We start from the raw sequence: 54,760 nt of genomic DNA on the forward strand, positions 1-54,760 counted from the left end.
CATCAACGAATGCAGAGGGCGCGGCAGTGGATTTGCAGCAGGGCTTCGTCCTGACCCGGCACTGGTACGACACGCAGGCAGGCACGTGCGTGGAGCTGTGGTTGGCCACCGATCAGGGCCCTCGGCAAGTGAGACTGGCGCCCCAGGTCAACGTGGCGTTCGTCCCGCAGGCGCAACAAGCGCACGCGCAGCTGCTGCTGGCCGACGAGCCGGATGCAGAGCTGCGCCCGCTTGGGTTGAAGACGTTCGATCAACGCCCAGTGGTAGGGCTGTACTGCCAGCACTACCGGCAGCTGTTGCAGCTGGAACAACGGCTGCGTACCGCAGGTATCGACGTCTACGAGGCCGATGTCAGGCCACCGGAGCGCTACCTGATGGAGCGCTTCATTACAGCCCCTGTGCAGTTCGCTGGACGCCTGGACGAGCGGGGCGTGCTCTGCGATGCCCAGCTCAAGCCGCACGGCAGCTACCGTCCCTCGCTGCGTCTGGTGTCGCTGGACATCGAAACCACCGAGCGGGGAGAGTTGTACAGCATTGCCCTGGAAGGCTGCGGGCAGCGCCAGGTGTACATGCTTGGCCCAGCCAACGGCGACGCCCGTGAGGTTGACTTCGACCTGCACTACTGCGCCGATCGCAGTGCGTTGCTGCACTGCCTGAACCATTGGATAGCGCGCCACGACCCGGACGCGATCATCGGCTGGAACGTGGTGCAATTCGATCTGCGCCTGCTGCATGAACACGGCAAGAAGCTGCAAGTGGCCATGGACCTGGGCAGGGGCGGGGCGCCCATGACCCTGCGCGCGTCAGGTAGCGGTGGCCATGTCTTCATTGATGTGCCCGGCAGGTTGGTGATCGACGGCGTCGAAGCGCTGCGCTCGGCAACGTGGAGTTTTCCATCGTTCAGCCTTGAGAATGTCGCGCAAACCCTCTTGGGTGACGGCAAGGCCATCAGCACTCCTTACCAGCGCATGGATGAAATCAATCGCATGTTCGCCGAGGACAAACCTGCGCTGGCCCGTTACAACCTCAAAGACTGTGAACTGGTCACACGCATCTTTGCCCACACCCGGTTGCTGGAATTTCTGCTTGAGCGTGCTTCGGTCACGGGCCTGGCGGCAGACCGCAGCGGTGGCTCGGTGGCTGCCTTCTGCCACTTGTATATGCCGCACATGCACCGCCAGGGCTACGTCGCGCCCAACCTGGGCAGCCGCCCCGAAGAAGCCAGCCCCGGCGGGTTCGTCATGGATTCCCGACCTGGGCTATACGATTCGGTGCTGGTGCTGGACTACAAGAGCCTGTACCCCTCGATCATCCGCACATTTCTGATTGACCCTGTCGGCCTCGCCGAAGGGCTGCAACAGCCAGATGACGCGCGTTCGGTCGAGGGTTTCAGAGGGGCGCGTTTCTCCCGCACACGTCACTGTCTACCGGCGATCGTCGAACGTGTGTGGCGCGCCAGGGAACAAGCCAAGCAGGATTGCAATGCGCCATTGTCCCAGGCGCTGAAAATCATCATGAATGCCTTCTACGGTGTATTAGGCTCAAGCGGCTGCCGATTTTTCGACGCGCGTCTGGCCTCCTCGATCACGTTGCGCGGGCACCAGATCATGCGCCAGACCCGCGCGCTGGTCGAAGCCCGCGGGTATGACGTGATCTACGGCGATACGGACTCGACGTTCGTCTGGCTCAAGACCGGCCACGATGAAGCGGCGGCTGCGCAGATTGGCAATGCACTGGTGAGCGAGGTAAATCGGTGGTGGCGCGAGCACCTGCGCCAGACGCTTGGCCTGGAGAGCGCGCTTGAGCTGCAGTTCGAAACCCATTACCGACGTTTTCTCATGCCCACCATACGCGGCACCGAGGAGGGCAGCAAAAAGCGCTATGCCGGCCTCGTCCAGCGTGCCGATGGCACCGAAGACATGGTCTACAAAGGGCTGGAATCGGTACGCACCGATTGGTCGCCGCTGGCCAGAACCTTCCAGCAGCAGCTCTACCGGCGAATTTTTCGCGGTGAGCCTTACCGCGAATACGTACGCGAGTACGTCAGTCAGATGCTTGGCGGGAAGCACGACGCTTCGCTTGTGTACCGCAAACGCCTGCGCCGCCCGTTGGCTGAGTATCAGCGCAACGTGCCACCGCACGTACGGGCCGCACGGCTTGCCGATGACTACAACCGGCAACTGGGTCGCTCGCTCCAGTACCAGCGGGGGGGCTGGATCAGCTACCTCATGACCACCGCCGGGCCCCAGCCGCTGGAGAACCGTCGTGCCCCCATCGACTATGACCATTATCTTTCGCGCCAGCTGCAGCCGGTCGCCGATGCGATTCTTCCCTTTGTGGGTGACAGCTTTTCTGCGTTGATCGATGACCAGATGCTGCTGTTTTGACCCTGAGGTAGTACCCCGTCGCCACGGGTTCGTTCGTAGGTCTCGCTAACCTCCCGTGCACAATCATTTCACGGGAGTAACTGATGGATACCGCACTCACTGATCTTCAACTGGCAGAGCAGGCCGGCCAGGACGGCCTGATCGCTGCTCGCTTGCCGGGCTGGCTCAAAAAGCTCGACAAGGCATTCGTCACCCAGGCAGGCCAAGCCCTCAACAGCAGCCTGACCTGCCGCCACCGTCTGGCGGCGCGGTGGGGATCGATCAAAGGCATCGACGCGTTCGCCAAGCCCCTGCTGGAGAAGACCTTGAGCGCTCGCTTCGGTATCACCCAGGACGTGGACCAGTTGTGGTTTCGCAATGCTGACGAGGTGCCGCTGGCCACATACTTCCCTGTACGGGTGCCCTTGACCAAGCGCGAGTACTACCTGATACCGCTGCTCGAAGCCGTATTGCGAAATTTTACCGCTCAAGAGATGCAGCCACAGATCTTGCCGCCCATGGCCGGCGTATATGACGCGGCGGGTAACGCGGTGCCGGGACTTAGTGCCGCTCGGTTTGCCCAATGGGTTCGGGAATTGGATTTAGGGGCGCTCTATCAACAGCACTTGGCCGCCCATCTGACGTCGGCCTCCATGCAAGCGCTACTGGGCGAGCTGAACCGGCACGAAATGTTGCTTGATGCATTCAAGGCTGACGCCCAGGGCGTATTTGCCCCTGGCGAACTCAAACTGCTGGTCGACTTGTGGCAAAGCGGCAGGCTTGGACACCTGCACGGCGATCGGGTGATTCCCAAGCGTCTGCAGATCCTGGACTGTCCATTGCAGCAGATTCTGGTGCTGGATGTGCGGGACGAATCGTTGGCACCTTTCCACACCTCGAGCAAGCGTGTGCTGGTGTATATCCCGGGTGACCCGTTTGGAGCCTGGAGCGTTGCCGATAATCTGGAGCGCTTTGAACGCACCGTGCTGAACAAACGCTTGCGCCAGCCTGCCTATCAGCAGTTTTTTGCGCGTTTCATCCGACGTCGTGATAGCCAACGGTTCTTCAGCCAGATCGCAACGGCGTTCTATGAGGACATGCCGGTCTGGGCCACGGCTGACCTGTACCCGGTGGCGAGCATCTTGTCGGAGCCTGTGTTCGAAACGCTCGCCAGCGCTCGCGCTCAACACGTGATGGACGATGCCGCGACGCTGGCGCCTCCGGTCAACGCTTTGGATCGAGCGCTCGAGCGTGCCCATGAGCAACGCCTGGCAGCCGAAGGCTGGACGCTGCTGGGATTGGCCAGCTTCTGGCTACCTGGGTTGGGCTTGGTACTGCTTGCCGTGACTGCTTGGGAGTTGCTGAAGGAGGTGTTCCATGGGGTGGACGCTTGGCATGAGGGCGAGACGGAGCAGGCCATGAATCATATGACCCATGTGGCCGCTGAAGTCACGCTGATTGGCGCTACCGCAGGGGCGGGTTATGGCTTGGCCAAGGCGTGGAAACGCTCGACCTGGGTTGATGGCCTGGTCCAGTCCGATGTGCAAGATGACGGCGCGCGCCTGTGGTCTGAGGACTTGTCGCCGTTTCGAAGCGCCCCGCCACCTGCTCAAGCGTTGACAGATCACGAGGGAATCAGCCGCCAAGGCACTGATGCATGGATCCGCATGGACGGCCACACTTACCCGGTGCAGCAACGGGCGACCGACGATCAGTGGCAACTGTTGCCGCGCGACGGTATGGGTCCTCTTTTACAGCACAACGGTGCAGGTGCGTGGCGGTTGTGGAGTGAATCCCCCCTCGATTGGTCGACAACCCATTACCTGTTCAGGCGATTGGGCGGGCCGATGGCAGAACTCGATGACACGCGCATCGAGCAGGTCATGGCCATTCACGCGCTCGACGACGACCAGCTACGCGGTTTGCATATTCGCGGCGCCGACCCCTTGCCAGCGCTGATCGACACCAGCAGCCGTGCGCATCTTGCTCAGCGTGTCGACAACCTGCTGGTGCAGTTGCGCACTGGCGTTGTAGCCGAGGATCAGAGCCTGCTGGCGCAGGTTGTCCAGCTGACCGGTGGCGAAGGGCTGTCCAATGTGGATCTAGCGGCGCAGCTCGATGGACAACGGTACGAAGTCATGCAGCACCTGTTGGATCAGCAAACGCCCCCTTCGAGCCAGGAAATCCAAGCCTTACAGTGCGTATTTCCACGCTTGTACCCTGCTGCGGCACAGACGCTGCTGGCCAATGCGAGCAGCGTCGACCTGCAACGTCTGCGTCAGACTGGCCGCGTACCCTTGCAACTGGCCGAAGCTGCCCGTCAGCGCAGCTCGTACATTCGGGTGCAACGCGCCCTCGAAAGCCTGTATTTGCGGACGTCCCAGGATACGGATTTGGCCAAGTTGGTCCTGGGGTTGCTCGCTTATCGAGCTGGCGGCATCGGTAATGTACGTTGGCGGCTGTTAAGTGCGCAGTCCAACGGCGTACAACTGGCCAGTGTTGGAGAAGGGGATGCCGAGCTGCAGCTGTTCCATGAAACCCAAGGCTACAGCGTGAGAAACGCCTTCGCGCAGGAGATCTGTCCTCCCGGCGACCTGTTCGACGCCATCGTGAGTGCCTATGATCAGGCACAACTGACCTCCATGGGGCTGCATCAGCCTTTCGCCCAATGTTTGCGCCAAGAAGTCGCTGCGCTCGCCCAGGTTCACCGGGCAGCATTGCCTGAGCTCCTGGGCATCACGACTCGCCGCCGCTGGCAATTGCCCACCCGCTTGGCCGACGGTCGCGTGGGGTACCTGCTCAGTGGACGTGGAGGGCGCAGGCCGAACCCCTACCTGCGAAGGCTGAGGTTTCTGTACCCCACTTATACCGATACCCAGCTTGACGCGTGGCTGGATGATGCGCGATCGGCCGCAGGGGGGATCGAAGCACGGTTGCGACGCCTGGAGGATCAGTACCGGCTCCTCAGCGCGCAGTTGCGCACATGGGCCAGGCAAGGATCTAGCCATGCCGAACGACAACGCCGCCGATCGCTTGGACGAGCCTTGCGCAATTGCTGGCAGCACGTCCTGGATGAGGGCATGCACGGCGACAGTCTTATCCAAGCCTATCGTTGGGACATGATTGGCATTCATACCGAAAGCCTACCGGAGCTGCCGTCCCAGGTAGGGTTCGACCATGTGTATTCACTGGCACTGCGCGACGCCAGCATCCGCCATTTGCCTGAAAGCTTCCTGGGTGCATTCACCAGTGTTCGGTCGCTCGAGCTTCCCGATAACCAGCTCTTGCGGATTCCCCAGGCGCTCTTGCAGCTGGAACATCTGTGGACGCTGAACATGGCACACAACCAGATCGTGCTTGATGCGGGGCAGGCCACTATTCTGGCTTGCTGCAGCAACTTGCGTTATCTGGACCTCTCACGTAACCCGTTGGGCAGGCCGTTTTCGGTGGGCGGGCTGACATACCTGCACGAGTTGCGTATAGCAGGCGCCGGCCTGCGCAGCTTGCCTTACCAACTACTCGAGAGTACATCCCTGCGGGTGGTCGATTTGCGCGACAACCTGCTCACGGCGTTGCCTGAGAACTTCTATGAATCGCGCCTGTGGGTGGAGGGTGAAGTCCACCTGGGCGGCAATCCGCTGTCGGCTGCTGAGCGTGAGCGGCTGGCGCAAGCGTTGCTCACGGCCGCTACCCGCGCCCGTGACCGAGCAATGGGACTGGTGCGACTGCGCTGGATGGATGCGATCGGCCTGAACCATCGCACCGAACTGGGCGCCTGCTGGGAACACCTGCAGGCCATGGAGGACGCCGGCGAGTTCTTCGGTCTACTCGAACGCCTCATGGACACAGCGGATTTTCAGCACCGCACTGGTGCGCGGTATCTCGCCGGCCGAGTACTGACACTGTTGAGGGCCATGCGAGATTCGAGCGACCTGAGGGTGGCGATGTTCAGCGATGCCGAGCAACTGACCTGTCAGGACAGCGTGGCTCTGCGTTTCAGCGACCTTGAAGTGCGCCTGCGGGTCTGGCAGGCCGACGCCCAAGCGCAGCAAGGTGATCAGGAACAGGCTCTTTTGCACCTGGGGCGGCAGCTGTGGCGCTTGGATGAGGTCGAGCGTGTGGCCATGGATGACGTGCGCTGGCGCCAGGCCGATGGTGCCGATCCTGACGAGATCGAGGTGGTGCTGGCTTACCGCCTGGCGCTACGCGAGCGCCTTGACCTGCCCATCTTCACTAGCGGCATGTCATTCAGGGAGGTAGCCGGGGTTACCGAAGCGCATATGGAGCGGGCAGCCAGGCGCGTGCTGCAGGCAGAAACCAGCGAGCAACTGGCCAACTCTCTGTTGGATCGGGAGTTCTGGTGCAGGCACGTACGCAACGTGCATGCGCAGCGTTTTGAGGAGATGAACGCCCCTTTTCATGCACGGCTGGAGGCTGTGCAAGAGGCTCCTGATCTGAGCGAACAGCAGGTGTTGCAGCAGACAGAAGAAATTTCACAGCAACGCCAGACAGGCGAGCGCGCTCTTCTGCTGGCCATCACGCGTCAGGCGCTGGACAGCGCGGCCGAGCCCATCTCACCCTGAGGTGAAGCAGGCCGTCGTACCAGCGCAGGATAAGCGTGTTGAGCTATGCTCATAGGCATGCATGGGCTATCTAGGGCGCCACCTGGCAGGGTGGACACCTCCAGTTACTTTTGAGTTGCGCCTTGCCGGGTGGGTTGGTTTAGGCTCCTGCGTCGGACCTTTCTCCAAGGTCTGTAGTCTTTGTTTGATCGAGAGAAAAAGGAGATGCGCATGCTCGTCCGGTCACTGACCCTCGCCGCCTTGCTCGCCGCTGTGAGCCCGGCTTTTGCGGCTGACAATAATGGGCCACTGGCCCAGGAGCTGGGCAAGGCAAGGCCATTGGTCATCATCGCACCTAGCAGTGCCGACCCCACCCTCAGGGCCATTACCAAGGCCATGGAGGATCCGGCTACGCAGGCCGCCTTCAAGGAGCGTAACGTCGTGCTGTACAGCGTCGCCCAGATGATGGGGAAACAGGGCGACAAGAACCTTGAGCAGCAGACCACCATGGCACTGATCCGCGAGCTCAAGCTCGGTGCCAGTAAAGGCACCAAGGTCATCCTCGTTGGCAAGGACGGTGAGCGGCACATGCTCAAGGACGATGACACCGGGGAGGTTTTCGACCCCCAGGCCATCATCAAGGCGGTGGACGACCTACCTGCGAGTGAGAAAGCGATCAAGGCATCCGAGCCGGTCGCGGCCGCGGCGCAGGAAAAGACCAAGGATGCAAAACCGGCCAAGCCCTCCAAGCCCAGTGCACCGCCCAAGCCCCTGGAAGATTGAGCGTTTTGTCAAGCAAGCGCCTGCGAGGGGCGGGCGCCATGCGGTGTTGCCGGTGCAGCCGCCGGTGCAGCCCTTACAGGTCAGGCGGTGGGTTGCCCGGCGCTGCCAGTCGCAACGAGAGTAGGGTCATCGTGCAGCGATATCCGCGAAGTTTCCGGCAATGCCAGCCCGCCCACTAGCGCTATCAAGGCAATGACGACCAGGTAGAAAGCTGGCGCCAGACTGCTGCCTGTCTGCCCGATCAGCCAGGTCGCGACCAGCGGGGCGGTGCCGCCGAACAGGGTGTAGGCCACGTTATAGGTAATGGCCGAGGCTGTATAGCGGGTACGTGTAGGGAAGCTTTCCGATAGCAGGGCCGCCGTTACAACGCCGCTGGACAATGCACTCACCGCCAGCAGCACCACACCTAGCAGGGCGCCGAACATCGACCCCGAGCTGGCCAGCCAGTAGGCCGGGAACACGCACAGCATCACCCACAAGCAGGTAAAGCCAATGGTTTTGCGCCGCCCGATGCGATCCGACACAGCGCCGGCAACCGGGCAACCCGCGGCGGCGAACAGCAGCGCAACAGTGGTCACCAGCAATGACTGGGCGCGAGTCAGGTTGCCCACCAGTTGCAGGTAGGTGGCAAAGTAGGTGGTGAACATATAGAACGACAGTGCGGTGAGGGAGATGAACGCGCCCAGGTTGCGTATCGCGCGTCCATGGTGGCGCAGCGTCTGCTTGAGGGGCGAATGCTCATGTTCCTTGCCTTGCGCCAGTGCTTCACGGAAGGCTGGCGTTTCTTCCATGCGCCAGCGCAGGTACAAACCCACCAGGCCCAAGGGTGCGGCGATCAGAAACGGTACACGCCAGCCCCAGGCGGCCATGGCTTCCGTGCTCAGGCTTGCTTCCAGGCCGTAGGCGATCACGGCAGCGCAGGCAAAGGCCGAGAACGTCGAGACCGGCACGAAGCTGCCGTAGAACGCGCGCTTGTCGTTTGGTGCATGCTCCATCAGGTAGGCACATGCCCCCGCATATTCACCTCCGGCCGAGAAGCCTTGCAGGCAGCGTGCAAGCGTCAACAGTACGGGGGCTGCCAATCCGATGCTGGCATACGTTGGGAGCAGGCCGATGAGGGTGGTGGAGCCTGCCATCAGCAAGATAGTCAGCGACAGGATGCGCTTGCGTCCCAGGCGGTCTCCCAGCGCGCCGAACACGATGCCACCCAGTGGGCGCAGGGCGAACGCCACGGCAAACACGGCGAAGGTCTTGAGCAAGGCGACGCTCGGGTCGCCACTGGCGAAGAACTGGCTGGCGATGAGGGTTGCAAGAAAGCCGTAGACGGCGAAGTCGAACCATTCGACGAAATTGCCGATGGCCGAAGCGGCGATCACCCTGCGCAGGGTGGCAGGGGATACCTCGTGAGGTGCGGACATGCGGGTGCTCTCCGATTTTCCATTGGCAGCCATGACGAGCGTGGTGCGGTCGAGCCGCGCCATCATTTGTTGTGGTTGTCAGTAGATCGGCCCCGCTTATGGGTTGCTTTGTCGAGGACGACCTTTGGATGCCAGAAACGACCGGGGCGGTTGGAGCTCTAGGCCACGACAACGCGGTTGCGCCCACTCTGCTTGGCCAGATAAAGCGCTCTGTCAGCCGCGGCCAACGTGCCGGCCGCATCGTCTGTGCCTTCCCAATGCGCCACTCCAAGCGACACAGTCAGGTCGCCCACCGGAGCTATCGGGGTGTCCTCGATGATCGCGCGCAGGCGCTCGGCCACACTGGCTGCCACAGCCAGGTCTGCGCCAGGCAATAGCATCAGAAACTCCTCGCCGCCAGTACGGCAAAGCAAGTCGCCTTCCCGACAACAGCGGCGCATCGAATGGGCCAGTTGTCGTAGCACGGCATCGCCTGTGTCGTGCCCGTGGCTGTCGTTGATCCGTTTGAAATGATCCACGTCCATGACGATGGCTGAAAAACGCCGGCCTTCAGCCTCTAACAACGACAGGCTGAATTCCAGCCCGCGGCGATTGACCAGCCCTGTCAGGGGGTCGGTCTGGGCTTCGCGGTTCAGCCGGCCAATGCGTTCGTGTAGCAAATTCAGGCCGAACAACAACGCTCGCTTGAGCTCAGCTGCCTCGAAATACCACGCACGCACCCGGTGCAAATCTTCGGCCGTGTTGGCGCTGTCCATCCTCCTTGCACTGGCGGCGAGCTGCCAGAGCGGCCGAGCGATGACCAATGCCAGCCACCAGAGCAACAGGCTGCCGACCAGCGCCAGTGGCACCGATGCACCTATCACGTTGAGGACCAGGGTATTGAGCGGTGCCACGGTGCGTGACAGTGGCTGCTGGGCGACCACGCCCCAACGGGCACTGGGCACGGTGGCGAAGCCTGCTAGCATCTCGACGTTCTGGCTGTTGGTGAGTGCCAGGGTGCCGCTGGGCAGCGTTGGCAACTGGTCGATCAAGGCATTGCCCTGCACGACGGTACCGATACGCTGGTTATCAGGGTGGTAGAGCAGGCGTCGTTGGTGGTCGACTACATAGAGATATGAGCCGTCCTTGTAGAAATGCTCGCCCAGCAAACTGTTGAGGATGTTGTGTTCGCGCAGGTAGAGCGTGCCCCCTACGTAGCCCAGGTAACGGCCTTGCTCGTCGATGATCGGCTGCGAAAGGGTGACCACCAGGTTGTTGGCAGCAGAGACGTAAGGGGTAGAGACCAGCGCACGCCGCAGGTGCAGCGCTTCGTCGACCCCCGGGGAGTGCATGCGCCCGCCCACCAGGTGCCGCAGCGGCGCAGGGGAGACGGACAGCAACGTGCCGTCGGCATCGATCACGAAGGTGGAATTGAACGCCATGCTCTGCGCCAGCACGCGGTCTGTTTCAGCCTGCAAGGCCACGGCGTCACTCAGTTGCCGGCCTTGCACACCTGCGCTGAACTGCAATTGCTGCAAGGCGTTCCCGATGAAGGTTTCGGTGATGCTGGCCAGCTTGGTGGCGTACACCCGGTTCGCTTCCAGCGCGTGATCGATCAGCAACTGGCGCTGGACGCGGTAGCTGGCAAAATAGCTGGCGCACAGCATTACCAGTGCAGTGAGTGCACAGAGCACCAGAATGAGCCTGCGCAGGTCCAGTCGCAATCCATGCTTGGTGTTTGGCAATCCTGACCTCGAAATCATCAGATACGGAGAATGGCAAGCAATCCTCGATAGCCGTCGCGTAGCGCGTGACGCTCAGGGGGCGGGGTTTTCCAGAGCCTGGAGTTCTGCCTCCACGTCCTGCATGCGCTGTTCAGCCACCGCCTGTACCTTGGCATCTGCGGCGGTTTGCTGCATCAGTGCCGTGAGTTTTTCGCTCAACCGCTTGCCTTCAGGGGTTTTTTCCAAAGCGCGGGCCTTGGCGGGGTCCTGCAAGGCGCCGACGATACTGGCGAATTCGGCATCGGTAAAATTCTGTTCGCTGTACAGGCGGAACAGGTCCTGGCGCTGGTCGTCAACGGTCAGGTGTCGGCGCAGCACCTGTTCGATGCTGGCTTGGCTCACGTCCGGGTGCTTGCCTGCAAGGAGCACGGCCATGCGTTGAATGTTGTGGTCATAAGCCTCCTGCAGTGGCAGCTGGGCAACGATCTGTTCTTCACGCGTGGGCTTCTGGTCGCACGCCGTGACCGCGGCGATGAGCGCAAACATGAGCAGCAACTTCGAAGGGCGAGGCATGGCTTGGCCTGAGTGGGCTGTGGAGTAGGGCAATTATAGGGGTGCGCACGCGTCCTGGACGAGCGTTGCATTTGCCTTGCCGGGCTCGCTGCGGTAGAACCAGGCCCTTTCACTGCAACGGTTGCCCCATGCCTGAACTGATCCTGAGCCCCGTGACCCCAGAAACCCGTGAGGAGGTCGTGGCCTTTGTCGAGGCCGCGCGGCGGGACTTGTTTCCGATGCTTGCCAGCGCGCCCAAACCTGCGGACCTTGAACATTTTGATGATGTCTATCTGCAAGGCGCCGGCGCGTTCATCGAAGCACGGGCAGGCGCAGACCTGGTGGGCGTAATCGGCTACCTGCCCTATGACAATCGTTTTGCTCAGTTCGATTACGGTGACCAGCGTGTGGTCGAGGTCGTGCGTCTGTTCGTGTTGCCTGCCTATCGCCGGCACGGCGTTGCGGCGCGCTTGTTCGGGGCCTTGACGGCGCAAGCGGCAAGCGAAGAAATCGACCGTTTTTACCTGCATACCCATCCGTTTCTGCCGGGGGCCGTCAGCTTCTGGGAGCGACAGGGCTTCACCCTGCTGCAGGTCGAGGACGACCCGGTCTGGCAGACAACCCACATGGACCTGCGGCTGCGTTAAGCGCTCGGACATGTCCTACATTGACGTGGGCGTGATGGACCACGCGTTCATTTTCTTACAAGGCAGGTGATGATTTGCTTCCTCGTGCACGGACTTTTCACAGCCGCAGAGGGAGAGCGACAATGCCGCACATGGCCCTGTACAAACTGAAACTGCTGGATGAATTCGAAGTTCGCACAGACGGTTGGTCGTTCGACGATTTCCAAAACCGCCTGATGGACATATGGCGTGGCGCCACCCGCCAGGATGCCGCCAGCATCATCAATGCCGCGCACCGAGAGGGCCGATGGCCCAGAACGGTCAGGCAGTACCTGCTCAGTCGCATCGAGGTGGCCGGTCACGTCGAACCGGAACTGGAAGCCACCTTCATCGAACTGTCGGACTCACTCACCGGTCAGGAGCGGGCGCAATGGTGCCGCACGGCGACCGACACGGTTCACTGACCGCTGACATGGGCGCGCGGTGGCTTCGCTGCCGCCGCCCGTATTCAACACGCACGGCCGTCAGCCTACCCGCCGTCCACAATGCGCCGCGTGGCATGGAGGCACTCACGCGCAGCGAAAACGCAGTACCTGAGCGCCGTCCAGCGGGTCGGTGAGCACGTGCGCGTGAACGCCGAAGGTGCTCAGCAAGCAAGCGGGCGTGAGCACATCCAGCGGTTTGCCCAGTGCGACCAGTCGCCCATTGTTTAAAACCGCCACACGGTCGCACGTCAATGCCTGATTGAGATCATGCAGGGCCACGAGCGTGGTGACCGGCAACCCCTGCACCTGCTGCAACAGGGCGAGTTGATGCTGGATGTCGAGGTGGTTGGTGGGCTCGTCCAGCAATAGCACTGCGGGGCGTTGCGCCAGCGCCCGGGCGATGTGAACGCGCTGGCGCTCGCCACCGGACAACGACCCCCACAGGCGGCTGCGCAAATGCAGCGCATCCACATCAGCCAGGGCGTGCTCGACGATGGCCTTGTCGTCGTCACCGAGCGGCGCCAAGGCCGATAACCATGGGATGCGGCCCAACGCCACGGCGTCGAAGACTCGAATGGCATCGAGCGTGTCAGCATGCTGCTCGACAAGTGCCAATGCCCTTGCCACCGTTCTGCGAGGCAGACGCGAGAGCGACTTGCCCAGAAGTTGCACGGTCCCCGTGGCGGGCTTGCGAAGGCCTGCCAGCACCTTGAGCAGCGACGACTTCCCCGAGCCGTTTGGCCCGACGATGGCCAGGGTCTCACCGGCGTGCACCGTCAGGTCGATCCCGTCGAGCACCGGGCGGCCACCCAGGTGCAGGCTGATGCCCTGGCAATCCAGTGGGGCGAGCTGCATGGGCGCCATGGCGGTCACGCGCGTCCCCTTCGGGCTACCAGGATAACGGCGAACACCGGTGCGCCGATCAGGGCCGTGACCACCCCTACGGGGATGACCTGTCCGGCGATCAACGTCCGCGACAGGATATCCGCGGTGATCAAGAACAGCGCCCCGCCCAGGGCGCTGGCCGGTAGGAGCCGGTTATGACCGGGCCCGAGTAGCAGGCGCAGCGCATGGGGAATGACCAGGCCCACGAAACCGATCGCGCCGACGATGGAGACCATGACGGCGGTGACCAGGGCTGCACAGCTGATCAGTAACAGTTGAGTGCGCCGTACCGGCACGCCCAGGGATGCTGCCGAATCGGCGCCAAAGGTGAACGCATCCAGCGCACGGCGTTGCCACAGGCAAATCAGAAGGCCCAATAGGGCAACCGGCACGGTCAGCCAGACCGAAGGCCAGCGCACGCCACTGAGATTGCCCAGCAGCCAGAACAGGATGCCGCGGGCCTGTTCGGCCGTCGCCGACTTGGTGATCAGAAGCGCCGTCACAGCATTGAACAACTGCGAGCCAGCCACCCCGGCAAGGATGACGTGAGCCCCCGTGCTGCCTGGGCTCGCGGCGCGCGCCAGCAGCAGCACCAGTGCAAAGGCTGCCAAGGCGCCGATGAAGGCCCCAGCAGACATGCTCAGGGTCATGCTGCCCACGCCCAACAGACCCACCAGCACCGCTCCTGTAGATGCGCCCGCCGACAGGCCCAGCAGATAGGGCTCGGCCAGCGGATTGCGCAGCAGCGCCTGGAGGATCACGCCGCAGGTGGCCAGCCCGGCGCCGCAAGCCGCCGCGACGAGGCTACGGGTCAGCCGGTAGTTCCACACAACACCAGCATCGATGGGGTCGAGCGGGTAGCCCGCTTGCCAGGCGTGGTTGGCCAGCACCTGGCCGACCAAGCGTAATGACAGAGGGTTTTCACCGATCGCAGTACCCGCCAGCAGCGCACCCCCTAGGGCTACCAATGCGGCGCAGGTCACCGTCAGACGCTTGATCACGGGGCTGCAACGCCAGTGGAAAAGGCTGCCGCCAGCGTCTGCAAGCCGCGGAACAAACGAATGCCCGCCTGCATCGCCTCGGCATCGAGCACGATGATGCGCCCATGCTTGACGGCGTCCATGTGCTGGGTCACAGGGTCATTGCGCAAGAAGTCGAGTTTCTTCTGGTAGTCGTCGGCCGGAAAACGACGGCGGTCCATGCGTGCAATGATCAGCCAGGTTGGGTTGGCCTTGGCCAATGTCTCCCAACTCACGGTTGGCCACTCCTCGGTGGAGCTCACCACGTTGCGCACGCCAAGGGCACGCAGCATGAAATCCGCAACGCCCTGGCGGCCTGCCACGTACGGGTCGGTGGCCAGGTCAGCGCTGGAGAACCAGAACAGCGCCGAGGTATTTGACAGGTCCACGCCTGCCAGCTGCGCCTGGGCATTGGCCAAACGGCCCTTGAGTTCGTCATTGAGGGCGGCGCCACGGGCCTGCACATCGAAGACGCTGGCCAATTCGCTGACACTCTTGTAAATGCTTTCGACCTGGAAGGCCTGCAGCCGCGTGCCGTCGGCGCCTACCAGGTTGTCCTTGCCTTCGCAATCCGACGGCAGCACATAGGTGGCGATGCCCAACTCATCGAATTGCTCGCGCGTACCCACCGCGCCCTTGTCCCCGACCATCCATTCGAACTGGGCCGTCACCAGTTGCGGGCGCTTGCCCACCACCGCCTCGAAGCTGGGCTCGTTGTCGGCAAGCCGAGGGACCTTGGCGTCTTGCGCCTGGTAATCGGGCAATACGTCATTGAACCACAGCGATGAACCGGCGAGCTGGGCACCCAAGCCCAACGCGTACAGCATTTCGGTGCCCGCCTGACCGATAGTCACCACGCGCTGGGGTGCCTGGGTGAACACCTGGGGTTTACCGCAGTTGTCGATCGTCAGCGGATACGCGGTGGGTGCACCCTGGGCCAGGCCGGCGATGCCAAGGCCAGCGAGCAGGGTGGCGAAACGGGGCAGCATGCAGGACGATCTCCTGTGGGGCAGTTCCCGATGGCTCGCGCAAGACGAACGCGGGATTCCCTATTGATGTGAGGGTGGAAACCGGCGGCACGCATGGTAGACCATCGCGCCGCCGGGTGAAACGCTTTTAGGGTCTGGTTTAGCCGCCTAGAAGTACTTCAGCCACGCCAGATCACGCCGGCGCGCCTTCAGCCGGGCGAACCAGCGTACAGGCGGGTAGAGCATTAGCGGTAGCAGGGCCGACGTGAGCCAAACCGCGGCAATGGTCTGGAAACCAAAGTAGGCCCCCTGGTTGGCCCCCCACACACCTAGTGCGCTCAGGTACAGGAGCTTGAGCACGTAAAGGTGCAGCAGATAGAAAAACATCGGGGCTGCGCCAAACATCGCCAGCACTCCGATCCAGCGCGGGTGCCCTGCGCGCTCGAATGCACGCAGCAGCAGCAACCCAACGCCCAGGGTCAACGTCAGGAACACCAGTGACGGCGGGTATTTGGTGATGTTTAAGAAACTCATCAGCGTCTGCGCCAGCGCTGGGTGAACACTCCAGTGCGCTTCGCCATAGGCGTTGATCGCGCGCAGCGCGACAAAGCCCAACAGGGCGCCGCACCCAGCGTGTAGCAGCCGTCGTTGACGCAGTGCCGGTGTGCATGCACTGTGCAACCAGGAGCCGAGCCAGTAGCCAACGGCGATGACGCCGACCCAGGGCAGTACCGGGTAGGAGGTGCGCAAGCGCAGTGTGGAACTGACATCGAGCCAGGTACGGTCGTGAGCGATGGCCCAGGGCACATGCCAGGGGGATGCGGCGTCGAAGTGCACACCGTCAAGCAGGTTGTGCCCGGCGATGAGGGTCAGCCCAACGGCGAGCAGGCCAGCCCGGGGCAGCCATATCAAGGCTGACAGCGCCATCATGCTGATACCGATGGCCCAGATCACTTGCAGGTAGATCACAGTCGGCGGCACCTGGAATGTCCAGGCGAAGTTCACCAGGGTGAATTCCAGCACCACCAGAAAAAGCCCGCGCTTGAACAAAAACATCGAGACTTCGCCGCGACGCTGCCGTTTTTCGCCGTAAAGCCAGGCAGACAGGCCGGTGAGCAGCACAAAGACCGGCGCGCACAGGTGTGCGAGGGTGCGACTGAAGAATAACGCAGGCTCGGTGGTTTCCACGGCCATCGGGTCACTGACCTGATGCTGCATGAAAAACGTTTCGCGCACGTGGTCCAGCAGCATGATCAGCATGACAAAACCGCGAAGGGCGTCGATGCTCTGCAAGCGTTGGTGTGAGAGGGGAGGTAGCAAGGATGTAGGGGGCATGGGCATCACGGTTAAAGACGACGGACGAAACGTTATCTTATAACCTGAGCGCTGAGCAAGACTGCCTGTTTTGAACCGTCAGAATCTGGCGTGTACTGGCTCCAGGGCACGGGCATCAGACCCTGGAGCGCCAAGGCTGACTACCGACCCTTGCGACGCGATACACGCGCTTCGATGTTCTTGCGGCCAATGAGCAGCGCAGGCTTTTCCGTGACTGGCTCATCGGCCAGCCATTTATACATGACAAGGCAATCCACCAACCCCAGGTGTGCATGGCGATAAGCCTTGGGCAAGCGGCCGACGGTTTCGAAGCCCAGCTTGTGCCACAAGGCCACCGCCACTTCATTGCTGGCGACCACCGAGTTGAACTGCAGCGCCAGAAAGCCTTCCTGACGAGCCAGCTTCTGCGAGTGCTCGCACATCAAGCGCGCCACCCCGCGGCCACGTGCCTGCTCGGTCACCATGTAGCCACAATTGCCCACGTGGCTGCCTGGCCCGCCGGCGTTGGCCTTGAGGTAGTAGGAGCCCAGGAGCTCGCCCTGCGCTTCGGCTACCAGTGTATGCCGGGGCAGCTCGAGCCACATGTGGCGGGCCTGCTCAAAGGTCATGTCGGGGTCAAGGGCGTAGGTTTCGCGCGCCTGGATCACGCCCTGCAGCGTGGGCCAGAAGCGCTCGAAATCTTCTGGCGTCATGGGGCGGAGATTGATCATGTGCAGCCTCAGATGTAGATGAACACCAACACCAGCGCCGCCACCACTGCCCATTTTTCGAGGTAGTAACGCGTGCGGTTACGCTTCTTCAGTGCTTTGCCGCGTTCGCGGATGCGGTAGATGCGGGTGAACAGGCGGTTGATGGCGCCGGTCTTGTCCCCTGCATCGTTGGGCGCCGCGGCGGCGGCCATGACGTTGCGGCTGAACCAGCGATTGAACGCCGTGGCCCAGCGGTACTTGAGCGGGCGCTCCACATCGCAGAACAGAATGATGCGATTGTGCTCGGTGGTGTTGGCCGCGTAGTGGATGTAGGTTTCGTCGAACACAACGCCCTGGCCATCGCGCCACGAATATTTCTCGCCATCGACGTCGATGTAGCAGCCGTCGTCGTTTGGAGTATCCAGGCCCAAGTGATAGCGGTAGGAGCCAGCATAGGGGTCGCGGTGCCGAACCAGCTTGGCCCCAGGGGGCAGGGTGGCGAACATGGCGGCCTTGACGGTGCCAATGCCTTGCAGCAGCTGCGTGGTGCGCGGGCACAGGGTCATGGCCGACGGATGACTTTCGCCGTACCACTTCAGATAAAACCGCTTCCAGCCGGTCTTGAAGAACGAGTTGAAGCCCACGTCGTCGTAATTATCGGACTTCTTGATTTCGCCAACCTGGAGTAAGCGCTGGGCTTCTTCACGGATTTCCTGCCAGTGTTCCTGCAGCGGTTGTAGCTCAGGGAAGGCTTCGACCGGCAGGTAAGGTTTGGCCGGATGTTTCGAGAACAAGTAAAGGAAACTGTTGACCGGGGCCAGGAAACTGGAATGGTCACCCAGCTGGCGGGTCAGCTTGTGACGCACCCGGCCGCGCAGGTGAACGTAGGCGATCGAGAGGACGAATAGCAGAACGAGTGCAATTTTCATGGACGTTTACTTGTCGAAAAATGGCCATGCGCGATGGCATAAGCCCGCCAGCATAAACAATCGTCGCGGCAGTTTGTACCTATTGTTACGAAACTGTCCGGCCGGTTCGGTGTCGCGTTGCATCGTCCGCGACCCTGGTTTCACCTTCAGGAGATCTTATGGCTCAGGACACTCGCTCCACGGCCAGCCCGTTCAAGCGGCTGTTTTTCGCCCTGCCAGTCAGTGATGCCCAGCGCCGCGATGTCTCCCAGTGGCGACGCAGCCTGGCGCTGCGCAGCGGCAGGCCGGTGCCAGCCGCCAATTTCCATATCACCCTGGCATTCCTGGGCAATGTCGATGCGGCGCAGGTCCCATCGGTGTGCGCTGCCGTCGACCAATTGCTGCTGCCCGACAAGGCGCCGAGGCTGGTGCTTGATCGCTTGCAGGTGTGGCACAGGGCCGGTGCCCTGGTGCTTGAGGCGCAGCATACGCCTGCGCCCCTTCTTCAACTGGTCTATGGGCTGCAACAGGCGCTGCTGCCCTTGGGTATCGCCGTTGCAGACCGCACCTTTCGACCCCACTTGACGTTGTCCCGCGACTTTCACGGGCAGCCCCCTGAGGCCAGCACGCCGCCTGAGTTCTTTGTCAGCGCCCGGGAATGTGTACTTTACGAGTCTCGAAAGGGCGCCTATCAGCCATTGGCACGCTGGGCATTGGGGGATGGAGGCGCATTCATTAGCCCACTGGGCTCACACCGGTAGGCTCTGATACGGCAGTTCTTCGCCGGGGCTGCGTTCGAATTGGCGTTTATACTCGCGGCTGAACTGCGACGTGCTCTGGTAGCCCACCCGATGGGCGACCTGAGCCACGCCCATACCTTCGCCGATCAGCATCTGCTGTGCCTTGAGCAGCCTCAGGCGCTTGAGGTACTGCATGGGCGCCATGTCCGTGCAGCGCTTGAAATGCTCGTGGAAGGTGGAGACGCTCATGTTCGCTCGCCCAGCCAGAGCCTCGACGCTCAGTGGCTCGCTGTAGTGTTCGCGCAGGTGGGCCAAGGCGGCGCCGATGCGGGCGAAATGGCCCTGTTGCTCGACCAGCGCTCTGAGTACCCCGGCCTGCGGGCCACGCAGGGCGGCGTACAGCACTTCACGCACCCGGGCCGGCCCCAACACCTTGGCGTCCACAGGATCTTGCAGGCACTCCAGCAACCGCTCGACCCGCTCACGCATGGGCGCGTCCAGGGCGGCCGAGGTCATCGACTGGGGCGTCTGAGCCTGCACCGGGCCATCGGTGGCAAGGCCGCTGCTCTGCACCAATTCGCTCAGCGTGGCGCGGTCGATGGCCACTGCCACGCCCAGCAAGGGCACATCGGGCGTGGCGAAGGTTTCGCACATGAACGGTACCGACAGCGCCTGCACCAGGTAATGCCCCGCGCCATACTCGAGCGTGCGGGGCCCCAGGCGGGCCAGCTTGCTGCCCTGGGCCAGGATCATCAGGCTCGGCTCATAGATCTGCGGGCTGCTGGCCACGTAGTGGTCCCAGCTCAGCACTTGTACCTGGGGCAGGTGGGTGGGCACGAACCCTGGGCGAACCGCCAGACGGCGTATGAGTGCGCAAAGCGGGGCATTGGCGTCGACGTGACGGGTCAGTTGCATGGAGCACCGGGGCAGAGAATCGGACAGCATGGGTGGACGGATTATGCCCGCCGCGCGTTGGCTGCACCAGAAGCTTCGGAGAATCAGGCAAGGCTTCCGGAGAATCTGCGGTGGGCAATGTTCCTATCTGAGAACAAAATGCTTCACATGAACCGTTTCACTTAACCGCGAGGTCTCTATGTATACCGCTATCGGTTACGCCGCCCAAACCCCCACCAGCCCGTTGGCACCCATGACCTTCGAGCGCCGCAGCCCGCGCCCGGATGACGTGGCCATCGACATCCTGTATTGCGGGGTGTGCCACTCGGACATTCACCAGGCCCGCAACGAATGGGGCATTGCGGTCTACCCCTTGATGCCAGGCCACGAGATCGTCGGCCGCGTGACCGCGGTAGGCGCCCAGGTCACCGGCCACAAGGTCGGTGACCTGGTCGGTGTCGGCTGCATGGTGGATTCCTGCCGTCAGTGCGCGGCCTGTGCCAAAAACCTTGAGCAATACTGCCTCGAAGGCCCGACCATGACCTACGCCACGCCCGATCGGGTCGATGGCAGCAACACCATGGGTGGCTACTCCAGCAGCATCGTGGTGAGCGAGCATTTCGTCGTACGCATCCCCGAGGGCATGGACCTGCCCAGCGCCGCCCCTATCCTGTGCGCCGGTATCACCACCTATTCGCCGCTCAAGCACCACGGTGTAGGCCCAGGCCACAAGGTGGGCATCCTTGGCATGGGTGGCCTGGGCCACATGGGCATCAAGCTGGCCAAGGCGCTGGGTGCCGAAGTCACGCTGTTCACCCGTTCCGAGGCCAAGGCCGCTGAGGCGCGCCGCCAAGGGGCAGACCATGTGATTGTGTCCACCGACGCCGAGCAGATGAAAGCGGCAGCCGGTCGTTTCGATTTCCTGCTCGACACCATCCCGGTTCAACATGACCTCAATCCCTACCTGGAAACCCTGACGTTCGACGGCGTGCACATCCTCGTCGGGTTGATCGAACCGATCGAGCCTGCGCTGCATGCTGCCAACCTGGTCATGAAGCGCCGCGTGCTGGCCGGCTCGTTGATCGGCGGTATCGCCGAAACCCAGGAAGTGCTGGACTTCTGTGCCAAGCACGACATCCGTTGCGACATCGAGATGCTGGATATCCGGCACATCAACGAGGCGTATGAGCGCATGATCGCAGGCGATGTGAAGTACCGCTTCGTGATCGACATGGCGACCCTCAAGGCCTGATCGGCCGTCGGCCTGCACCGGAATCAAACGCTGCAGGCTCTGTCGCTGGCCTTACCAGGCCAGCGGCTTGTCCCCACCTTTCCAGAACAGCCAGCGGCGGACTTCGCCATGCGGGCCTGTACCGATCTGCCAATCAGGTCGGCCACTGTCGAGCGCGATCACTGAGATGAACCCCGCATGGCTTGCGGCAACGAGGGTTCGACCATCCTCGCTGATGTCCATTGCGCTGATGGTCGAACCTAGATAGTGCTGCCAGCGTTCGCCACCGTCTTCCCCAAAAGCCCGTAAATAACCATAGGCATCACCGACGATGTACTCGTCCTGACGCGCCACGCCTGCGTAGACCCTTGCGCCTTCCTGCACCACCGGCGTGCGGGGGTCCTGGCTGTAGTAGTCCGTATCCAGGCCCTCCAGGTCGCTCACCCTGACGGCCAGCGACGCACCGCTGTAGAAGTGACAGGCATTGAGCAGCAACTGGTCCCCGGTACGGTTGAACAGGGCGTAGTGCGGGTATTCGCTGGCCGGTCCGATACTGGCAACAGGCGTTAACTGACGGTCCAGCACCTGGTGCCGGTTGGCTTGCTCGCCTACCACGACCCACTGCCCGTCGGGCGATACAGCGCCATGGGCCATGCTCAGGCCCAGGATGATGTCATCGGGGTCGGTACCCTCTGCCAGCGCTTGCTCGACCTGCTCCTGGCGCGGCAGCAGCCGGCTCGCGCCCTGCTCAGAGAGCACGAAAATGCCCTCGTCGCTGATCAGCAGCACCTGTTGCCCATCGGGGAAGGGTATCAATGCAGTCGCAATGGGGGGCAGGTCGAAAGGCTCGAACGGATAGCCTTTGGGCAACCCCTCCAAACCGGTAGGCCACGCCAGCCGCCGCACCTGTGGGCCGCCCCATCCATCGGTCACGCGCACACCCTCGGCGTTGGCCAGGGCGAAGAAGCGTCGAGCCGGGCAACGGCCGAAATGCTCGACGCCGATGATGGGTGTCACGGTATAACCATCGATACGCACCACCTGGCCTTTCTCGTGGGGCATGCCGATCCGTGCGAGCAGGCTCCCGTCATTGAGCAGCAGCAACGTGGCGATACCCTGACCATGGGTGTCGAGCAGGGGCAACAAGGGCGCATGGGCTGGCGGCCAAGCCTGGCGAAATGCCTGGCGCTGGTGCTCCTCGACGGTCGGCTGGTTGACCTTGCGCAAGGCGGCGCGCCAGGCGTCCAGCAAGTGTTCGGTGGCAGGGTGCCGGGGTTCTTCGAGCTGCTCCCAGCCGTGCGCACTGCCTTGTGCGACATAGTCGTTGACCGCCTGGGCGTAGGTGATAACGGCCTGCTGCCATTGCTGCTGGGGATGCTGCTTGTCCATGAGTGGGTGGAACTCCTTGATGTGCGCCAGTATCCGAGATTGCGCATGGTACGCCTTCGGTACGGCGGTTGTGAGGCCCGAGCATGACGCGTACCATGCCTGCGTCCCCAATTTTAATAAGACACACGCTCATACCGCTCCTTGCCGGGGCCGGACGTGCGTGGTCTTGCCTTGCCTGTGGAGAACCGGTTTCACGCCATGAACGGACCCTTACCTGACCACTTGCCGCCCACAGTAGGCGGCGGCAGCTGGCTGAGCGTCATCGCCCTGGCGTTGGCTGCCTTCATCTTCAACACCACCGAGTTCGTGCCGGTGGCGCTGCTCAGCGACATTGGCCGCAGCTTCGACATGACCACCGCGCAAGTGGGGCTGATGCTGACCATTTATGCCTGGGTCGTGGCATTGGCGTCACTGCCGATGATGTTGATGACACGCAACATCGAGCGGCGGCGCCTGCTGTTGTTCGTGTTTCTGGTGTTCATCGTCAGCCATCTGCTGTCGTGGCTGTCGCAGAGTTTTGCGATGCTGCTGCTCAGCCGCATCGGCATAGCCTTGGCGCACGCCGTGTTCTGGGCCATTACTGCCTCGCTTGCGGTGCGCGTCGCGCCCCCTGGGCAGCAGGCCAAGGCGCTGGGCCTGTTGGCCACCGGCACGACGCTGGCGATGGTGCTTGGCATCCCCCTGGGGCGCGTGGTGGGCGAGGCACTGGGGTGGCGCGTCACCTTCCTGAGCATCGCTGGGGTGGCGCTGGCGACCATGCTGTGCCTGATGAAGTCGCTGCCGTTGTTGCCGAGCCAGAACTCGGGATCGTTGCGCAGCCTGCCGATACTGTTCAAGCGGCCTGCGCTGGTCATCACCTACCTGCTGGTGACGCTGGTGATCACGGCGCAGTTTACCGCCTACAGCTATATCGAGCCGTTCGCCCTGCATGTCGCGCAGATCAGCGGTGAGCGCACCACGTTGGTCTTGCTGTTGTTTGGCGGCGCAGGTGTGGTCGGCTCGTTCCTGTTCAGCCGCTACAGCGACCGTTTTCCCCAAGGTTTTCTGGTGGGCTCGATCGGCATGCTGGCAGTCTGCTTGCTGCTGCTCTTGCCATTGTCCGGCAGCTTCCATGCGTTCGCCGTGCTGAGCATGTGCTGGGGCGTGGCGATCTTGAGCTTCAGCCTGTCATTGCAGTCACGCACCTTGAAGCTGGCCTCCGACGCCACGGATGTGGCCATGGCGTTGTTTTCCGGCATCTACAACATCGGCATCGGCGGTGGTGCGTTGCTGGGCAGTATCGTCAGCAGCTACCTGGGCGTGGCCAATATCGGCCTGGTCGGGGGCAGCGTGGCAGTGGTTGGCTTGTTGCTGGCAGTGGGCAGTACCCGCCGCTTTCGCGATGCGCTGACCCATTGATTCTGTCTTTGCGAGCAACAAGGCTACTCAGCTCAATACCGCAGCCCACGCTGAGAGCAAGAGCAGGCCGCCCAGGGCCTGGTTGAACACGCGCAGGCGGCGTGGCGTTTGCAGCCAGGCCGCACTGCCTGCGCCCAGCACCGCCCACAGCGTCATGCACGGCAGTGCGATCACCAGGAACACCAGTGCCAGTTGCCACACCGCCAGGCCTGGCGCGGCAAACACGCCGATTACGGACACGGCCATCAGCCACACCTTGGGGTTGATCACCTGCAGCGTTGCCGCGTCCACTGCCGTGAACACCCGCGCCTGGGCTGGCGCGCCGGTAACGCCGGTGCTGCGCAGCAGTTGCCAGGCCAGCCAGCTCAACCACAACACTCCGGCCCACATCATCAGATGCTGGGCTTGTGGGTGGCGCGTCAACCATTGACCCAGCCCCATGCCAACCAGCAACACAGTGGCCGCAGCGGCCAGGCATGCCGCCAGGATGGGCACCAGCGTGCTGCGCAGCCCATGTCGGGCGCCTTGGGCAAGGATAAGCAGATTGGTCGGGCCTGGGCTGATGCTGGCAACCAGGGCAAATGCAACGAATGGCAGAAAAGAATGCGTCATGTGCTGGGGCTCCTTTGGTGTCAGCCCCAATGCTCGCCATTTGCATCGCCTCAGTCTGGAAGGATTGAGCAGCGCTTGCGGTAGTATGCCGGGGTGAGCTGATAGGCCCGCCGAAACCACCGGCCCAGGTGGCTCTGATCGGCAAAGCCCAAGGTGACAGCTACGTCTGCAGGGCTGGTCCCGCTGGCAAGCAAACGCCGGGCCCTGGCCAGGCGCAGCTGGATGAGGTACGCATGCGGGGCGAGCCCGAATGCTGCCTTGAAGGCTCTGGTCAAGCGGTAACGGTCGATGCCACAGGCAGTCGCCAGCTCTTGGAGGCCAACATCCCGTGCGAGGTTGTCATGCAGATAATCGCGGGCCCGTTGCGCCGTGAGCGGCAAGCGCGGGTCTGGATCGACTCGCTTGCGCCAGTGCAGGTGGCGTGTGAGGCAGGCGAGCAAGGCGTCGATGGCTGACTGCCTTACGATGAGCAGTTCGTGTGCATGCAGGGCATTGAAGGCAAACGCGGTGGCTTGGCCAAGCTGCAGGTCCTGGGTCAGCGTGTCGGCGAAACGGGGCAAGGCATCACGCGGCGCCTGTTCGAATAGCAGGCGCAACTGCTGCTCCAGCCAGTCCGGCTCCAGGTAGAGCGTGGAGTAGGTAAAACCTTCTTCAGTGGGCGCGAGCCCGTCGTGCAGGTCCCCAGGTTCAAGCATGAAGACTTGCCCCGGCACACTATGGTGCCTGACCCGCCGGCAATTGAATTGCTGGACCCCTTGCTCGGTGACGCCTACCAGAAAGCTCTCGTGCCAATGGGGGTCGTAGGCATGACCGACGAAATGGGCGCGGATCGACTCGATGCCGGTCTCGGCGTCCTGCTTGAGGTCGATCCAGTTACTCATGGGGGCTCGCTGTGTGCATGCTGATGCTTAGGCTGTACAAGAAGCCTAGCGCCCTCGGCTACAGGTGTCTGGAAGATTTGTGCAACTGCCGAGCCTGGCTGCCGGCTGCAGTGCATCGAACCGCTGGCGCAGCCACTGGTGCAGTTGCGTGACGGCGGGGGTGAGCTGCTTGCGGTGCGGGCATACCAGCGTGACAGGTGTCGGCTCGCCCGGCCATTGAGGCAGGACGATTTCCAGCCTGCCGCAGGCGAGGTCATCACTGACATCCAGCCACGACTTGTAGACGATTCCCTCGCCAAGTACCGCTAGGCGGCGAATCACATCGGCGTCATCACTGATCAGTGGCCCTTTCACGTGCACCGTGCGTTGGCCAAGTTGCCACTTGTCGTACACCCGACCGTGCTGCATGTACAACAAGCAGTCATGGGCATGCAGTGCCTCGGGCGTCTGCGGTCGGCCGTGGCGGGCCAGGTAATCGGGGGAGGCGACCAGGACGCGCTGGTTCCAGTCGGCCAGGGGGAGGGCGATGTAGTTGGCGTCCTGGTTCAGGCCGTAACGCACGGCAACGTCCACCGGATCACGGTTCAGGTCGGCAATCTGGTCGGACAGCATGAACCGCAGGTGCAAGGCCGGGTGCTCCCGGCGAAACGCGCTGAGCCAGGGCAGCAGCATGTTGCGGCCCAGGTCCGAGGGTGCTGAAACCTGTAAGGTGCCGCGCAGGGCGGTGGCATTGCCGTGCAAATCGTCATGCCCGCGGCGCAGGCTTTCCAGCACGTTCACGGCAGTCGGCAGGTAGCGCTCGCCCTCGGCAGTCAGGCGCAGGCTGCGGGTAGTGCGAACGAACAGACGTACGTCCAGATCACGCTCCAGCCGCTTGATGGCGGCCGCCACCTGGCCGGGCAACAGGTTCGCTTCGATGGCAGCTGCGGTGAAGCTGCCCAGCGCGCTGCTGCGCACGAACAGTTCGAGGTCGGCAAGACGCAACATTGTCACTCCAGAGGTGAAAGTGTTGCTCGATTGTGCCGGTTTTTATTTGTGGCAGGAAAGATACCATGGGCATTCCTTTTCTCTCGACGTCCGGAATTGCCCATGGATACCGTCTCGCTGGCCAAGCGCCGCTACACCACCAAAGCCTACGATGCATCGCGTCAAATTCCCCAAGCCACGGTCGATGCCTTGCTCGAGCAATTACGTCACAGTCCATCTTCGGTGAATTCCCAGCCCTGGCATTTCGTCGTTGCCCAGAGCGAAGCTGCCAAAGCCCGCCTGACCATGAGTACCGACACCGATTACGCCTACAATTCGCCCAAATTGCGCGATGCCTCCCATGTCATCGTTTTTTGCACGCGCACCGACATGACCCAGGCGCACCTGGAGGCCGTGCTCGCCCAGGAGGCACTCGACGGGCGTTTTCGCGATGAGCAGGCCAAGGCGGCGCAGGACAACAGCCGACGCCACTACGCCGACCTGCATCGTTACGAGCGCAAGGACCTGCAGCATTGGATGGAAAAGCAAACCTATCTTGCCCTGGGTACAGCCTTGCTGGGCGCCGCTGCCCTGGGCCTGGACGCTACCCCCATCGAAGGCTTCGATAGCAAGCGCCTGGATGCCGAGCTTGGCTTGCGCGAACAAGGCTTCACCAGCGTAGTGCTGCTGAGCCTGGGCTATCGCAGTGAAACCGACTTCAATGCCGGGCTAAGCAAATCGCGGCTCCCGGCATCCAAGGTATTCACCTTCCTGTGAAGGCATGCCCGGCTGGCGTGGTTCACCAGAGTGCAGCGTTGGCCGTGGTCAGTGCCGAGGCCAATACCGCAATGGCCTTGTCGACTTGCGCCTCGGTGGTGAACCTGCCAACGCTCAGGCGAATGCTGTTACGGGCACGGCGCTCGTCCAACCCCAGCGCCAGCAGGACGTGGGATGCCGCATTGTTCGCTGAATTGCAGGCCGAGGTGGTCGACAGCGCCAGTTGTGTGGCGAGCGCCGCGCTGTTGAACCTTGCCTGATCGATACACAGGTTCAGGGTGTGCGGCACGCGCTGGGTAGCGCAGCCGTTGAGCGTGATGCCGGGCAGGGCCAATAGGCCCTCGCGCAGGCGCTTGGCCAGCTGCGCCAAGCGCTGGTACTCGCCATCGCCTGGTTGGCCGGCCAGGGCAAACGCGCTGCCCATGCCCGCGATCTGATGCGTGGCCAGGGTACCGGAGCGCAAGCCTTGCTCATGACCCCCCCCATGCAGTTGGGCACGCATGCCGGCGCGCGCGCGCGGGCCAACGAACAGCGCACCGATGCCTTTGGGGCCATACACCTTGTGGGCGGAAAAGGACATCAGGTCAACGGGCAGGCTAGCCAGGTCGATGGCCAGCTTGCCTACCGCCTGAGCTGCGTCCACGTGGAACACGGCGCCGTGCGCCCGCACCCGCTCGCCGATGGCAGCGATGTCGGTGACTGTGCCCAATTCATTGTTCACCGCCATCAGCGACACCAGGCGCGTATCGGCACGCAGCGCGTCCTGAACCATGGCCGGATGGATCAGGCCTGATGGATCAGGTTGCAGTCGGGTCACCGCCCAGCCTTGGCGCTCCAGTTCGGCTGCGGTGTCCAGAACGGCTTTGTGCTCTAGCTGACTGGTAAGCAAATGCCCAGGCTGGCCCAGTCCCTGCGCGACGCCTTTGAGCGCCAGGTTGTTGGACTCGGTAGCCCCGGATGTCCATACCAGTGACGCCGGCGGCGCCCCCACGCGTTCGGCCACCTGCTCACGGGCCAGTTCGACTGCATCGCGCGCTGCCCTGCCATAGATATGCCCGCTCGAGGCCGGATTACCAAAATGGGCATGCCGACCGAGGCATCCAAGCATGGCCTGGATCACTCGATCGTCGACCGGGGTAGTGGCAGCGTAATCGAAGTAGAGAGGGGCGTCAGACATAAGCAGGTCCATTGGCAAGAGAGCGAGGGTGCCTGAACAAGATTAACTACGTCACGAAGAGACTTTTGCTCTAAATCATTGCGTTTTAAGACCATTTTGCAAAAGCATTCTCCGGATCGGGCATAACGAAAAAAATATTCTCACCCTTATCTCGACACTCAGACGGTCTTTTCTCATTGACCATTGAGAGTCCGTTCCTCTTCGCTGACTACCCGCTCGCACAACTCGGTAATCTGCTCGCGCATCCAGCGGTTCGCTGGGTCCTGGTCAGTGCTTTCATGCCAGTACAGGTGCGTCTCCAACGCCGGCACCTCCACAGGCAGGGGCTTGTAGCACAACTGATGACGGCGGGCGAAACGCTCTGGCACGGTCATCACCATGTCGGTTTGCTGCAGTACTTGCGAGGCCATCAGGTAATGCTGTGAGCGCAGGGCCACCTTGCGCTGCACGCCCATCTTTCCCAGCGCAAGGTCCACATAACCCAGCCCGTTGCGGCGGCTGGAAATGTGGATGTGGGTCATGCCAAGGTACCCATCCAGGCTCAATGCCCTGTCGGCCAGCGGGTGACCTTGGCGCAGGGCGCAGACGTAGCGGTCCTGCATCAACTTGATGTGCCGCACTTGAGGGTCGGTGTTGAGGGGGGCGTCGATGGCGAAGTCCAGTCGCCCTGCGGCAAGCTCCTTGGTGGTTTCCCGGCGCTTGCACAGGAAACTCTCGATCAGCACCCCAGGCGCCAGGCGACGCAGGCGTTGGAACAGCGGCGGCAGGATCACAGCCTCGGTCAGGTCGGTCATGCTGATGCGAAACGTCTTGCTCGCTTGCAGGGGGTTGAACGTCCGGCTTTCCTGCACCGAGGTGCGTAGCAATGCCAGCGCGCTGCGGACCGAGCCGATGATGTTCTGCGCCATGGGTGTTGGCACCATGCCCTGGGCGGTCCGTACGAACAGCGGGTCGTTGAAGGTTTCACGCAGCCTGGACAATGCATTGGACACGGCAGGCTGGGTGATGCCGACGATCTGCCCGGCACGGGTGAGGTTGGCTTCGGTGTAGATCGCATCGAAGACGATGAACAGGTTGAGATCGACCTTGCTGAGATTCATGAGCGCCGCTCGTTCTTGGAATTATCGGCCGATCATATATCGGTTATGAATGTTAATACACGCCGAAAATAGACTAGGTGGATGACCAGCGCCTGCCCTAGGCTTGTCCTAATGTCATTCGACCCTGAAGGAACCCGCCAATGGATTTCGCCTATTCGCCCAAGGTGCAAGCGCTGCGCGAGCGCGTGACTGCCTTCATGGATGCCTACGTCTATCCAGCCGAGTCCGTATTCGAACGCCAAGTTGCCGAAGGCGATCGTTGGCAGCCTACCGCCATCATGGAATCGCTGAAAATCAAGGCACGCGAGGAGGGCTTGTGGAACCTCTTTCTGCCTGAATCCGAATACGGCGCAGGGCTGACCAACCTGGAGTACGCCCCACTGGCCGAAATCATGGGCCGTTCATTGTTGGGCCCAGAGCCGTTCAACTGCTCGGCACCGGACACAGGAAACATGGAAGTGCTGGTGCGCTACGGTACGGCCGCGCAGAAGCAGCAGTGGCTGGAGCCTTTGTTGCGGGGCGAAATCCGCTCGGCATTCGCCATGACCGAGCCCGATGTGGCGTCTTCGGATGCCACCAACATGGCGGCTACAGCAGTGCGCGAAGGGGACCAATGGGTCATCAACGGCCGCAAGTGGTGGACCTCCGGCGCATGTGACCCGCGGTGCAAGGTTCTGATCTTCATGGGCCTGTCCAACCCGAACGGCCCGCGGCACCAACAACACTCGATGGTTCTGGTGCCGATGGATACACCCGGTGTGAGGGTGCTCAGACCTCTGCCGGTATTTGGCTACGACGACGCGCCCCATGGCCATGCCGAGGTGGTGTTCGAAAATGTGCGGGTGCCGTGGGAGAACGTGCTGCTTGGAGAGGGCAGGGGGTTCGAGATCGCCCAAGGCCGATTGGGGCCTGGACGCATCCACCATTGCATGCGGTCCATCGGCATGGCCGAACGGGCTCTGGAGCTGATGTGCAAGCGCGCGGTTGCCCGGACTGCGTTCGGGCAGCCACTGGCGCGGCTGGGCGGGAACGTCGACAAGATTGCCGATTCGCGCATGGACATCGACATGGCACGCCTGCTCACGCTCAAAGCGGCCTATATGATGGACACCGTGGGCAACAAGGTGGCCCGCAGCGAGATCGCGCAGATCAAGGTGGTAGCACCGAATGTTGCGCTGCGCGTGATTGATCGGGCGATTCAGTTGCACGGTGGTGCGGGGGTGAGCGCTGATTTTCCGTTGGCCTACATGTACGCCATGCAGCGCACCCTGCGCCTGGCCGACGGGCCCGATGAAGTGCACCGGGCAGCGATCGGCAAGTACGAAATCGGCAGGTATCTGCCTGCGTCAGGCTCAGCGGCCCAACGCTGATTGCTGGGTTCATGCCGCCAGGCTCAATGGGCCGAGCGGCTGTTGGTATCGGCAGGCGTAGTGGTGGCAGGTTTGTGCAAATGCGCGCCAGTCGGGTCATCCAACTGAATGATGACGCCTTTCTGCCAACTGTCGGCGTCAGTGTCGGGCGTAGGAATGTCAATATCAGCGCGCTGCTTGCGCGTCTGGGCGGTATCGATGCTCAGGCGACGGTTGCGCTGCTCGACCATCGCCGGGTCTGCCTGACCGTCCGCAGTGAAGCCCATCATCAGTTGCGGCACGCCCATCGGCAGTGACTTGTCCTGGTCGGTATGCCAGGTATGCCACGTCTTGCCGTAGGTGGTGGCCAGGCGTTTCATCAAGGCATGTTCGGCAGGCGCAGGGATACCGGGCGCCACCAACTGGCCAGAGGACACTTCAAACCCGTGGCTGTGCCACAGCGCTTTTTCCTTGGCGGGTAACCGGGCGAACAACTTCTGATCGATGATGTACTCCACGCCCATGATTTTGGCCGTGGCCGTGCTGCCATCGTAGATCACGCACTGAATGACGTCTTCGTTGAGGATCGCACAGTAATGATGCGCTTCCATTTGAATATCCGGATGGCCGTTATAGAAGTGAAAACCATCCAGGTAGGCATTCAGTGCGTCAATAGGTGGTTTGGCCTGTAACAGCGCCGCGCCTTTTTCAAGCCATTGCGTGCCGGGCTTTATTGGGGCGCCGGGTGTTTGCACAGGCGATGCGGTTTTGGCCCCTGAGCAACCCGCGAGCAGGGCGCTGGCCAAACATAGGCCAAGAAGGCCAAGGGAAGGGTTGGGCATGATTGAGTCTCCGCAGGGTGTGCGCAACAGACCGCTTGCCGGGCACTAACATTTTCTTTGACGGACAGACGGTAATGCTGTCTAGTTAGTCAAGCCGGTTGAACCAAGCCTATGTTCGACTGCACTAACAAGTTACTGAAGTTTCATTGCCCGTCGTACTGAAAAGGAAACGTCCCCATGTCTCGTCTTGCAGAGTTTCGTCAACTGGAACAGAAATTGGCTGCCCAACTTGCAGAGCTGGAAGCCATGAAAGGTAGCCCTGAGCTGCAAAAAGAAATTGAATTTGAAACCAAACTGCGAAATCTGCTGGCCAAGTACGAATACAGTTTGCGCGATATCGTCAACCTGCTCGACCCGAAAAACGGTCAACGGCCCGCTGCGCCTGCCGCGGCCCAGAAAGCGCCACGCCGTGCTCGGCAGGTCAAGCAGTACAAGAACCCACACACCGGTGAAGTCATTGAGACCAAAGGTGGCAATCACACCAAGCTCAAGGCATGGAAGGCCGAACACGGCGCTGATGAAGTGGAAAACTGGCTGGCCAAGTAATGCCCACCCAACGTTATCCCACTACCCCGGACGGCCGCTATTTCGTTGTCCGGGGGCGCTTGTGGCGCTGCACCGATCCCTCCCTGTCCGACGCTCTGCGTCAGCACTGGGTGCATGCCCTGATGGACGCGCGCAGAGCGGTAAAGGACGCAAAGGCCAACGACGAACCCGATCAGCTTGCTCGCGCCCGTGCCCAGGTTCAGGCGGCAAAGGTCGCGCTGGGGGAGCGTGGCCCCGTCTGGTGGGGCGACGGGAGCCCGGACTTCAACCGGCGCATGGCGGTCAATACTCCTTATGCCGAGTGGTTTCAATCGCTTGATCCGGCTCAGTAACCGGGGCCTTGGCTTGACCGCGGGTTTTTATCAGCGACACCAGCACACCGCCCAGCAACAGCCCGAACGTGACGCCCAGCGACAATAGGGCGGGCACCTTGCCCACCATGCCGTGGTAGAAGATCTTGCAGCCGATGAAGATCAGCACGAGCGCCAGCGCATACTTCAAGTACACGAAACGGTGCATCAGTGCCGACAAGGCAAAGTACAGTGAACGCAGGCCCAAGATGGCAAAGATATTGGATGTGTAGACGATGAAAGGGTCCTGGGTGATGGCGAATATCGCCGGGACGCTGTCCACGGCAAATACGAGGTCAGCCAGTTCAATCAAAACAAGCGCAAGAAACAGCGGCGTAGCGTGGCGCACGGCATTGCTTTCCCCACGGGGCGTAACGTGCACGAAAAACTTCGGGCCGTGGATTTGATCGGTTACCCGCATGTGCCGCCTTACAAACTTCAGAATCGGATTGTTGGCCAGGTCCGGCTGACTGTCTTCCCTGGATAGCGCCATTTTCACGCCGGTAAAAAGCAGGAAGGCGCCGAAGAGATAAAGTACCCAGGCAAAGTTCTGCACCAAGGCCGCGCCGACGCCAATCATGATCGCGCGCAACACCACCACGCCGAGAATCCCCCAGAACAACACGCGGTGCTGATAGCGTCGGGGAACGGCGAAATAGCTGAAGATCATCGCCATCACGAAGACGTTATCCATCGACAACGACTGCTCGACGAGAAACCCCGTATAGAACTCCAGTGCCGGTTGCGCGCCCAGGTAGTACCAAACACCGACGCCGAACAGCACGCCGACGCCGAAGTAGCCTGAATACAGCAGCAGGCTTTCGCGCATTTCGATTTCGCGGTCATGGCGATGCAGCACGCCCAGGTCGAGCACCAGCAAGCCGACGACGATGGCGACAAAAACCAGCCACAGCCAAGCGCTGGTGCCGAGAAAAGGTGTTGTGAGAAAGGTGTGCAGAGCTGTCATGAGCCCCTCCTGATCGGTCGACGTTGCGTGGCAACAGTGATCCGACATGGCGGCTGGCAACCGTCAGAGGGGCCCGGTATCACTTAGGCTTGAGCGTAGATCCGTTTGCGGGGCACGCCGAATGAGCAGCTGTTACATTTTTTTGCGAAGGGCTTGGGATGCGCTGACTCCTCCAGTCTTGATGCCGTGCGGCAAGCCTCAATAGACCCAGACCTCGACGCGACGGTTGCGCAAGCGGCCCTGCTCCATCTCGTTACCCGCCACCGGCATCTGGTCACCTAACCCCGCCACTTCCAGCACCTCGATACCCCCGCGCGCCAGTGCCTGGCGTACCGCCTCGCCGCGCAGGCGCGAGAGCAGGGCAGCGCGCCCCGGTGTGTCCTTGGGGTCGCCGAAGCCCACCAGTACGGCCTTGCGGTGCGGCTTGCCGGCCTGGTTCAGGTACTCGATGACCCGCTGCACATCCTGGGTAGCCTTGCTGTCCAGGGCGGCACTGCCCGGTTGAAAGCGCAAGTTCACGCTCAACCGCTGAGCGTGCTCTGCCAGCGCCCGATACTGGGCAGGCATGTTCGCAACAGGCGCCACGCGCTGGGCCACGATCTGCTGTGACACAAAGCCTTGCTCGGCCACGATAGCCTGACCGGCGGGGCTCTGGATGAAGTCGATCAATGCAGCGGCCTGAGGGCTTGGGGGAGTGGGCAGATACAGGAACAGGCGGCGTGACAGCGGATAGACCTCACTGGCCACCAAGGCGCGTTCGGGCAGCAGCGCCGCAGCGGTGCCATCGGCCACTGCCAGTACCTTGGTCCCGTGGAGGGTCGAAAGCCCGGTAAACCCGATGGCCTGGCGATCGACTGCTACTTGGGCGGCCAGACGATCGCCGGCTTCAAAACGCCTGGCTGTCGGCGCCAGGTTGACCTGCTTAGGCGCCAGGACCCGTGACCTGAACGTTTCGAACGTCCCGGAGCGCTCGTCCCTGGCGTACAGGTGGATGTCGCCACCGGCCACCCCGAGTTGCTCCCAGCGCCGTACCTGCCCGCTGAAAACCTGCGCAATTTGATCCAGGGACAACTCAGACAAGGGGTTGGCGGGATTGACGAGGATGGCGACACCGTCCAGCCCGATGACATGTTCAGCTGCAGGGGAGCGCAAGTCGCCAAATGCCTGCAACTGCCGTGCTTCGCTGTCACTTATCGGGCGAGAGGCGGCGATCAGGTCAGCCTCGCCCCGAGCCAAGGCATCAAAGCCCGTGCTTGAGCCATGCGCCGCGATATCGACCTGAATGTCTACACCGTCAGCGCGGGTCGCCGCGATCACTGACTCGTTGTCCGCCTTACCGCTGTGGACTTGCACCTGGGTAGCGTGCTCGGCGCGCAGCTGCGCCCGTACCAACGCCGGTAGCAGGGCACTCCCCAGGGTGTTGGAGCCTTGGATGCGCAGGTGCACGGGCTCGGCCCAGGCCATCATCGGCAGCACGGTCAACAGGAAGACGAGCAGGCGGGCCATGGTGATTGGGCCTTCACGGTGGGAATGGCCGCAGCGTAAGGCAGTGGCGTGATGGTGTGATGACAAGGCGGCAACGTCGCCAGGCGGCCGTGCGCAGGCACTTGCGCACGGACGATCAGCGGCGCCTGGATCAGTGAGCGCCGGCCGATTTGCTCAGGTCACTTTCTGCCCACTGGGTATAGATACACGCATCGGCCACCGCCCAGCGTACCTTGACGGTGTCGCCCGGCTGCATCGGCATGCCTGCCGCCGACAAAGCCTTGACCGTCAACGAGGTACCGCCTGCGGTGACCACATGACAGGTTTGGCTTTCACCGAGGAACAACACCTCGCCGACCTTGGCGCTGACTTCGTTCCAGCCGGCAGGCAACGGTTGCTCGGCAGCTTGCTGGGCAGTCAGGGCAAGGGCTTTCTCAGGCCGCACCATGATCAGGGCATCCTGATCTTGGCCCAGGCCTGGGGTCAGGCGAATGGCGACGCTTTGGCCTTCGAAGCTGCCTGCGCCATTGCTGTTGGCCTTGATGCGCAGGAAGTTGGAGTTGCCCAGGAACGAGGCCACAAACGCGTTGGGCGGGTTCTGGTAAAGGTCGTAGCCACTGCCAAGGCCCACGATTTTGCCATGGCTGAAGATCGCGATGCGCTGGGACAGGCGCATGGCCTCTTCCTGATCATGGGTGACGTAGACGATGGTAATGCCAAGACGCCGGTGCAACTGGCGCAGTTCATCCTGCAGGTCTTCACGCAGCTTCTTGTCCAAGGCACCCAGCGGCTCGTCCATCAGCAGGATACGCGGCTCGTAGACCAGCGCCCTGGCAATGGCCACGCGTTGCTGTTGTCCGCCGGACATCTGCGAGGGCTTGCGGTGAGCGAAAGGCTCCAGTTGCACCAGCTTGAGCATGGCATCGACACGCTTGCGTGTTTCAACCGTACCCAGCTTGCGAATGGCCAGGGGGAAGCCAATGTTGTCGCGCACGTTCAGGTGCGGAAACAGCGAATAGCGCTGAAACACCATGCCGATGTCGCGCTTGTGCGGCGGCACGTTGACCAGCGACTGGCCCTCAACGAGTATCTGGCCGCTGCTGGGAGTCTCGAAGCCAGCCAGCATCGACAAGGTGGTGGACTTGCCGGAGCCGCTGGAACCCAGGAAGGTCAGAAATTCGCCTTCCTGAATATCCAGGTCCAGGTTGTCCACGGCGGTGAAGTCGCCGTAATGCTTGTTCAGGCCGCGCAGGCTGACCAGGGCCTTGCCACGCGCGTTGTCTTGGATCACTGCACTCATGGGTTAATCTCCGCGCGCTCAGGCGTTGGTTTCGGCACGCCGGCGCAGGGCGGCGGCAAGGAACATCACAAGCAGCGACAGACCGATCAGCAAGGTCGATGCCACGGCGATCACCGGGCTGAGGTCCTGGCGCAGGGTGGTCCACATTTTTACCGGCAGTGTCTGCAGGTCGGGGCTGGCCATCATCACGCTCAGCACCACTTCATCCCAGGACACCAGAAACGCGAACAACCCGCCGGCGATCATCCCAGGCCGGATGGCCGGGAAGGTCACCTTGAAGATGGCCTGCAGGCGCGAGGCACCGCAGATGACGGCGGCGTCCTCGATCGACTGGTCGAACAGCTTCAGGGAATTGATGATGGAGATGATGGTGAAGGGCAGGGCGACGATCACGTGGCTCACCACGAAGGCGAACAAGGTCCCGGTGTAGCCCAGCTTGAGGAACAGGGCGTACACCGCTACGGCGATGATCACCAGGGGCACGATCATCGGCATGGTGAACAGGCCGTACAGCAGCTCGCGCCCCGGGAAGCGCCCGCGCACCAGGGCGAAGGCCGTGGGCAGGCCCAGCAGCACTGCCGCAACGGTGGTGAGCACGGCGACTTTGAGGCTGGCCAGGGCTGCGTCCATCCACTCAGGGTTGGAAAAGAACTGCCCGTACCATTTGAACGTCCAGCCGGGCGGTGGAAACACCAGCCATTGGGACGAACCGAACGACAGCAGCACGATGAAGACCACCGGCAGCAAGAGGAAGGCGGCAATTACACCGGTGGTCAGGTACAGGCCGGTGCGAAGCGGCCGGCCCATGGCATTGGGAGACAAGAGCATGTGGTTTACCTCGCAGTGCCAACCGGGGATTCCGGCTGCAGCTTCAGGTACAGGTAGAACAGCACCAGGGTGATGACCACCAACAAGGCAGCCGCCGCGCTGGCCAGGCCCCAATTGAGGAACGACTGCACCTGCTGGATGATGAATTCAGGCAGCATCATGTTCTGCGCCCCGCCCAGCAACGCCGGGGTGACGTAGTACCCCAACGACATGACGAACACCATCAACGCCCCGGAGAACAGCCCCGACCGGCACAGCGGCAAGAACACCTTCCAGAAGTTGGTCCACGGGCTGGCACCGCACACCGAGCCTGCCTGCAGCACCATCGGGTCGATGGCATGCATGGTTGCCTGCAGCGGTAGCACGATGAACGGGATCATGATGTAGCTCATGCCGATCACCACGCCTGTGAGGTTGTGCACCATCTCAAGTGGGCTGTCGATGATGCCCATGGCCATCAGCATTTTGTTGATGACCCCCGAGCTTTGCAGCAGCACCAGCCAGGAGTAGGTGCGCGCCAGCAGGCTGGTCCACATCGACAGCAGGACGATGTTAAGCAGCCACCGGCCCCAGCCCTTGGGTACCAGCGTGATCGCCCAGGCCAGCGGAAAGCCCAGCAGTACGCTGATCAGCGTGACCAGCCCTGCCACCGAAAAGGTGTTGAACAACACCCGGGCATAGGCCGAGTTGGCGAACAGCTGTTCATAGTTGCCAAGGCCAGGCGTAGGCTCGAGCACGCCGCGCAGTAACAGGCCAACCAACGGTGCGAAGAAAAACAGGCCCAGGAACAGCAAGGCTGGCAGCAGGTTACGGCTGCCCTTCCAGCGCTGGCTCAGGGAGGCGCGCCGTGGCCTGGCTCCGGGAGCACCGGTGCCCGAAGGGGCACCTTGGGCGTTATGCAGGGCATTGATCGCGACTTTCATTTGACCAGCCACTCATTCCAGCGGGCCGCGATGGCCTGGCCGTTCTTGGCCCAGTAGGCAAAGTCCAGGGTAACCTGATCCTGCGCATAGGCGGTCGGCAGGTTCGGGGCCAGGTCCTTGTCCAGCTTGGCGACGCTGTCGGTGTTGACCGGGGCGTAGGCCGTCTTGTTGGCGAATTCGGCTTGGCCTTCGGCGCTGCTGGCGTTGGCCAGGAACTTCATCGCCGCATCCTTGTTCTTGGCGCCTTTGGGAACGACCAGGAAATCGGCCATGACCAGGTTCTGCTTCCAGCTTACCCCTACAGGGGCGCCGTCTTGCTGCAGGGCGTAGACGCGGCCATTCCAGAACTGGCCGAGGGAGGCTTCACCCGAGGCCAGCAGTTGTTGCGACTGCGCGCCGCCGCCCCACCAGACGATGTCTTGCTTGATGGTGTCGAGCTTCTTGAAGGCGCGATCCAGGTCCAGCGGGTAGAGCTTGTCGGACGCCACGCCATCGGCCAGCAGCGCCAGTTCCAGTACGCCTGGGCTTGGCCATTTGTAGAGGGCGCGCTTGCCGGGGTAGGTCTTGGTGTCGAACAGTGCGGTCCAGTCGGTTGGCTTGCTGGCACCGAGCTTGCCTTCGTTGTAGCCGAGCACGAAGGAGAAGAAGAACGAACCCACGCCATGATCGGAAACGAAGCGCGGGTCGATCTTGTCGCGCTGGATCTGGGAAAAGTCCAGGGGCTCGAGCAGGCCTTCGCTGGCGGCGCGCAGGGCGAAGTCAGCCTCGACGTCGACCACGTCCCACTGCACGTTGCCGCTTTCGACCATCGCCTTGAGCTTGCCGTAGTCGGTCGGGCCGTCCTGCACCACCTTGATGCCGGTGGCCTTGCTGAACGGGGCTGCCCACGCTTGCTTCTGAGCATCCTGGGTCGTTCCGCCCCAGCTTACGAAGTTCAGGCTTTCAGCCGCCTGAGTGGCCTGGCAGGCCAGTGTCAGGAGGCTGGCCGACAGCACTGCGGTTACATGTTTGCTCAACAGCATGATTACGCCCTCGTTGCTTTTTGTTATTCGAGGCAGGGCTTGTGGTGCGCCCGCCAACAGTATTCGGGGAGCAGCGGTTACACATTCAAGGTCTACGGAATGTCATATTATGGTATTCCAAACTTTTCGCAAGTAGCAGCAGGCTACCGGCCATCATTTGGTTGATGGCCATGCAGGCGCTGCAATCAGCCGGTCATTGGCTCGAAGGGTATGTTTTGCACCACTTCCAGTTCGTAGCCCGCCAAGCCTGCATATTTCAAGGGCGGACCCAGGTGGCGAAGCTTGCCCACGCCCAGGTCTTGAAGAATCTGCGCACCGGTGCCGACCTCCGAGTACACCTTCGACTGCCCGCGCTGGTAGGGGCGCTGGGGTTGGGTCAAGTGGGGCACACGCTCGAGCAGCGCCTGGGAGGATTCGTGGTTGGCCAGGATCACGACCACGCCTGTTCCTTGCTCAGCCACTTTCTGCAATGCCGCCCACAACGTCCAGTTGGCCGGGCCCGCCCACTCGGCGCCGACCAGGTCGCGTAGCGGATCGATCACGTGCACCCTCACCAGCGTAGGCGTTTCACGGCGCAATTGGCCCATGACCATGGCCATGTGCACGCCGCCGTCGATACGGTCTTCATACGTGACCAGGCGGAAGGTGCCATGCACCGTGGGCAGCTCACGCTCTCCGATACGCTTGATGGTCTGCTCAGTGCTCAGCCAATGGATGAGGTCGGCAATGGTGCCGATCTTGATGCCGTGGCGGGCCGCAAAGGCCTCAAGTTCAGGCCGACGTGCCATGGTGCCGTCGTCGTTGAGCACCTCGACAATGACCGACGCCGGGCTCAAGCCTGCCAGGCGGGCCAGGTCGCAGCCGGCCTCTGTGTGCCCTGCACGGGTAAGGACACCGCCTTCGCGAGCGCGCAACGGGAAAATATGCCCAGGCTGTACCAGGTCCTCCGGGCAAGCGTCAGCGGCCATGGCAGCTGCCACGGTGCGTGCGCGATCGGCGGCGGAAATGCCCGTGGTGACACCGGTCGCAGCCTCGATCGAGACGGTGAAGGCGGTGCTGAACATGCTGCCGTTGGCCGGAACCATCTGTTCCAGGCCTAGGCGCTGGCAATGCTCATCCGTCAGCGTCAGGCAGATCAGGCCACGGGCTTGCTTGGCCATGAAATTAATGGCTTGCGCGTCGCAGTATTGGGCGGCGATCAGCAGGTCGCCTTCGTTCTCCCGATCTTCGTCGTCCACCAGCAAGACCATCTTGCCTTGCCGATAATCCTGGAGAATTTCATCGATGGTATTGAAAGGCATGTCAGGTGCTCGTGCTGAGATTAATTGTTTATGGTATACCATCATACACAAATGCCCAGCGCAGGAGACAAGCGGATGAAAGCCTACTGGATTGCCTATGTGGACGTGACCGACCCGGTCCACTATCAGCAGTACACACAGCGTGCTCCGGCGGCCTTCCAGGCCTACGGCGGGCGCTTTCTGGCCAGGGGCGGGCGCAGTGAGGCCATGGAAGGGCGGCCTACGCCGCAACGCAGCGTGGTCATCGAATTCGACTCCTATGACCAGGCCGTGGCCTGCTATCGCTCCGACCTTTACCAGCAAGCCTGCGGCCTGCGCCAAGGTGCGGCGTGCGCCGAGGTGATCATCGTCGAGGGCGTCGCGCCCTGATGCCAACGGGCCTGGAGCAGGCGCCGCAATTCTGGCTATGCTTGGGCAATGACCATCCCTGTCCCGTTGCGCCAACCTTGCCCGCCCGGTGCCTGCATTTGCGGTCGCGATCAGCTGGCCACCGAGTGCGAGCCGGCCCGGCGCATCCTGCTGCTCACCCGGCAGGAAGAAAAGCGCCTGCTCGAACGCCTGGAGAACCTTCAGGACATCGAGGACCTCTATCGCCTGCAACGCCGGCTGTATGACAACCTGGGCATCCGGCTGCACATCGCACCGGGCCACCATGAAGTGCGCACCATGCGCGGGATCGTCATCGAACTGGACGATCAGCCTGGGTTGTGCCGCAAGACGCGCCAGGCCATACCGGCGGCCATTCGCAAGGGGCTCGAACGAAATCCGCAGGTTGCCTTCCGCCTGCTCGATACCCACGATCTGCTGCGCGATACCTGACTGAACCGGCCTCACCCAGTCGCCTAATTTTTTGCACGCCCTGCACGTCTACTTGAAAGTTCCCCTGCACCGCGTGCGCAGGGGTAATCCCACTCAAGGAGGCAGGCAACATGACTTCAGTTTTCGACCGTGAAGACATCCAGTTCCAGGTCGTGGTCAATCACGAAGAACAGTATTCGATCTGGCCGGAGTACAAGGCGATTCCCGAGGGCTGGCGGGCGGTGGGCAAGGCAGGGCTGAAAAAGGACTGCCTGGCCTACATCGATGAGGTGTGGACCGACATGCGCCCACTCAGCCTGCGTCAGAAAATGGCTGAAGCTGGCGCGCAGTGACGGTGATCAATCTTCTGTGCCTGCCGTATTCGGGGGCCAGTGCGATGGTGTACAGCCGGTGGCGCCGCGCGCTGCCGGCGTGGTTGCAGGTTCGTCCAGTGGAATTGCCTGGGCGCGGCGCACGCATGGCCGAGGCGCTGCACACCGACATGCAGGGACTGGCCCGGCAGCTGGCCCAGGAGCAGCGGTTGGCGACCAGTACGCCCTATGCCTTGCTCGGCCATAGCCTGGGCGCACTGCTGGCCTTTGAACTGGCCCATGAGCTGCAGGCGCTTGGTTGCCCGCCACCGCTGGCGCTGTTCGCCTGCGGCACTGCCGCGCCTACACGCCGGGAAGACTACGACGGCCAGCGCTGGCGCGAGCCGAAGTCCGACACCGAGCTGATCGATGAATTGCGTGAGCTGCAAGGCACGCCAGAACAAGTGCTTGCCAATGACGAATTGATGAGCCTGACACTGCCGATACTGCGGGCCGACTTCCTGCTGTGTGGGACCTATGCGTATCGTCAGCGGCCCGCGCTTGGCTGCCCGTTGCACGTACTGGGTGGCGAAGAGGATCGGGCCAGCCGCGAGCAGCTACAGGCCTGGCAGCACGAAACACAGGGCTCTTTTTCGCTGCAGATGTTTCCTGGCGGTCACTTCTTCATCCATAACCATGAGCCAGGCGTGCTGGCGGCATTGACCAGCGCCTTGGAACCGCTGCGGCTGACGGGTTGATTGACGTCTTGCCCAGGGTCGGCGAGGCTAGGGCATTTCAACCCTCAGGACAGACCATGCTGATCGATCCCTCTGTGCGCACGTTGGCAGGAGCATCCCTCTGAAAGGGCGCATGCTGGTCGCAGGCGTTCTGGCCTTGACCATGTTGCAAGGGTGTACGGGTCACCGAGCGTCCGTACCCCAAGCTGACCCTGCGCAGGTGCGCGCCGAACTGATGCGGCTATTGCCCGCCAATGCCGGTGATCGCGCTGGCTGGGCCGCTGATATCCAGAAGGCGTTCCAGGCACAGGGTATCGAGCCCTCCAGGCGCAACCTGTGCGCGGTACTGGCTGTGACCGAGCAGGAGTCCACCTTCAACGCCGATCCCCAGGTGCCTCAGCTGGGCCGTATCGCTCGGGAGGAAATCAATCGGCGGGCTGCCCGTGTGCATGTGCCCAGGATGCTGGTCGACGGCGCGCTGCAAACCCCGTCAGGCAATGGCAAGACCTATGCACAGCGCTTGCAGGCAGTGCGCACCGAGAAGCAGCTGAGCGAACTGTACGATGAAGTGATCGCGCGGGTGCCTTTGGGCCGTACCTTGCTGGGGGGGCTCAACCCGGTACATACCGGCGGCCCGATGCAGGTGAGCATCGACTTTGCCGAGAAACATGCGCAAGCCTATCCCTACACGCGCGAGGGCAGCGTGCGACAGGAAGTGTTCACGCGCCGTGGTGGCCTGTATTTCGGGATTGCGCATTTGTTGGGCTATCCCGCCAACTACGAGCGTCAGCTCTATCGGTTCGCCGACTTCAACGCCGGTTGGTACGCCAGCCGGAATGCGGCGTTTCAGGCGGCGCTCAGCCAGGTTACCGGGACAGACCTGGCGCTGGACGGTGACCTGATTGCGCCTGGGTCGATCATGCCCGGTACCACCGAAAGGGCAGCACGTCAGCTGGGTCGTCAGCTGGGCCTGCGTAACCCGCAGATTCGCAGTCAGCTGGAGCAGGGAACTGAACTGGATTTTGAAGATACCCGGCTATACCGGGAGGTGTTTGCCCTGGCCGATGCCAAGGCCGGCCGTGCATTGCCGCGGGCCGTGCTGCCGGGCATCGAGCTGAAAAGCCCGAAGATCACCCGCAAGCTGACCACTGCCTGGTTTGCCGAGCGGGTGGATGGGCGTTATGAGCGGTGTATGCGTCGGTGATTGGGTGTGGGTGTCTCACTGCGGTGCGCGCTCGATAGCTAAATAGCGATCACTTGACAAGTGCAAGCTGTAGCGCCGTGTAGGAGCGGTCTTGTACCGCGATGGGCCGCATAGCGGCCCCAGCTATATAAGGTGCGAAGCTGAAGTCCTGGGACTGCTGCGCAGCCCATCGCGGCACAAGGCCGCTCCCACGTGGGTACTGCGTTACAGCTTGGACTTGTGAAGTGCTCGTAGAATCCCGCATAGCGGTCAAGCCCAAATCCAAGTCACCTTCGCCTGTCCGCAGACCCCTTCAGCCTTGACCCAATGCCTCGACAATCTGATCAACGCTGCTCTTCAGCCCAGCCAGTGTGTCCTCGTTATCGCTCTGCACGACAACCAGTTTCGCGCCGCTGTCTTTGATTACCTGCGCCACCGCAGCCTCTGGTTGCCGATGATCCAAGACCAGGGCCACATCCTGGTTTTTGAGGTTATCGGCCAAGGCTTTGAGCGCAGCCGCATCCCACTCGGTGGGCAGCGGCTGATCTACCAGGTCCAGGTTCAATCCGCTGGCCAGATAACCCAGTCGCTCCGACAGGCTGACGGTGGTCAGGTTTTCCACCTTGGCCAGGCGCGTCTGGCTATCGGCGGCCAGTGCCAATACTTGCTGCTTGAAGCCGGCAAGGTTGGTCTGAATGCGTGCCTTGTCCGCGGGCGACAGCCGCTCCAGATCATTGGCCACGACATCGGCCATGCGTCCCAGATTGGTGGGGCTGAGCCATGGGTAGCCGGCGTAGGCATCAGCCCCCGTCACGGCGATGCCTGGCAATGCACCATCGACCGGGCGAGCGGCGTCGATTTCGACGATGCGAATATTGCTGCGGCGCGCCACCGGGTAAAGCGGATCGTCTCGCCAGATCGAGCGTACGCCGATCACCGCGTCAGCCTGCTGGGCCGCCTTGTGCAGGCTGGCTTCGCCACGGCCACTGAAATACGACGGCTGGCGGCTGGCAGGCAAATTCGCCGGCGCAGCGCGTTTGAGCTCAACCGAAGTGCCTTCGAGCAATGTGTTGGCCAGGCTGTGGGTGACCGGCAGGGTGGTCAGCACTTGGGTGGCCGAGGCCAGGGACGGCAGGCTGATAAGGGCGAGGGCCAGACACAGGCGTTTGAGGTTCATGCCGGGTTTCCTTGCAGGCGTGGGACGAGCGCACGGGCCAGGGCGGCCAGGGCGAAGCAGAGACCGGCGACCAGTATGATCGCGGCGCCGGACGGTACAGGCAGGTCGAAGACGATCGGCAGCAGAATGCCGAACAGGGTACTCAGGGTAGCGATAAACACCGAGATGAAGAAAAAGCCTTTCAATGACTGGCTGACCAGGCGCGCGGCAGCGGCGGGGATGACCAGCAACGCACCCACCAAGATGGCGCCAATCACCTTGACCGCAGCCACCGTGACCAGGGTCACCAGCACCACGAACAAGTAGTCGAGGGTCTTGACCGCGACCCCGCGTACAGCAGCCAATTGCGGATTGAAGCTGGCCAGCATGATGCGGTTGTAAAGCGGCAGCGCCAAGGCCAGCACCAGCACAGCGACGATTCCCAGCACGACCAAGTCCTGACCGCTGACGGTCAACACCGAACCGAACAGCACGTTTTCCAGAATGTGCACGTTGATCTTGCCTGCCAGCATCAGCAGCAGGCTGGCCCCCAGCGCCAGGGACACCGACAGGAAGACCCCAATCAGCGTGTCAGGTGACAGGCCGGTGCGGTTACGCAGGAAATTCAGCAAGATACCGAACAACAGGCAATAGCCGAACAGGCTGCCGTAAGGGCCGGTGTAGGGTTCGCCCAACAGAATGCCGATGGCCACGCCGGTCAGCGCCGCGTGGCCGACTGCTTCGGAGAAGAAGGCAAAGCGCTTGACCACCACCAGCGTTCCAAGGCCACCGAGCACCGGCCCGATCATCAACCCGGCCAGCAAAGCATTGACCACGAAGCCGTAGGCCAGCGCCTCGGGCAAGTAGCCTTGAACGGCCCATTGTTGAACCAATTCACGGAAGGATTCGAAACTCATCAGGCAAGGCTCTCGCTGCGCGGATGGACGGAGAACAGGCCGAGCAGACGCTCAGGGGTGAGCGCCTGGGCAGGCGCAGCATCGAACAGCACGCGGCGACTCAGGCCGGTGACCCGGTCAGCCAGGCGCAGCACGGCTTCAAGATCATGTTCGATCCACAAGACAGTGGTGCCGGATCGGCGCCAGCTGGCCAGCAGGTGCTCGAACACGCGAATACCCGCTTCGTCCAGCGCCGACATGGGTTCGTCCAGCACCAGCAGTTGCGGCTCGGGAATCAGCCCTTGCGCCAGCAGCACCCGCTGACGCTCACCGCCTGACAGCGCGCCCATGCGCCGCTTGCGCTTGTCGAGCATGCCGACGTGGGTCAGGGCTGCCTCGATGGCCGGCTGGACCCGCTTGGACAGCCCTAGAAAGGCGGGCTGGCGCTGGCACATGGCGGCCATGAAGTCGTCTACGGTCATGGGCAGGCCGCGGTCGAACTCCAGCGCCTGCGGCACGTAGCCGATCACCTCCCGCTCGCTGGGCCAATGCATGGCCAATCGACCCTGATGCGGCATCTGCCCCAGCAGTGTCTTGATCAGCGAGCTCTTGCCGCCCCCATTGGGCCCGACGATGGCATGCACCGAGCCGGCCGCGACGGTGAAACTGACCTGCTCGAGAATGCGCGTACGGCCCAGTTCGAGGTTGATCGCCTCGAACTCGATGCGCGGCCCACAAACCGGCAGCACCTGGGTGGCGGCGGTCATGCGCGGTTCTCCTCGATGGCGCGCACCACCGTGTCGAGGTTGCGCTTCATTTCGATTTCATACTTGTCTTTGGTGTATTCGCCATAGGAAATATGCGTCAACGGGTACAAGCGCACGCCGGATTCGCGCTGGATCGTTTCCACATAGGCAGAGGGGAAGTCCATCTCCGAAAAAATGACCCGGACATCCAGCGCTTTGAGTTGGTCGATGGTTTTCTTCAACTGAGCGGGGCTGGGCTCGATACCGTGGGCAGGCTCCACCACGGCGGTCACTTCAAGGCCAAAATCACGCACGAGATAATCGTAGGCAGCGTGGATCGTGGCCACACGGAAGGTGGCGCCAGGTGCTTGACTCACCTTGGCCAGGGCCTCGGCACGCAGGGCGCGCAGACGCTTGGCATAGGCCCGCGCATTTTGCGTGTAGAGCTTCGCGTTTTCCGGGTCCAGCTTGCCCAGTTCTCGGGCAATGTTGTTGACCTGTGCAATGGTGGTACTGATGGACAGGAAGGTATGCGGATTGACGACCTTGCCAGCGCCGCGTGCGGCAATGCCGGTTGCCGCGAGCAGAGGCACGTTCTGGTTCGATTCGATGGTGGCGATGTTCGGTTTTTCGCTGGCCGCGATCATGCGGTCGGCAAAGTCGTCATGACCGACGCCGTTGAGCACGACCACATCGAGCGTCCCGATGCGCTTGATGTCCTCGGCGCGAGGCTCGTAGGCATGGGGGTTGAAACCAGCCGGGATCAACGGCACTACCTCGGCCTTGTCGCCAACGATATTGCTCACATAGCTGTAGTAAGGGTGCAGGGTGATGCCGATACGCAGCGGCTTGCCGGGGTCGGCCAGGGCAAAGGCGGGCAGGGCACAGGCCAGGAGCAGGGCGAGGGCGGAGCGAAGCATGGGGCGTTCCTTAAGTCAGTGACGGTGTTCGCGGGTGACACCGGCGTCGTAGTGGCTGACGACCTGGCGCCAGCCTGCGGCGATCAGGCTTGCCGGGGCAAGGTCATCGACCGATGGGCTGGGGTTGCCTCGGTAGAGCCAGACGTCGGCCTCGGCGCCCCCTTCGGGCAGGATCATCAGCAGGTGGCCGGCGATTTCCGGCGCCTGGCTGCGGCCCAGGTAGGCGCCGTCGGCTAGCAACGACCATTGGTGATCGCCACGGCCCTGGCTACCGGCATCAATGACGAAAGGCGGCAGCCCCTCGGCCGCCAGCGACTGCACCTCGGGGACGGCGCCCTGTTCCTCGCGCAGGTACTGTATTTCGTCGAAAGCCACCCGCAGGTCGGTGTAGAGGCCTTGCTCAGCTGGAGTCAGGTCCCGGCGAGCATCGATCTGATGGCTGGCGATCGGCTGATCGTCGACACGCTCCCCGCGCACCAGTACGACGCTGGCTGCCAGGGCCACGATCAATGCACTGACCAAAAGCACATATAGCGTTTCATGCCCGGCGCCGGCCGGGCGAATCACCTGGACCCGGCTCATGGTTGCGAAATGTCCGCGTAGTCGACTTCGACCACATGGCCTGGGCCTGCGTCGAACAACACGTAGAATTCGCCATCCGGGCGCTTGAAGGTGAGGGTGGAGTCATCCCCGAGCTTACCGCCGACCAGCACCTGCTCGTCGTAGCCGATCACATCCAGGGTGACCCCGGGTGCACCGCTCCCGTCCGAAAAGCCGCCGGTGCATTTGATCTGACTGCCCGGCACTTCCTCACACTCGCACATGGGGTTGTGGGCCATGGCAGCCGTGGCGGTTAACAGCAGTGAAGAGAGCATGAGCCTACGCATGAGGTGTTTCATTTGTTGCCTCCTTGTTTCTTGAGCCAGGCCACGGTGGCTGGCGATGCCTGGGCCAAGGGCACCGAGGCTTGATGCATGCTGCCGTCCCAGCCTTCGAGGGTGATCCACACCTGGGCATCTGGCCGAGTACGCGGCGCAATCGGAAGGGAGGTACCCATGTGGTAGGGTGCCCCGAAGAAAATGGTGCCGGCGGCGCGCAGGCTGCGCGGCTTGCCGATGCGCAGGTAGGTGGCCTTCACCTCTTGGGCGCAGCCTTTGCAGAGGGCGGCATTGAACACCTTGAAATAGCCGGCCGGGCCATCGGCCTGGGGCGCTTCGTCACGCATTTCAGCCAGGTCCAGGCTGTAGGGCCCTACCTTGATATCGCGTATGACGTTCGCGCCGAGCCCGGCTTCGCCGCGAAACAGCTTGGCATCGGCAAAGTACTGGGGCATGAAACCCAGCGGGATCAGGATCAGCAGAATGTTCAGGTGAAAGCGCCACTTCAACCAGAACTGTTTCAATGGCCGTTGCGCGAGGGTGTGTGCCTGGCTCATGGTTGGGTCTCCAGGGTAGGCTCGCGCTGCGCGACGCGGGGCGCGCGCTCGCTGCGCTTGAGGGCGGCGGCGGTGGCCTGGGCGGTGCGCTTGGTCCAGATGAGCAGGCCGCTGAACACCATCAAGGTCAACACCAGGCCGAAGAAGAACCATACCAGCTTGATCGGCAACCCGCCGAAGTCACCGGTGTGCAGCGGACGCATGGATTCGGTGACGAACTCCAGGGGCGTGCGGTCGCTGATGCGGAACTGGCTGTCGACCTGGCGGGTGTAGGGATTGACCGAGGCGTTCTGGAACATCAGCGGGTACCAACCCGGCCCTGAAAGGCTGATGTGGCTGTAGGCCGTGGCGGGCAATATCACGAAGCTGACCTCAAGGCCTGGCACCGCGTGCCCGGCAATGCGCACGGCTTCGTCCAGGTCGATGCGTGGTGCGGGGGTGCCGTCAGTGGTCTGCGGCACGTCTTCGCGTGCAATCACCGGCACGATGGGCCGTGTGGAAATCGTGACGTGGTTATCGCCCAGAATGGCTTGGATCAAGAACCAGGTACCGGTAATGGAAATGACGGCAATGAACCAGATGGACCAGACGCCGGCCAGGCGGTGCACGTCCCCCCAGAAAATCCGCGAGCCGTGACCGGTGCGCACCGGCTTGAAGAACCCTCTCCAGAATTTCTTGTACACCACAAGCCCCGTGACCAGGGATGCCAGCATGGGCAGGCCCAACAGGGAAACAAGGTACCAGCCCCAGCTGTAACCGTTGGTGAACGGCACCAGCCACCATCCATGCAAGGCACGGGTGAAGGCTTCGAAGTCGAAGTCGGGCGTCTTGCCCTGGATCGCTCCGGTGTAGGGGTTTACATACAGCGTAGGGCTGGTGCCGTCGGGCAGGGTAACGTTGGCAACGACCGCGAAGTGAGAGCCGTCGGGCTGGCGAAGCATGTCCACGATCATGTCGGGCTCAGCCTTGTGCAGCGCATCGAGCACTTGCTGGAAACTCAGGCGGTCCACGTCGGCATCGGGCTTGTTGGCGCGCACCGCAGGGTCGGCCAGCCAGACGATCTCCTGGCTGACCACCGCGAGCATGCCGGTGAAACAGACGATGAGAACAAAGAACCAGATCGGCAGCGCGAGCCAGCTGTGGACCAGGAACCAGAGCCTGGACTTGGATTTCTTTGGAGTTTTGGCCATCAGACGATCTTCACAATAAGGGGCCGAGCTTAAGCCCAACCCTGGAGAGCTGTATTGATAAGGACGAATGAGAATCGAAATTCCGTCGATTTAAATGCAAGGAAATGTTTCAGGCTGGGGAGCCGGCCCCTGCGCCTGAAGCTGGGGGCCGGTGGCAAAGCGTCTGTCAGGCGCGGGACAGGACCGCTTCTGGCAGGGGCAGGGTGCGCAACGAGGGCAGGTCTTGATAAAGCGCACGGCCAATCTCGGCGGCCCGCGAGGGCAGAACTGACAACAGGGTGTCGCTCAGGCCATGGCTGTTCTCGCAGAAGCCTTGCAGGTACACCGACGCCTTGAGGTCGGGGCTGGTCAGTACGCGGTAGTTGCGATCAACGTTGAAATCCTCGAGGTAGCCAGCCAGCGGGGCCAGCAAGTCCCGGTGCGAACGGCGCTCGTAGCCGGTAGCCAGGATGACGGCATCGTAGCGGTGGGTCTGTTGTTGGCCGGTGGCCAGGTCGCTGAGCGTCAGCTCGATGCCATCTGCGTTGCCCACCACGGCGTCTACCTGGCGCCGGCACAGCACATTGTGGCGGAACTGATGGGCCACTTTCTGCCGATAGAGGATGGCGTAGATGCGCTCGATCAGGTTCAGGTCGACCACCGAGTAATTGGTGTTGTGGTATTCATCGAGCAACTTGCTGCGTTGATCGGCCGGTTCGTTATAGACCAGGTCGGTGTAGTCGGGTGCGAAGATCTCGTTGACGAACGGGCTGTCGTCGGCCTGCTTGAGTGCCGAGGCGCGCAGGATCATGTCCACCTTTACCGACGGGTAGCTGTCGTTGAGGTCGATGAACGCCTCGGCTGCGCTCTGGCCTGAGCCGATGACCGCGATGCGCATCGGTTTGCCGGCGTTGCAGGGCAGCTGGCTGAGGCTGCTGAGGTAGCGGGAATGGTGGAACACGCGCGGGTCGTTCTTGAAGGCCGCGAACGTTTCCGGAATCTTAGGTGTACCGCCGCTACCCACTACGACCGAACGGGCCCTGCGGCTATATTCCCGACCTTCGGCATCACGGGACACCAGGCGCAGGTGCTCGACGCGGCCCTGGGTGAGTTCAGGTTCGATGCGCAGCACTTCTTCACCGTATACCGCCTGGGTCGCGAAGTGTTCGGCAGCCCAGCGCAGGTAGTCGTTGTATTCCAGTCGGCACGGGTAGAAGGTGCCCAGGTTGATGAAGTCAGCCAGGCGCTGTTTCTGGTGTAGGTAATTGACGAAGCTGTAGGGGCTGGTGGGGTTGCGCAGGGATACCAGGTCCTTGAGGAAGGAAATCTGCAACTCGCTTTGGGTGGCCAGGGTTTCACCGTGCCAGCGATAGTCTCGCTGCTTTTCGATAAATAGCGCGTCCAGGGCACGCCCTTGGCTTTCGGCCAGCTCTTCCAGGGCGATTGCCAGCGCCAGGTTGGACGGGCCGAAGCCTACGCCGATCAGATCTTTGATGGTTTCCTGCTGTGAGGCTTGGGTCATGGCCGCGATTCCATAAGGTCGATGTGGACGCTCACCGGTGATCCGGCTACCGCGCTGGTACATCTTCTGGAACGAGCCAACCGAGAGGGAATTTAGCAGGGCTCAAGACCAGGCCGTTGTAGCCGATAAAAGGGGCACGGACCGGTTTTGGAGCAGGGAATCATCATGGTCGCAATCACCTCCAGCAATCTGTTGATCAACGGCGTCTCAGCCCAGACGCTGCGCGTTGACGCTGCCGACGAGCGCGAACGGCGCGTGCAGGCGGGCGAGGCGCCCGGCCCGTTGAGCATCGCCGGTGACAGCCTCAAAGCCACAGCCACAGGCCAGGCACAAGCGGCCCAGGGCGAGGACAGCGACGAGCCAGAGGCGGTCAAGCAGTTGCGCGAGTTGATCAAGGCGTTGCAGAAACAGCTGGCAGAGGAGCAGAAACAACTGGCAGCTCTGATGAACAGTGACATGGAAGAGACCGCGAAGATGGCTGCCATCAGCACCAAGCAGAGCAGCATTGCCACGCTCAGCAGCCAGATCATCGCGGCCTCGGCACAATTGCTGGAACTGTTGCAGCAAAGCGGTGGTGGCAGTGCCGGTGGCCTGGTCAGCACCCGTGCCTAGCGGGCACTGACCAAACCCTGGGAGTCAGTCAGCGGCCAATCGCGCCTTGTGCCGATCGGCCTTGTACTGCATGGCCACCGCCGGGGCCGGCTTGGTCGCGCCCGTTTCCAGCCACTGGCGCATGCGGCTGGCGTCGGCGAAGTGGGTGTACTTGCCGAATGCATCGAGAATGACCATGGCGACCGGCCGGTTGTCCATGCGGGTCAACAGCACCAGGCAGTGCCCAGCCTCGTTGGTGAAACCGGTCTTGGTCAGCTTGATGTCCCAGTTGCTCTTGTTCACCAGGTGGTCGGTGTTGCGAAACCCGAGTGTGTAGTTGGGTTTGCTGAACGCTACCGTTTTCTCACGGGTTGTCGACAGCGTACTCAACAGGGGGTACTTGCGCGACGCCATCAATAGCTTGGTCAGGTCGCGTGCAGTGGAGACGTTCTGAGTCGAAAGACCGGTGGGTTCGATGTAGCGGGTATGGCTCATGCCCAGGCTGCGTGCCTTGGCGTTCATTGCCTTGATGAACGCCGGGTAACCGCCAGGGTAGTGGTTGGCCAGGGTGGTCGCGGCGCGGTTTTCCGAGGACATCAGGGTGATCAGCAGCGTCTCGCGTCTATTCAGCTGGCTGCCGAGCCGAACCCTGGAGTAGACGCCTTTCATGTCCGGGTTGTTGGCGATGGTCATGGTCAGCATTTCGTCCATGGGCAGCTTGGCGTCGAGCACGACCATGGCCGTCATCAGTTTGGTCACCGACGCGATGGGCAGCACGCGGTCTGGGTGACTGGCGTACAGCTCCTTGTTGCTGTTGAGGTCGATCAACAGGGCGCTGCCGGAGGCCAGGTGCAGCTTGGCAGGGTCACGTTGCAGCTGGGCGGTGGGCTGTGCAGCGACAGCGGCGCTGATGGGGGTCACGGTACCTGTGAGCAACAACAAAAGGCTGAGGGTAGACAGGATCGTTTTCACGTTGAGGCTCACTAAAGGGGGCTATGTCGTTGGCATTGCGAGGGTTTTCCCCAAGCCGGCGCATTCTGGAGTATGGCTCAAGCCGTGTCGATTGCCTTATCACCAATGGGCGCAAGGTGAAGAGAATTTAATCCTGCGGGTAGGGCTACAGCCATTTGGCTGCCCCGACTCTGTCCAGCCCCTACGGCCCTTGGTCGCCCAGCTCCTAGAGCCGCTTGGGCTGTTTTACTGATTCGAGGTGAACTCCATGGGACCCAGTCCTGTCACCTTTGAACACGGAGGATCCAGGCATGGTTGTGAAGTTGAGGACGTATCGCGGAGACGACATCCCGGAGTGGTACCAGCGTGACGATCTCGATGAGCTCTACGAGGTCGAGGATCAGCAGGGGGATGTGCAATTGCTCGAAGATGACGAGGATGCAGTGAAGCTCGTCGTAGACCTCACCTATGAAGATGAAGATGCGCCCAAGCCTGAGTGATGGGAATCAGATGATGCCTCGCAGCGGGCCCAGCACCCACAGGCCCGCTGTTATTTGCGTATCGCAAAAGCCTTAGGACCTGCGCCAGGCAAGCCAGGCAATGCCTGTGAGTCGAAGCTCTGTCACGGCCAGCCCGACCAGGATCAAGCCTGCGCCGGCCAGGCGCTCGGCAGGTAAGCGATCACCGGCCAGGAAGTAGCCGAACAGGCCACCGAAAATTGGCTCGCATATCAATATCAACGCCACCTTTTCCGGAGCCAACACTGCCTGTGCGCGGTTCTGGATCGCGTAAGCCAAGGCTGTTGCCAGCAGCGCCAATGCCAGGAGGGTGGCGGTGACAGGCAGCGTGGTGGGCACGGAGAACGCGTTGTTCGCCACACTCCATATCAACGAAAGCACGCCGACGACGCCCAGTTGAATCGAAGCCGATGCCATGGCCAGCGCTGGCGTGGTGAACGTCGATACCATCACGATATGCAAGGCGAAGCACACGGCACACCCCAGCACCAGCAAGTCACCGTAGTGCAGGGTGAACCCGTCCAGGCTCAGCAGGCCAAGTCCGAACACCGCGATCCCGGTTCCGATCCCTTGCTTGAGGCTCGGGCGACCCTTGCCCATGAGGTAAAGCAGCACTGGTGTAAAAACAGTGCACAGGCCCGTGATGAAGCCGGCATTGGAGGGCGTAGTCAGCGCGGTCCCGGAGGTCTGCAGCGAAAAAGCCATGAACAACACGACCCCGGCCAAGCCCGCATTCAACAGCGTGCCTAGGTTCATCAGTCGAAACGAGCGAATCGAGAAGGGAAACAAGGCCGCTGCTGCCAGGCTGAACATCCACGCATTCAAGGTGGAGGCAGCCATGATGGTCAGCGTGTCGTGTTTGGCCACGAAGCTCCAGCCCCACACCGCCGTGACAGCCAGAAGCGAAATCGACCATAAAGTATTTTTCGACATGACGAATCCTTGGGCAGGCATTTATACCGAATGCCAGGCCGAGCTATTTTCGTCAGCGGTACCCAAAGATCGCAAAGATAATTCAGCACACAGGCAATGGCAATTGTTCTATTCGCCACCCAATTCCCCCTCGCAGGCGATCAGCGGGTGCCCGAATCCGATGTAGTACAGCGCATCAATAAGCAGATCATGTCGTCAATCGACCAAGGCTTGCCAATGAACGCTGCGGTGGGAGGCAGCGGCATATCGATCTTGCTGTAGCCACCACTCGTCACGATCACGGGCAGGGATGGACACTGCTCGTAAGCCATCCAGGCAAGGTCCCAGCCATCGAACGGGCCCGGCGTACGAACATCGGTCACGACCGCTGCCCAGGGTTGCTTGTCGAGTTGCCGAATACCTTCTGTTGCGGTTTCCACCGCCATTACCCGAGCGCCTGTTTCTTCAATGATCAAAGACAGGAACTCTCGCAAAGCGGGTTCGTCTTCGACGACCAAAATCCGTTTTCCAATCATCA

Annotated in this window: 55 protein-coding genes; 19 read left to right on the plus strand and 36 right to left on the minus strand. The window is 62.1% G+C overall.

The annotated features are described in order from the left end of the window. The first annotated feature begins 26 nt into the window (after window positions 1–26). From ACF8GB_RS14035 to ACF8GB_RS14045, 3 genes are all read left to right on the plus strand, one after another. Window positions 27–2,387 (plus strand): DNA polymerase II, encoded by a 2,361-nt coding sequence (locus ACF8GB_RS14035; protein WP_197843959.1) that lies wholly within the window; start codon window positions 27–29, stop codon window positions 2,385–2,387. 83 nt (window positions 2,388–2,470) lie between these two features. After that, window positions 2,471–6,949: an NEL-type E3 ubiquitin ligase domain-containing protein gene (locus ACF8GB_RS14040; protein WP_392527187.1), complete on the plus strand. Its 4,479-nt coding sequence runs from the start codon at window positions 2,471–2,473 to the stop codon at window positions 6,947–6,949. Window positions 6,950–7,159: 210 nt separating this feature from the next. Beyond that, window positions 7,160–7,711, plus strand: a complete 552-nt coding sequence (locus ACF8GB_RS14045; protein ID WP_392527189.1) for a DUF4174 domain-containing protein — start codon at window positions 7,160–7,162, stop codon at window positions 7,709–7,711. A gap of 80 nt (window positions 7,712–7,791) precedes the next feature. Here ACF8GB_RS14045 and ACF8GB_RS14050 read toward each other — a convergent pair whose 3' ends face one another. The 3 genes from ACF8GB_RS14050 to ACF8GB_RS14060 form a co-directional block, all read right to left on the minus strand. Beyond that, entirely contained in the window at window positions 7,792–9,129 is a 1,338-nt protein-coding gene (locus ACF8GB_RS14050; protein WP_392527190.1) for an MFS transporter, read from the minus strand. Window positions 9,130–9,287: 158 nt separating this feature from the next. Then, entirely contained in the window at window positions 9,288–10,853 is a 1,566-nt protein-coding gene (locus tag ACF8GB_RS14055; RefSeq protein ID WP_392527191.1) for a diguanylate cyclase, read from the minus strand. A 72-nt stretch (window positions 10,854–10,925) separates the two neighbouring features. Beyond that, entirely contained in the window at window positions 10,926–11,405 is a 480-nt protein-coding gene (locus ACF8GB_RS14060) for a hypothetical protein (protein WP_058637347.1), read from the minus strand. A 128-nt stretch (window positions 11,406–11,533) separates the two neighbouring features. Between ACF8GB_RS14060 and ACF8GB_RS14065 the strand changes: the two genes are divergently transcribed. After that, entirely contained in the window at window positions 11,534–12,031 is a 498-nt protein-coding gene (locus tag ACF8GB_RS14065) for a GNAT family N-acetyltransferase (protein ID WP_145255302.1), read from the plus strand. Window positions 12,032–12,153: 122 nt separating this feature from the next. After that, the gene (locus ACF8GB_RS14070; protein ID WP_058637345.1) at window positions 12,154–12,474 is read left to right on the plus strand and encodes a hypothetical protein; all 321 of its coding nucleotides are present in this window, start codon (window positions 12,154–12,156) and stop codon (window positions 12,472–12,474) included. Window positions 12,475–12,579: 105 nt separating this feature from the next. On the opposite strand, the gene ACF8GB_RS14075 is transcribed toward ACF8GB_RS14070, so the two are convergent. The 6 genes from ACF8GB_RS14075 to lpxO all read right to left on the minus strand — a co-directional run bounded on the left by ACF8GB_RS14075 (window position 12,580) and on the right by lpxO (window position 18,320). Then, entirely contained in the window at window positions 12,580–13,359 is a 780-nt protein-coding gene (locus ACF8GB_RS14075; protein WP_197843987.1) for an ABC transporter ATP-binding protein, read from the minus strand. A 5-nt stretch (window positions 13,360–13,364) separates the two neighbouring features. Next, window positions 13,365–14,381: an iron ABC transporter permease gene (locus ACF8GB_RS14080; protein ID WP_078478765.1), complete on the minus strand. Its 1,017-nt coding sequence runs from the start codon at window positions 14,379–14,381 to the stop codon at window positions 13,365–13,367. After that, window positions 14,378–15,388 (minus strand): ABC transporter substrate-binding protein, encoded by a 1,011-nt coding sequence (locus tag ACF8GB_RS14085; protein WP_197843955.1) that lies wholly within the window; start codon window positions 15,386–15,388, stop codon window positions 14,378–14,380. The genes ACF8GB_RS14080 and ACF8GB_RS14085 overlap by 4 nt, the downstream gene beginning before the upstream one ends. A 147-nt stretch (window positions 15,389–15,535) precedes the next feature. After that, entirely contained in the window at window positions 15,536–16,702 is a 1,167-nt protein-coding gene (locus tag ACF8GB_RS14090; protein WP_392527192.1) for a DUF1624 domain-containing protein, read from the minus strand. A gap of 140 nt (window positions 16,703–16,842) precedes the next feature. Beyond that, complete coding sequence (locus tag ACF8GB_RS14095; protein ID WP_058637342.1) at window positions 16,843–17,412, minus strand: GNAT family N-acetyltransferase; 570 nt, start codon at window positions 17,410–17,412, stop codon at window positions 16,843–16,845. 8 nt (window positions 17,413–17,420) lie between these two features. Beyond that, window positions 17,421–18,320, minus strand: coding sequence for a lipid A hydroxylase LpxO (gene lpxO / locus ACF8GB_RS14100; protein ID WP_023536108.1), 900 nt, complete (start codon window positions 18,318–18,320; stop codon window positions 17,421–17,423). Between the two features lie 158 nt (window positions 18,321–18,478). On the opposite strand from lpxO, the gene thpR reads away from it, so the two are divergent. After that, window positions 18,479–19,060 (plus strand): RNA 2',3'-cyclic phosphodiesterase, encoded by a 582-nt coding sequence (gene thpR / locus ACF8GB_RS14105; protein ID WP_058637341.1) that lies wholly within the window; start codon window positions 18,479–18,481, stop codon window positions 19,058–19,060. On the opposite strand, the gene ACF8GB_RS14110 is transcribed toward thpR, so the two are convergent. Beyond that, window positions 19,049–19,954: an AraC family transcriptional regulator gene (locus ACF8GB_RS14110; protein WP_058603869.1), complete on the minus strand. Its 906-nt coding sequence runs from the start codon at window positions 19,952–19,954 to the stop codon at window positions 19,049–19,051. The two genes, thpR and ACF8GB_RS14110, sit on opposite strands and share 12 nt — an antisense overlap. A 178-nt stretch (window positions 19,955–20,132) precedes the next feature. On the opposite strand from ACF8GB_RS14110, the gene calA reads away from it, so the two are divergent. Further along, entirely contained in the window at window positions 20,133–21,185 is a 1,053-nt protein-coding gene (calA, locus tag ACF8GB_RS14115) for a vanillin reductase (protein ID WP_100851268.1), read from the plus strand. 51 nt (window positions 21,186–21,236) lie between these two features. Here calA and ACF8GB_RS14120 read toward each other — a convergent pair whose 3' ends face one another. After that, complete coding sequence (locus ACF8GB_RS14120) at window positions 21,237–22,553, minus strand: hypothetical protein (RefSeq protein ID WP_196185563.1); 1,317 nt, start codon at window positions 22,551–22,553, stop codon at window positions 21,237–21,239. Window positions 22,554–22,751: 198 nt separating this feature from the next. On the opposite strand from ACF8GB_RS14120, the gene ACF8GB_RS14125 reads away from it, so the two are divergent. Further along, on the plus strand, window positions 22,752–23,951 hold the full coding sequence (locus ACF8GB_RS14125) for a sugar transporter (RefSeq protein ID WP_167340286.1): 1,200 nt from the start codon (window positions 22,752–22,754) through the stop codon (window positions 23,949–23,951). 27 nt (window positions 23,952–23,978) lie between these two features. Here the strand turns inward: ACF8GB_RS14125 and ACF8GB_RS14130 are convergent, their stop codons facing one another. The 3 genes from ACF8GB_RS14130 to ACF8GB_RS14140 are packed head-to-tail and all read right to left on the minus strand — an operon-like array spanning window position 23,979 to window position 26,431. Further along, on the minus strand, window positions 23,979–24,563 hold the full coding sequence (locus ACF8GB_RS14130) for a LysE family translocator (protein ID WP_058603872.1): 585 nt from the start codon (window positions 24,561–24,563) through the stop codon (window positions 23,979–23,981). Window positions 24,564–24,613: 50 nt separating this feature from the next. After that, on the minus strand, window positions 24,614–25,444 hold the full coding sequence (locus tag ACF8GB_RS14135; RefSeq protein ID WP_392527195.1) for an AraC family transcriptional regulator: 831 nt from the start codon (window positions 25,442–25,444) through the stop codon (window positions 24,614–24,616). 45 nt (window positions 25,445–25,489) lie between these two features. Next, window positions 25,490–26,431 (minus strand): LysR family transcriptional regulator, encoded by a 942-nt coding sequence (locus ACF8GB_RS14140; RefSeq protein WP_196127607.1) that lies wholly within the window; start codon window positions 26,429–26,431, stop codon window positions 25,490–25,492. Between the two features lie 102 nt (window positions 26,432–26,533). Between ACF8GB_RS14140 and nfsB the strand changes: the two genes are divergently transcribed. Further along, a complete protein-coding gene (nfsB, locus tag ACF8GB_RS14145) occupies window positions 26,534–27,187 on the plus strand; it encodes an oxygen-insensitive NAD(P)H nitroreductase (RefSeq protein ID WP_058603875.1) in 654 nt (217 codons plus the stop codon). A 22-nt stretch (window positions 27,188–27,209) separates the two neighbouring features. On the opposite strand, the gene ACF8GB_RS14150 is transcribed toward nfsB, so the two are convergent. Both ACF8GB_RS14150 and ACF8GB_RS14155 read right to left on the minus strand, forming a co-directional pair. Further along, window positions 27,210–28,364, minus strand: a complete 1,155-nt coding sequence (locus ACF8GB_RS14150; protein ID WP_196185561.1) for a cysteine desulfurase family protein — start codon at window positions 28,362–28,364, stop codon at window positions 27,210–27,212. Window positions 28,365–28,537: 173 nt separating this feature from the next. Continuing rightward, a complete protein-coding gene (locus tag ACF8GB_RS14155) occupies window positions 28,538–29,464 on the minus strand; it encodes a LysR family transcriptional regulator (protein ID WP_058637333.1) in 927 nt (308 codons plus the stop codon). Between the two features lie 140 nt (window positions 29,465–29,604). On the opposite strand from ACF8GB_RS14155, the gene ACF8GB_RS14160 reads away from it, so the two are divergent. Then, complete coding sequence (locus tag ACF8GB_RS14160) at window positions 29,605–30,834, plus strand: acyl-CoA dehydrogenase (protein WP_392527198.1); 1,230 nt, start codon at window positions 29,605–29,607, stop codon at window positions 30,832–30,834. 23 nt (window positions 30,835–30,857) lie between these two features. On the opposite strand, the gene ACF8GB_RS14165 is transcribed toward ACF8GB_RS14160, so the two are convergent. Next, window positions 30,858–31,655: an OBAP family protein gene (locus ACF8GB_RS14165; RefSeq protein WP_392515240.1), complete on the minus strand. Its 798-nt coding sequence runs from the start codon at window positions 31,653–31,655 to the stop codon at window positions 30,858–30,860. A 177-nt stretch (window positions 31,656–31,832) separates the two neighbouring features. On the opposite strand from ACF8GB_RS14165, the gene ACF8GB_RS14170 reads away from it, so the two are divergent. Together ACF8GB_RS14170 and ACF8GB_RS14175 are read left to right on the plus strand one after the other, a co-directional pair. After that, on the plus strand, window positions 31,833–32,201 hold the full coding sequence (locus ACF8GB_RS14170) for a histone-like nucleoid-structuring protein, MvaT/MvaU family (protein WP_058603880.1): 369 nt from the start codon (window positions 31,833–31,835) through the stop codon (window positions 32,199–32,201). After that, on the plus strand, window positions 32,201–32,533 hold the full coding sequence (locus ACF8GB_RS14175; protein ID WP_078478760.1) for a hypothetical protein: 333 nt from the start codon (window positions 32,201–32,203) through the stop codon (window positions 32,531–32,533). Before ACF8GB_RS14170 ends, ACF8GB_RS14175 begins: the two co-directional genes overlap by 1 nt. Here the strand turns inward: ACF8GB_RS14175 and ACF8GB_RS14180 are convergent. The 7 genes from ACF8GB_RS14180 to ribBA all read right to left on the minus strand — a co-directional run bounded on the left by ACF8GB_RS14180 (window position 32,484) and on the right by ribBA (window position 40,377). Then, on the minus strand, window positions 32,484–33,518 hold the full coding sequence (locus ACF8GB_RS14180) for a TerC family protein (RefSeq protein ID WP_392527200.1): 1,035 nt from the start codon (window positions 33,516–33,518) through the stop codon (window positions 32,484–32,486). The two genes, ACF8GB_RS14175 and ACF8GB_RS14180, sit on opposite strands and share 50 nt — an antisense overlap. A 198-nt stretch (window positions 33,519–33,716) precedes the next feature. After that, window positions 33,717–35,024 carry a substrate-binding domain-containing protein gene (locus ACF8GB_RS14185; RefSeq protein WP_058637329.1) on the minus strand — a complete coding sequence of 436 codons (1,308 nt, stop codon included), beginning with the start codon at window positions 35,022–35,024 and terminating at the stop codon, window positions 33,717–33,719. 130 nt (window positions 35,025–35,154) lie between these two features. Next, a complete protein-coding gene (locus tag ACF8GB_RS14190) occupies window positions 35,155–36,303 on the minus strand; it encodes an ABC transporter ATP-binding protein (RefSeq protein WP_078478758.1) in 1,149 nt (382 codons plus the stop codon). Window positions 36,304–36,321: 18 nt separating this feature from the next. Beyond that, window positions 36,322–37,131: an ABC transporter permease gene (locus ACF8GB_RS14195; protein WP_023536057.1), complete on the minus strand. Its 810-nt coding sequence runs from the start codon at window positions 37,129–37,131 to the stop codon at window positions 36,322–36,324. Between the two features lie 5 nt (window positions 37,132–37,136). Then, window positions 37,137–38,054 carry an ABC transporter permease gene (locus ACF8GB_RS14200; protein WP_100851280.1) on the minus strand — a complete coding sequence of 306 codons (918 nt, stop codon included), beginning with the start codon at window positions 38,052–38,054 and terminating at the stop codon, window positions 37,137–37,139. Further along, window positions 38,051–39,076 (minus strand): ABC transporter substrate-binding protein, encoded by a 1,026-nt coding sequence (locus ACF8GB_RS14205; protein WP_392527201.1) that lies wholly within the window; start codon window positions 39,074–39,076, stop codon window positions 38,051–38,053. The genes ACF8GB_RS14200 and ACF8GB_RS14205 overlap by 4 nt, the downstream gene beginning before the upstream one ends. Before the next feature lie 185 nt (window positions 39,077–39,261). Next, window positions 39,262–40,377, minus strand: a complete 1,116-nt coding sequence (gene ribBA / locus ACF8GB_RS14210) for a bifunctional 3,4-dihydroxy-2-butanone-4-phosphate synthase/GTP cyclohydrolase II (protein ID WP_392527202.1) — start codon at window positions 40,375–40,377, stop codon at window positions 39,262–39,264. 75 nt (window positions 40,378–40,452) lie between these two features. On the opposite strand from ribBA, the gene ACF8GB_RS14215 reads away from it, so the two are divergent. The 5 genes from ACF8GB_RS14215 (at window position 40,453) to ACF8GB_RS14235 (ending at window position 43,427) form a co-directional block, all read left to right on the plus strand. Next, entirely contained in the window at window positions 40,453–40,746 is a 294-nt protein-coding gene (locus tag ACF8GB_RS14215; RefSeq protein ID WP_392527203.1) for a DUF1330 domain-containing protein, read from the plus strand. Between the two features lie 48 nt (window positions 40,747–40,794). Beyond that, on the plus strand, window positions 40,795–41,196 hold the full coding sequence (locus tag ACF8GB_RS14220) for a hypothetical protein (RefSeq protein WP_078478754.1): 402 nt from the start codon (window positions 40,795–40,797) through the stop codon (window positions 41,194–41,196). A 110-nt stretch (window positions 41,197–41,306) separates the two neighbouring features. Continuing rightward, window positions 41,307–41,528: an MbtH family protein gene (locus tag ACF8GB_RS14225; protein ID WP_028686977.1), complete on the plus strand. Its 222-nt coding sequence runs from the start codon at window positions 41,307–41,309 to the stop codon at window positions 41,526–41,528. Further along, complete coding sequence (locus tag ACF8GB_RS14230; RefSeq protein ID WP_392527204.1) at window positions 41,525–42,244, plus strand: thioesterase II family protein; 720 nt, start codon at window positions 41,525–41,527, stop codon at window positions 42,242–42,244. The genes ACF8GB_RS14225 and ACF8GB_RS14230 overlap by 4 nt, the downstream gene beginning before the upstream one ends. 112 nt (window positions 42,245–42,356) lie before the next feature. Then, window positions 42,357–43,427 carry a DUF1615 domain-containing protein gene (locus ACF8GB_RS14235; RefSeq protein ID WP_372239217.1) on the plus strand — a complete coding sequence of 357 codons (1,071 nt, stop codon included), beginning with the start codon at window positions 42,357–42,359 and terminating at the stop codon, window positions 43,425–43,427. A gap of 292 nt (window positions 43,428–43,719) precedes the next feature. On the opposite strand, the gene ACF8GB_RS14240 is transcribed toward ACF8GB_RS14235, so the two are convergent. The 9 genes from ACF8GB_RS14240 to ACF8GB_RS14280 form a co-directional block, all read right to left on the minus strand. Further along, the gene (locus tag ACF8GB_RS14240) at window positions 43,720–44,583 is read right to left on the minus strand and encodes a metal ABC transporter solute-binding protein, Zn/Mn family (protein WP_197843948.1); all 864 of its coding nucleotides are present in this window, start codon (window positions 44,581–44,583) and stop codon (window positions 43,720–43,722) included. Continuing rightward, complete coding sequence (locus ACF8GB_RS14245; RefSeq protein ID WP_058637323.1) at window positions 44,580–45,479, minus strand: metal ABC transporter permease; 900 nt, start codon at window positions 45,477–45,479, stop codon at window positions 44,580–44,582. The genes ACF8GB_RS14240 and ACF8GB_RS14245 overlap by 4 nt, the downstream gene beginning before the upstream one ends. Beyond that, window positions 45,479–46,225, minus strand: a complete 747-nt coding sequence (locus ACF8GB_RS14250; protein ID WP_392527205.1) for a metal ABC transporter ATP-binding protein — start codon at window positions 46,223–46,225, stop codon at window positions 45,479–45,481. Before ACF8GB_RS14250 ends, ACF8GB_RS14245 begins: the two co-directional genes overlap by 1 nt. Continuing rightward, a complete protein-coding gene (locus ACF8GB_RS14255; protein ID WP_058637321.1) occupies window positions 46,222–47,124 on the minus strand; it encodes a metal ABC transporter substrate-binding protein in 903 nt (300 codons plus the stop codon). The genes ACF8GB_RS14250 and ACF8GB_RS14255 overlap by 4 nt, the downstream gene beginning before the upstream one ends. A gap of 15 nt (window positions 47,125–47,139) precedes the next feature. After that, window positions 47,140–47,706: a DUF6162 family protein gene (locus tag ACF8GB_RS14260; protein WP_392527206.1), complete on the minus strand. Its 567-nt coding sequence runs from the start codon at window positions 47,704–47,706 to the stop codon at window positions 47,140–47,142. Continuing rightward, window positions 47,703–48,023 carry a hypothetical protein gene (locus ACF8GB_RS14265; protein WP_058603896.1) on the minus strand — a complete coding sequence of 107 codons (321 nt, stop codon included), beginning with the start codon at window positions 48,021–48,023 and terminating at the stop codon, window positions 47,703–47,705. The genes ACF8GB_RS14260 and ACF8GB_RS14265 overlap by 4 nt, the downstream gene beginning before the upstream one ends. Continuing rightward, window positions 48,020–48,559: a hypothetical protein gene (locus tag ACF8GB_RS14270; protein WP_058637319.1), complete on the minus strand. Its 540-nt coding sequence runs from the start codon at window positions 48,557–48,559 to the stop codon at window positions 48,020–48,022. The genes ACF8GB_RS14265 and ACF8GB_RS14270 overlap by 4 nt, the downstream gene beginning before the upstream one ends. Continuing rightward, complete coding sequence (locus ACF8GB_RS14275) at window positions 48,556–49,749, minus strand: PepSY domain-containing protein (RefSeq protein ID WP_058603898.1); 1,194 nt, start codon at window positions 49,747–49,749, stop codon at window positions 48,556–48,558. The genes ACF8GB_RS14270 and ACF8GB_RS14275 overlap by 4 nt, the downstream gene beginning before the upstream one ends. Before the next feature lie 166 nt (window positions 49,750–49,915). Next, window positions 49,916–51,250: a lysine N(6)-hydroxylase/L-ornithine N(5)-oxygenase family protein gene (locus tag ACF8GB_RS14280; RefSeq protein ID WP_392527207.1), complete on the minus strand. Its 1,335-nt coding sequence runs from the start codon at window positions 51,248–51,250 to the stop codon at window positions 49,916–49,918. Window positions 51,251–51,415: 165 nt separating this feature from the next. On the opposite strand from ACF8GB_RS14280, the gene ACF8GB_RS14285 reads away from it, so the two are divergent. Continuing rightward, window positions 51,416–51,862, plus strand: a complete 447-nt coding sequence (locus ACF8GB_RS14285; protein ID WP_145255273.1) for a hypothetical protein — start codon at window positions 51,416–51,418, stop codon at window positions 51,860–51,862. 24 nt (window positions 51,863–51,886) lie between these two features. Here ACF8GB_RS14285 and pbpG read toward each other — a convergent pair whose 3' ends face one another. Beyond that, on the minus strand, window positions 51,887–52,813 hold the full coding sequence (gene pbpG, locus ACF8GB_RS14290) for a D-alanyl-D-alanine endopeptidase (RefSeq protein WP_058637316.1): 927 nt from the start codon (window positions 52,811–52,813) through the stop codon (window positions 51,887–51,889). A gap of 290 nt (window positions 52,814–53,103) precedes the next feature. Between pbpG and ACF8GB_RS14295 the strand changes: the two genes are divergently transcribed. Continuing rightward, complete coding sequence (locus ACF8GB_RS14295) at window positions 53,104–53,292, plus strand: hypothetical protein (protein ID WP_058637315.1); 189 nt, start codon at window positions 53,104–53,106, stop codon at window positions 53,290–53,292. A 72-nt stretch (window positions 53,293–53,364) separates the two neighbouring features. On the opposite strand, the gene ACF8GB_RS14300 is transcribed toward ACF8GB_RS14295, so the two are convergent. Together ACF8GB_RS14300 and ACF8GB_RS14305 are read right to left on the minus strand one after the other, a co-directional pair. Beyond that, window positions 53,365–54,243, minus strand: a complete 879-nt coding sequence (locus tag ACF8GB_RS14300) for a DMT family transporter (RefSeq protein WP_058637314.1) — start codon at window positions 54,241–54,243, stop codon at window positions 53,365–53,367. Between the two features lie 140 nt (window positions 54,244–54,383). Next, on the minus strand, window positions 54,384–54,758 hold the full coding sequence (locus ACF8GB_RS14305) for a response regulator (protein ID WP_196127601.1): 375 nt from the start codon (window positions 54,756–54,758) through the stop codon (window positions 54,384–54,386). Window positions 54,759–54,760 lie beyond the last annotated feature (2 nt).

The sequence above is a fragment of the Pseudomonas sp. xss_4 genome (assembly GCF_043104125.1).
Lineage (GTDB): Bacteria > Pseudomonadota > Gammaproteobacteria > Pseudomonadales > Pseudomonadaceae > Aquipseudomonas > Aquipseudomonas parafulva_B.

Bases quoted from the DNA above. Each gene is read 5' to 3' on its own strand.
- ACF8GB_RS14040 (WP_392527187.1), top strand. From the start codon at position 2,471: ATGGATACCGCACTCACTGATCTTCAACTGGCAGAGCAGGCCGGCCAG.
- ACF8GB_RS14045 (WP_392527189.1), top strand. From the start codon at position 7,160: ATGCTCGTCCGGTCACTGACCCTCGCCGCCTTGCTCGCCGCTGTGAGC.
- ACF8GB_RS14050 (WP_392527190.1), bottom strand. From the start codon at position 9,129: ATGTCCGCACCTCACGAGGTATCCCCTGCCACCCTGCGCAGGGTGATC.
- ACF8GB_RS14060 (WP_058637347.1), bottom strand. From the start codon at position 11,405: ATGCCTCGCCCTTCGAAGTTGCTGCTCATGTTTGCGCTCATCGCCGCG.
- ACF8GB_RS14065 (WP_145255302.1), top strand. From the start codon at position 11,534: ATGCCTGAACTGATCCTGAGCCCCGTGACCCCAGAAACCCGTGAGGAG.
- ACF8GB_RS14070 (WP_058637345.1), top strand. From the start codon at position 12,154: ATGCCGCACATGGCCCTGTACAAACTGAAACTGCTGGATGAATTCGAA.
- ACF8GB_RS14075 (WP_197843987.1), bottom strand. From the start codon at position 13,359: ATGGCGCCCATGCAGCTCGCCCCACTGGATTGCCAGGGCATCAGCCTG.
- ACF8GB_RS14085 (WP_197843955.1), bottom strand. From the start codon at position 15,388: ATGCTGCCCCGTTTCGCCACCCTGCTCGCTGGCCTTGGCATCGCCGGC.
- ACF8GB_RS14090 (WP_392527192.1), bottom strand. From the start codon at position 16,702: ATGCCCCCTACATCCTTGCTACCTCCCCTCTCACACCAACGCTTGCAG.
- ACF8GB_RS14095 (WP_058637342.1), bottom strand. From the start codon at position 17,412: ATGATCAATCTCCGCCCCATGACGCCAGAAGATTTCGAGCGCTTCTGG.
- lpxO (WP_023536108.1), bottom strand. From the start codon at position 18,320: ATGAAAATTGCACTCGTTCTGCTATTCGTCCTCTCGATCGCCTACGTT.
- thpR (WP_058637341.1), top strand. From the start codon at position 18,479: ATGGCTCAGGACACTCGCTCCACGGCCAGCCCGTTCAAGCGGCTGTTT.
- ACF8GB_RS14110 (WP_058603869.1), bottom strand. From the start codon at position 19,954: ATGCAACTGACCCGTCACGTCGACGCCAATGCCCCGCTTTGCGCACTC.
- calA (WP_100851268.1), top strand. From the start codon at position 20,133: ATGTATACCGCTATCGGTTACGCCGCCCAAACCCCCACCAGCCCGTTG.
- ACF8GB_RS14120 (WP_196185563.1), bottom strand. From the start codon at position 22,553: ATGGACAAGCAGCATCCCCAGCAGCAATGGCAGCAGGCCGTTATCACC.
- ACF8GB_RS14125 (WP_167340286.1), top strand. From the start codon at position 22,752: ATGAACGGACCCTTACCTGACCACTTGCCGCCCACAGTAGGCGGCGGC.
- ACF8GB_RS14130 (WP_058603872.1), bottom strand. From the start codon at position 24,563: ATGACGCATTCTTTTCTGCCATTCGTTGCATTTGCCCTGGTTGCCAGC.
- ACF8GB_RS14135 (WP_392527195.1), bottom strand. From the start codon at position 25,444: ATGAGTAACTGGATCGACCTCAAGCAGGACGCCGAGACCGGCATCGAG.
- ACF8GB_RS14140 (WP_196127607.1), bottom strand. From the start codon at position 26,431: ATGTTGCGTCTTGCCGACCTCGAACTGTTCGTGCGCAGCAGCGCGCTG.
- nfsB (WP_058603875.1), top strand. From the start codon at position 26,534: ATGGATACCGTCTCGCTGGCCAAGCGCCGCTACACCACCAAAGCCTAC.
- ACF8GB_RS14150 (WP_196185561.1), bottom strand. From the start codon at position 28,364: ATGTCTGACGCCCCTCTCTACTTCGATTACGCTGCCACTACCCCGGTC.
- ACF8GB_RS14155 (WP_058637333.1), bottom strand. From the start codon at position 29,464: ATGAATCTCAGCAAGGTCGATCTCAACCTGTTCATCGTCTTCGATGCG.
- ACF8GB_RS14160 (WP_392527198.1), top strand. From the start codon at position 29,605: ATGGATTTCGCCTATTCGCCCAAGGTGCAAGCGCTGCGCGAGCGCGTG.
- ACF8GB_RS14165 (WP_392515240.1), bottom strand. From the start codon at position 31,655: ATGCCCAACCCTTCCCTTGGCCTTCTTGGCCTATGTTTGGCCAGCGCC.
- ACF8GB_RS14170 (WP_058603880.1), top strand. From the start codon at position 31,833: ATGTCTCGTCTTGCAGAGTTTCGTCAACTGGAACAGAAATTGGCTGCC.
- ACF8GB_RS14175 (WP_078478760.1), top strand. From the start codon at position 32,201: ATGCCCACCCAACGTTATCCCACTACCCCGGACGGCCGCTATTTCGTT.
- ACF8GB_RS14180 (WP_392527200.1), bottom strand. From the start codon at position 33,518: ATGACAGCTCTGCACACCTTTCTCACAACACCTTTTCTCGGCACCAGC.
- ACF8GB_RS14185 (WP_058637329.1), bottom strand. From the start codon at position 35,024: ATGGCCCGCCTGCTCGTCTTCCTGTTGACCGTGCTGCCGATGATGGCC.
- ACF8GB_RS14190 (WP_078478758.1), bottom strand. From the start codon at position 36,303: ATGAGTGCAGTGATCCAAGACAACGCGCGTGGCAAGGCCCTGGTCAGC.
- ACF8GB_RS14195 (WP_023536057.1), bottom strand. From the start codon at position 37,131: ATGCTCTTGTCTCCCAATGCCATGGGCCGGCCGCTTCGCACCGGCCTG.
- ACF8GB_RS14200 (WP_100851280.1), bottom strand. From the start codon at position 38,054: ATGAAAGTCGCGATCAATGCCCTGCATAACGCCCAAGGTGCCCCTTCG.
- ACF8GB_RS14205 (WP_392527201.1), bottom strand. From the start codon at position 39,076: ATGCTGTTGAGCAAACATGTAACCGCAGTGCTGTCGGCCAGCCTCCTG.
- ribBA (WP_392527202.1), bottom strand. From the start codon at position 40,377: ATGCCTTTCAATACCATCGATGAAATTCTCCAGGATTATCGGCAAGGC.
- ACF8GB_RS14215 (WP_392527203.1), top strand. From the start codon at position 40,453: ATGAAAGCCTACTGGATTGCCTATGTGGACGTGACCGACCCGGTCCAC.
- ACF8GB_RS14220 (WP_078478754.1), top strand. From the start codon at position 40,795: ATGACCATCCCTGTCCCGTTGCGCCAACCTTGCCCGCCCGGTGCCTGC.
- ACF8GB_RS14225 (WP_028686977.1), top strand. From the start codon at position 41,307: ATGACTTCAGTTTTCGACCGTGAAGACATCCAGTTCCAGGTCGTGGTC.
- ACF8GB_RS14235 (WP_372239217.1), top strand. From the start codon at position 42,357: ATGCTGGTCGCAGGCGTTCTGGCCTTGACCATGTTGCAAGGGTGTACG.
- ACF8GB_RS14240 (WP_197843948.1), bottom strand. From the start codon at position 44,583: ATGAACCTCAAACGCCTGTGTCTGGCCCTCGCCCTTATCAGCCTGCCG.
- ACF8GB_RS14245 (WP_058637323.1), bottom strand. From the start codon at position 45,479: ATGAGTTTCGAATCCTTCCGTGAATTGGTTCAACAATGGGCCGTTCAA.
- ACF8GB_RS14250 (WP_392527205.1), bottom strand. From the start codon at position 46,225: ATGACCGCCGCCACCCAGGTGCTGCCGGTTTGTGGGCCGCGCATCGAG.
- ACF8GB_RS14255 (WP_058637321.1), bottom strand. From the start codon at position 47,124: ATGCTTCGCTCCGCCCTCGCCCTGCTCCTGGCCTGTGCCCTGCCCGCC.
- ACF8GB_RS14260 (WP_392527206.1), bottom strand. From the start codon at position 47,706: ATGAGCCGGGTCCAGGTGATTCGCCCGGCCGGCGCCGGGCATGAAACG.
- ACF8GB_RS14265 (WP_058603896.1), bottom strand. From the start codon at position 48,023: ATGAAACACCTCATGCGTAGGCTCATGCTCTCTTCACTGCTGTTAACC.
- ACF8GB_RS14270 (WP_058637319.1), bottom strand. From the start codon at position 48,559: ATGAGCCAGGCACACACCCTCGCGCAACGGCCATTGAAACAGTTCTGG.
- ACF8GB_RS14275 (WP_058603898.1), bottom strand. From the start codon at position 49,749: ATGGCCAAAACTCCAAAGAAATCCAAGTCCAGGCTCTGGTTCCTGGTC.
- ACF8GB_RS14280 (WP_392527207.1), bottom strand. From the start codon at position 51,250: ATGACCCAAGCCTCACAGCAGGAAACCATCAAAGATCTGATCGGCGTA.
- ACF8GB_RS14285 (WP_145255273.1), top strand. From the start codon at position 51,416: ATGGTCGCAATCACCTCCAGCAATCTGTTGATCAACGGCGTCTCAGCC.
- ACF8GB_RS14295 (WP_058637315.1), top strand. From the start codon at position 53,104: ATGGTTGTGAAGTTGAGGACGTATCGCGGAGACGACATCCCGGAGTGG.
- ACF8GB_RS14300 (WP_058637314.1), bottom strand. From the start codon at position 54,243: ATGTCGAAAAATACTTTATGGTCGATTTCGCTTCTGGCTGTCACGGCG.
- ACF8GB_RS14305 (WP_196127601.1), bottom strand. From the start codon at position 54,758: ATGATTGGAAAACGGATTTTGGTCGTCGAAGACGAACCCGCTTTGCGA.